Annotated in this window: 52 protein-coding genes (2 of these 52 only partly in view); 32 read left to right on the top strand and 20 right to left on the bottom strand. The window is 46.3% G+C overall.

The genetic code is table 11. The annotated features are described in order from the left end of the window. A protein-coding gene (gene mutS, locus BM099_RS04510) for a DNA mismatch repair protein MutS (protein ID WP_090724995.1) crosses the window boundary here: on the bottom strand, positions 1-2,212 show its 5' portion. It extends 374 nt beyond the left edge of the window; the window shows 2,212 of its 2,586 coding nt (coding positions 1-2,212); its start codon is at positions 2,210-2,212; the stop codon falls past the left edge of the window. A 727-nt stretch (positions 2,213-2,939) separates the two neighbouring features. Between mutS and BM099_RS04505 the strand changes: the two genes are divergently transcribed. From BM099_RS04505 to BM099_RS04495, 3 genes are read left to right on the top strand one after another with little or no spacing between them, the layout of a single operon-like run. Further along, a complete protein-coding gene (locus tag BM099_RS04505; RefSeq protein ID WP_090724992.1) occupies positions 2,940-3,764 on the top strand; it encodes a (Fe-S)-binding protein in 825 nt (274 codons plus the stop codon). After that, a complete protein-coding gene (locus BM099_RS04500; RefSeq protein WP_090724989.1) occupies positions 3,754-5,178 on the top strand; it encodes a lactate utilization protein B in 1,425 nt (474 codons plus the stop codon). Before BM099_RS04505 ends, BM099_RS04500 begins: the two co-directional genes overlap by 11 nt. Positions 5,179-5,181: 3 nt before the next feature. After that, a complete protein-coding gene (locus BM099_RS04495) occupies positions 5,182-5,865 on the top strand; it encodes a LutC/YkgG family protein (protein WP_090724986.1) in 684 nt (227 codons plus the stop codon). Between the two features lie 7 nt (positions 5,866-5,872). Here BM099_RS04495 and BM099_RS20390 read toward each other — a convergent pair whose 3' ends face one another. Continuing rightward, positions 5,873-6,211, bottom strand: coding sequence for a hypothetical protein (locus BM099_RS20390; RefSeq protein WP_177201082.1), 339 nt, complete (start codon positions 6,209-6,211; stop codon positions 5,873-5,875). Between the two features lie 98 nt (positions 6,212-6,309). On the opposite strand from BM099_RS20390, the gene BM099_RS04485 reads away from it, so the two are divergent. The 5 genes from BM099_RS04485 (at position 6,310) to BM099_RS04470 (ending at position 12,288) form a co-directional block, all read left to right on the top strand. Further along, positions 6,310-8,484 carry an exonuclease domain-containing protein gene (locus BM099_RS04485; RefSeq protein ID WP_332311445.1) on the top strand — a complete coding sequence of 725 codons (2,175 nt, stop codon included), beginning with the start codon at positions 6,310-6,312 and terminating at the stop codon, positions 8,482-8,484. Positions 8,485-8,564: 80 nt separating this feature from the next. After that, the gene (locus tag BM099_RS04480; RefSeq protein WP_090724979.1) at positions 8,565-8,876 is read left to right on the top strand and encodes a DUF6482 family protein; all 312 of its coding nucleotides are present in this window, start codon (positions 8,565-8,567) and stop codon (positions 8,874-8,876) included. A 26-nt stretch (positions 8,877-8,902) separates the two neighbouring features. Further along, a complete protein-coding gene (locus BM099_RS20765) occupies positions 8,903-9,028 on the top strand; it encodes a hypothetical protein (protein WP_269750458.1) in 126 nt (41 codons plus the stop codon). A gap of 97 nt (positions 9,029-9,125) precedes the next feature. Then, the gene (locus BM099_RS04475) at positions 9,126-9,785 is read left to right on the top strand and encodes an ABC transporter ATP-binding protein (protein WP_232348861.1); all 660 of its coding nucleotides are present in this window, start codon (positions 9,126-9,128) and stop codon (positions 9,783-9,785) included. Continuing rightward, positions 9,769-12,288 (top strand): ABC transporter permease, encoded by a 2,520-nt coding sequence (locus BM099_RS04470; protein ID WP_090724973.1) that lies wholly within the window; start codon positions 9,769-9,771, stop codon positions 12,286-12,288. The genes BM099_RS04475 and BM099_RS04470 overlap by 17 nt, the downstream gene beginning before the upstream one ends. A 49-nt stretch (positions 12,289-12,337) precedes the next feature. Here BM099_RS04470 and BM099_RS04465 read toward each other — a convergent pair whose 3' ends face one another. The 3 genes from BM099_RS04465 to BM099_RS04455 form a co-directional block, all read right to left on the bottom strand. Continuing rightward, positions 12,338-12,790 carry a tellurite resistance TerB family protein gene (locus BM099_RS04465; protein ID WP_090724970.1) on the bottom strand — a complete coding sequence of 151 codons (453 nt, stop codon included), beginning with the start codon at positions 12,788-12,790 and terminating at the stop codon, positions 12,338-12,340. A gap of 325 nt (positions 12,791-13,115) precedes the next feature. Next, positions 13,116-13,763: a 3-oxoacid CoA-transferase subunit B gene (locus BM099_RS04460; protein ID WP_090724967.1), complete on the bottom strand. Its 648-nt coding sequence runs from the start codon at positions 13,761-13,763 to the stop codon at positions 13,116-13,118. Next, positions 13,760-14,419: a CoA transferase subunit A gene (locus tag BM099_RS04455; RefSeq protein WP_090724964.1), complete on the bottom strand. Its 660-nt coding sequence runs from the start codon at positions 14,417-14,419 to the stop codon at positions 13,760-13,762. Before BM099_RS04455 ends, BM099_RS04460 begins: the two co-directional genes overlap by 4 nt. A 221-nt stretch (positions 14,420-14,640) precedes the next feature. Here BM099_RS04455 and trmH point away from each other — a divergent pair, with 221 nt between their 5' ends. Further along, a complete protein-coding gene (gene trmH / locus BM099_RS04450; protein WP_090724961.1) occupies positions 14,641-15,339 on the top strand; it encodes a tRNA (guanosine(18)-2'-O)-methyltransferase TrmH in 699 nt (232 codons plus the stop codon). A gap of 79 nt (positions 15,340-15,418) precedes the next feature. On the opposite strand, the gene BM099_RS04445 is transcribed toward trmH, so the two are convergent. Next, complete coding sequence (locus BM099_RS04445) at positions 15,419-16,351, bottom strand: LysR family transcriptional regulator (protein ID WP_090724958.1); 933 nt, start codon at positions 16,349-16,351, stop codon at positions 15,419-15,421. Positions 16,352-16,485: 134 nt separating this feature from the next. On the opposite strand from BM099_RS04445, the gene speB reads away from it, so the two are divergent. Beyond that, complete coding sequence (speB, locus tag BM099_RS04440) at positions 16,486-17,442, top strand: agmatinase (protein ID WP_232348860.1); 957 nt, start codon at positions 16,486-16,488, stop codon at positions 17,440-17,442. Positions 17,443-17,523: 81 nt separating this feature from the next. On the opposite strand, the gene BM099_RS04435 is transcribed toward speB, so the two are convergent. Next, on the bottom strand, positions 17,524-18,207 hold the full coding sequence (locus BM099_RS04435) for a TorF family putative porin (protein WP_090725264.1): 684 nt from the start codon (positions 18,205-18,207) through the stop codon (positions 17,524-17,526). Positions 18,208-18,485: 278 nt separating this feature from the next. Here BM099_RS04435 and BM099_RS04430 point away from each other — a divergent pair, with 278 nt between their 5' ends. Then, on the top strand, positions 18,486-19,973 hold the full coding sequence (locus BM099_RS04430) for an aldehyde dehydrogenase (protein ID WP_090724955.1): 1,488 nt from the start codon (positions 18,486-18,488) through the stop codon (positions 19,971-19,973). A gap of 74 nt (positions 19,974-20,047) precedes the next feature. Here the strand turns inward: BM099_RS04430 and BM099_RS04425 are convergent, their stop codons facing one another. The 3 genes from BM099_RS04425 to BM099_RS04415 form a co-directional block, all read right to left on the bottom strand. After that, a complete protein-coding gene (locus tag BM099_RS04425; protein WP_090724952.1) occupies positions 20,048-20,884 on the bottom strand; it encodes a helix-turn-helix domain-containing protein in 837 nt (278 codons plus the stop codon). Positions 20,885-21,109: 225 nt separating this feature from the next. Next, a complete protein-coding gene (locus tag BM099_RS04420; protein ID WP_090724949.1) occupies positions 21,110-22,492 on the bottom strand; it encodes an aspartate aminotransferase family protein in 1,383 nt (460 codons plus the stop codon). Positions 22,493-22,747: 255 nt separating this feature from the next. Next, positions 22,748-23,464, bottom strand: a complete 717-nt coding sequence (locus BM099_RS04415; RefSeq protein ID WP_090724946.1) for a GntR family transcriptional regulator — start codon at positions 23,462-23,464, stop codon at positions 22,748-22,750. A 227-nt stretch (positions 23,465-23,691) separates the two neighbouring features. Between BM099_RS04415 and BM099_RS04410 the strand changes: the two genes are divergently transcribed. The 6 genes from BM099_RS04410 (at position 23,692) to BM099_RS04385 (ending at position 30,393) form a co-directional block, all read left to right on the top strand. Further along, positions 23,692-25,038: a glutamine synthetase family protein gene (locus tag BM099_RS04410; protein WP_090725262.1), complete on the top strand. Its 1,347-nt coding sequence runs from the start codon at positions 23,692-23,694 to the stop codon at positions 25,036-25,038. 298 nt (positions 25,039-25,336) lie between these two features. Next, positions 25,337-26,428: a polyamine ABC transporter substrate-binding protein gene (locus BM099_RS04405; RefSeq protein WP_090724944.1), complete on the top strand. Its 1,092-nt coding sequence runs from the start codon at positions 25,337-25,339 to the stop codon at positions 26,426-26,428. Between the two features lie 183 nt (positions 26,429-26,611). After that, positions 26,612-27,781 carry an ABC transporter ATP-binding protein gene (locus BM099_RS04400; RefSeq protein ID WP_090724941.1) on the top strand — a complete coding sequence of 390 codons (1,170 nt, stop codon included), beginning with the start codon at positions 26,612-26,614 and terminating at the stop codon, positions 27,779-27,781. Then, positions 27,778-28,737 (top strand): ABC transporter permease subunit, encoded by a 960-nt coding sequence (locus tag BM099_RS04395; RefSeq protein WP_090724938.1) that lies wholly within the window; start codon positions 27,778-27,780, stop codon positions 28,735-28,737. Before BM099_RS04400 ends, BM099_RS04395 begins: the two co-directional genes overlap by 4 nt. Further along, positions 28,734-29,549, top strand: coding sequence for an ABC transporter permease subunit (locus tag BM099_RS04390; protein WP_090724935.1), 816 nt, complete (start codon positions 28,734-28,736; stop codon positions 29,547-29,549). Before BM099_RS04395 ends, BM099_RS04390 begins: the two co-directional genes overlap by 4 nt. A gap of 118 nt (positions 29,550-29,667) precedes the next feature. Continuing rightward, positions 29,668-30,393 (top strand): glutamine amidotransferase-related protein, encoded by a 726-nt coding sequence (locus BM099_RS04385; RefSeq protein ID WP_090725260.1) that lies wholly within the window; start codon positions 29,668-29,670, stop codon positions 30,391-30,393. 152 nt (positions 30,394-30,545) lie between these two features. On the opposite strand, the gene BM099_RS04380 is transcribed toward BM099_RS04385, so the two are convergent. From BM099_RS04380 to BM099_RS04375, 3 genes are all read right to left on the bottom strand, one after another. Continuing rightward, positions 30,546-30,749, bottom strand: coding sequence for a hypothetical protein (locus BM099_RS04380; RefSeq protein ID WP_090724933.1), 204 nt, complete (start codon positions 30,747-30,749; stop codon positions 30,546-30,548). Positions 30,750-30,959: 210 nt separating this feature from the next. Next, entirely contained in the window at positions 30,960-31,148 is a 189-nt protein-coding gene (locus tag BM099_RS20545; RefSeq protein WP_198064063.1) for a hypothetical protein, read from the bottom strand. A 6-nt stretch (positions 31,149-31,154) separates the two neighbouring features. Then, positions 31,155-31,577, bottom strand: a complete 423-nt coding sequence (locus BM099_RS04375; protein WP_198064062.1) for an FMN-binding negative transcriptional regulator — start codon at positions 31,575-31,577, stop codon at positions 31,155-31,157. 305 nt (positions 31,578-31,882) lie between these two features. Here BM099_RS04375 and BM099_RS04370 point away from each other — a divergent pair, with 305 nt between their 5' ends. Then, complete coding sequence (locus tag BM099_RS04370) at positions 31,883-32,887, top strand: hypothetical protein (RefSeq protein ID WP_090724929.1); 1,005 nt, start codon at positions 31,883-31,885, stop codon at positions 32,885-32,887. Positions 32,888-33,062: 175 nt separating this feature from the next. Here the strand turns inward: BM099_RS04370 and BM099_RS04365 are convergent, their stop codons facing one another. After that, positions 33,063-34,406, bottom strand: coding sequence for a glutamine synthetase family protein (locus BM099_RS04365; protein ID WP_090724927.1), 1,344 nt, complete (start codon positions 34,404-34,406; stop codon positions 33,063-33,065). Between the two features lie 307 nt (positions 34,407-34,713). Here BM099_RS04365 and BM099_RS04360 point away from each other — a divergent pair, with 307 nt between their 5' ends. Further along, positions 34,714-36,009: an NAD(P)/FAD-dependent oxidoreductase gene (locus BM099_RS04360; RefSeq protein WP_090724925.1), complete on the top strand. Its 1,296-nt coding sequence runs from the start codon at positions 34,714-34,716 to the stop codon at positions 36,007-36,009. Positions 36,010-36,080: 71 nt separating this feature from the next. Here the strand turns inward: BM099_RS04360 and BM099_RS04355 are convergent, their stop codons facing one another. After that, positions 36,081-36,266 (bottom strand): aldehyde dehydrogenase family protein, encoded by a 186-nt coding sequence (locus BM099_RS04355; protein ID WP_280522130.1) that lies wholly within the window; start codon positions 36,264-36,266, stop codon positions 36,081-36,083. A 336-nt stretch (positions 36,267-36,602) separates the two neighbouring features. Between BM099_RS04355 and aptA the strand changes: the two genes are divergently transcribed. Continuing rightward, positions 36,603-37,949 carry an omega-aminotransferase AptA gene (gene aptA / locus BM099_RS04350; RefSeq protein ID WP_090724923.1) on the top strand — a complete coding sequence of 449 codons (1,347 nt, stop codon included), beginning with the start codon at positions 36,603-36,605 and terminating at the stop codon, positions 37,947-37,949. Positions 37,950-37,980: 31 nt separating this feature from the next. After that, a complete protein-coding gene (locus BM099_RS04345; RefSeq protein WP_090724920.1) occupies positions 37,981-39,471 on the top strand; it encodes a CoA-acylating methylmalonate-semialdehyde dehydrogenase in 1,491 nt (496 codons plus the stop codon). 237 nt (positions 39,472-39,708) lie between these two features. Here BM099_RS04345 and BM099_RS04340 read toward each other — a convergent pair whose 3' ends face one another. After that, positions 39,709-40,632 (bottom strand): LysR family transcriptional regulator, encoded by a 924-nt coding sequence (locus BM099_RS04340; protein WP_244889910.1) that lies wholly within the window; start codon positions 40,630-40,632, stop codon positions 39,709-39,711. A 283-nt stretch (positions 40,633-40,915) separates the two neighbouring features. Between BM099_RS04340 and BM099_RS04335 the strand changes: the two genes are divergently transcribed. Beyond that, the gene (locus BM099_RS04335; RefSeq protein ID WP_090724918.1) at positions 40,916-41,419 is read left to right on the top strand and encodes a Crp/Fnr family transcriptional regulator; all 504 of its coding nucleotides are present in this window, start codon (positions 40,916-40,918) and stop codon (positions 41,417-41,419) included. 260 nt (positions 41,420-41,679) lie between these two features. Here the strand turns inward: BM099_RS04335 and BM099_RS04330 are convergent, their stop codons facing one another. The 3 genes from BM099_RS04330 to BM099_RS04320 all read right to left on the bottom strand — a co-directional run bounded on the left by BM099_RS04330 (position 41,680) and on the right by BM099_RS04320 (position 45,771). Then, positions 41,680-43,200, bottom strand: coding sequence for a Na+/H+ antiporter NhaC family protein (locus tag BM099_RS04330; protein ID WP_090724916.1), 1,521 nt, complete (start codon positions 43,198-43,200; stop codon positions 41,680-41,682). Positions 43,201-43,264: 64 nt separating this feature from the next. Then, positions 43,265-44,548, bottom strand: coding sequence for an NAD(P)/FAD-dependent oxidoreductase (locus tag BM099_RS04325; RefSeq protein WP_090724913.1), 1,284 nt, complete (start codon positions 44,546-44,548; stop codon positions 43,265-43,267). Positions 44,549-44,832: 284 nt separating this feature from the next. Beyond that, positions 44,833-45,771, bottom strand: coding sequence for a LysR family transcriptional regulator (locus tag BM099_RS04320; protein ID WP_090724910.1), 939 nt, complete (start codon positions 45,769-45,771; stop codon positions 44,833-44,835). A gap of 245 nt (positions 45,772-46,016) precedes the next feature. Here BM099_RS04320 and BM099_RS04315 point away from each other — a divergent pair, with 245 nt between their 5' ends. Genes BM099_RS04315 through BM099_RS04300 form a run of 4 tightly spaced genes read left to right on the top strand, consistent with a single transcriptional unit; the run spans position 46,017 to position 49,393 of the window. Next, positions 46,017-47,036, top strand: a complete 1,020-nt coding sequence (locus tag BM099_RS04315) for a TRAP transporter substrate-binding protein (RefSeq protein ID WP_090724907.1) — start codon at positions 46,017-46,019, stop codon at positions 47,034-47,036. Positions 47,037-47,094: 58 nt separating this feature from the next. Further along, positions 47,095-47,637, top strand: coding sequence for a TRAP transporter small permease subunit (locus tag BM099_RS04310; RefSeq protein WP_090724904.1), 543 nt, complete (start codon positions 47,095-47,097; stop codon positions 47,635-47,637). Then, on the top strand, positions 47,627-48,949 hold the full coding sequence (locus BM099_RS04305) for a TRAP transporter large permease (RefSeq protein ID WP_090724901.1): 1,323 nt from the start codon (positions 47,627-47,629) through the stop codon (positions 48,947-48,949). The genes BM099_RS04310 and BM099_RS04305 overlap by 11 nt, the downstream gene beginning before the upstream one ends. 12 nt (positions 48,950-48,961) lie before the next feature. Beyond that, complete coding sequence (locus BM099_RS04300) at positions 48,962-49,393, top strand: universal stress protein (protein WP_090724899.1); 432 nt, start codon at positions 48,962-48,964, stop codon at positions 49,391-49,393. Between the two features lie 29 nt (positions 49,394-49,422). Here BM099_RS04300 and BM099_RS04295 read toward each other — a convergent pair whose 3' ends face one another. Beyond that, positions 49,423-50,364 (bottom strand): LysR family transcriptional regulator, encoded by a 942-nt coding sequence (locus BM099_RS04295; RefSeq protein ID WP_090724896.1) that lies wholly within the window; start codon positions 50,362-50,364, stop codon positions 49,423-49,425. Between the two features lie 222 nt (positions 50,365-50,586). Between BM099_RS04295 and BM099_RS04290 the strand changes: the two genes are divergently transcribed. From BM099_RS04290 to alaS, 6 genes are all read left to right on the top strand, one after another. Next, the gene (locus tag BM099_RS04290) at positions 50,587-52,050 is read left to right on the top strand and encodes an NAD-dependent succinate-semialdehyde dehydrogenase (RefSeq protein ID WP_090724894.1); all 1,464 of its coding nucleotides are present in this window, start codon (positions 50,587-50,589) and stop codon (positions 52,048-52,050) included. Between the two features lie 88 nt (positions 52,051-52,138). Further along, positions 52,139-53,512 (top strand): aminotransferase, encoded by a 1,374-nt coding sequence (locus BM099_RS04285; protein WP_090724891.1) that lies wholly within the window; start codon positions 52,139-52,141, stop codon positions 53,510-53,512. Positions 53,513-53,793: 281 nt separating this feature from the next. Further along, positions 53,794-54,273, top strand: a complete 480-nt coding sequence (locus BM099_RS04280) for a CinA family protein (protein ID WP_090724889.1) — start codon at positions 53,794-53,796, stop codon at positions 54,271-54,273. 169 nt (positions 54,274-54,442) lie between these two features. After that, positions 54,443-55,480, top strand: a complete 1,038-nt coding sequence (gene recA, locus BM099_RS04275; protein ID WP_090724886.1) for a recombinase RecA — start codon at positions 54,443-54,445, stop codon at positions 55,478-55,480. A gap of 69 nt (positions 55,481-55,549) precedes the next feature. Continuing rightward, positions 55,550-56,008 carry a regulatory protein RecX gene (locus tag BM099_RS04270; protein WP_090724883.1) on the top strand — a complete coding sequence of 153 codons (459 nt, stop codon included), beginning with the start codon at positions 55,550-55,552 and terminating at the stop codon, positions 56,006-56,008. Positions 56,009-56,169: 161 nt separating this feature from the next. Beyond that, positions 56,170-57,671: the 5' portion of an alanine--tRNA ligase gene (gene alaS, locus BM099_RS04265; protein WP_090724881.1), read on the top strand. The gene runs 1,090 nt beyond the window's last position; only the first 1,502 of its 2,592 coding nucleotides appear in the window; the start codon lies at positions 56,170-56,172; its stop codon lies off the right edge, out of view.

The raw sequence follows: 57,671 nt of genomic DNA, 5'->3' as shown, positions 1-57,671 counted from the left end.
AATAGTGCGTGGCGAATAAGGTAAAAGCTTTAATCTGTAACGCCAGAAACTCTGCTGCAGACCACGCTAGGGATAAACCGTCGAAGGTGCTGGTTCCTCTGCCCACTTCATCCATCAGCACCAGACTGTTTTCAGTGGCATTGTGTAAAATGTTAGCGGTTTCTGTCATCTCTACCATAAAGGTAGATCGCCCACCGGCCAAATCATCCGAAGAGCCCATGCGCGTAAAGATACGATCCATAATGCCAATGTTGACCACTTCAGCAGGCACATAACTGCCAATGTGTGCCAACAAGCTTATGAGTGCCGCCTGGCGCATGTAGGTGGATTTACCGCCCATGTTTGGGCCGGTGATGATCAGCATGCGTCGCTCGGGATCCAGTGACAGATCATTGGCAACAAAGGGTGACTCCAGGACCGACTCAACGACCGGATGGCGTCCCGCAATAATATGAAGCTGTGGCGTATCATGCAGGTGAGGGGCGTTAAAGTTAAGTGTATCAGCCCGCTCGGCAAGGTTGTTGAGTGTATCCAGTTCTGCCAGTGCCTGTGCGCAATCCTGCAATGCAGGAAGCTGTTCTGCTAATAGGGCTATGAGTGCTTCATACAAGGATTTTTCACGTGCCAGCGCGCGGCTTTTAGCACTGAGTGCTTTGTCTTCAAAACTTTTAAGTTCGGGAGTGATAAAGCGTTCAGCATTTTTCAGTGTCTGGCGGCGAATATAATCAGCAGGTGCGGCATCCGCCTGGCCTTTGCTGATCTCGATAAAGTAGCCATGTACCCGGTTGTATCCCACCTTGAGTGTGGATATGCCCGAGCGTTCACGTTCTTGTTGCTCTAGTTTGATCAAATAGTCGCCGGCGTTTTCACTGATATTGCGCAGCTCGTCTAACTCTTCGTCATAACCTTCAGCAATAACACCGCCATCCCGAATCACCACGGGAGGGTTATCCATAATGGCTTTTTTCAGTAAGCTGGCTTGTTCCGGGAATTCACTGATCGACGCTGATAATGCATTGATATGAGGTGCACGATGTTCATCGACGAGTAACGCTTGCAGTTCAGGTAGACGCTGCAAAGCATCTTTCAGGCGTTCGAGGTCTCGGGGGCGTGCAGAACCCAGCCCGACACGTGATAAAATACGCTCAATATCGCCTATCCCCTTGAGTGTTTCTGCCAGGGATTCATAGCGATAGTTTTGCTGCAACCAGCGAATCGAGCTTTGGCGTTGCAGTAATGTACTTTTGTCCCTGAGGGGCTGGTTTAACCAGCGTCGCAACAGCCGGCTACCCATCGACGTGGCGGTGTTATCCATCACGCTTAATAAAGTATTTTCGCGCCCGCCGGCCAGGTTCTGATCAATTTCCAGATTGCGGCGTGTTGCTGCATCCAGAATAACGGTTTCAGATCGTTGTTCTATCTGTAGTCGACGGATATGCGGTAAAGCAGAGCGTTGCGTGTCTTTTGCGTATTGCAGCAGGCATCCTGCCGCACCAATGGCGATGTGCATCTGTGCACAACCGAAACCTTCAAGATCTTGCGTGTTGAACTGTTGGCACAATAAGCGCTGTGAGGTTTCCGGTTCAAAATTCCACGGGGCTTGCGGGCGAATGCCTTTACGCCCTTTGAGTAGTTGGCCCAGATTGCTGTCGTCGTTATACAGCACTTCTGCAGGTTTGAGGCGCTCTAATTCAGCGAGTAATGACTCGTCATCCTCAAGCTCCATCAGGCTAAAACGCCCGGTGCTGATATCGACTAAAGAAACGCCATAGCGTGACTGGGAGGCGTAGATCGCCAATAATATGTTATCGCGGGATTCATCTAAAAAAGCTTCGTCACTTAAGGTGCCCGGTGTAACGATACGCGCAACCTTGCGTTCCATGGGGCCTTTGCTCGCGGCAGGATCACCAAACTGTTCACAAATAACGACAGACTCGCCTGCGCTGACAATTTTGGCGATATAGCCTTCGGCCGCATGATAAGGCAGACCCGCCATAGGAATCGGATTGCCGCCTGATTTTCCCCGCGCCGTCAGTGAAATGTTGAGCAACGCTGATGCGCGCTTAGCGTCATCATAAAATAGCTCGTAAAAATCCCCCATCCGATAAAAAACCAGCTGATCCGGATGTTCAGCTTTAATTTTAAAATACTGCTGCATCATCGGTGTGTGTTCAGGCTTTGTAGCTATTGTTTTAGCTGTTTTTTTACTCATTATAAATCTATTATGCCTATATAAAACAATTGGTTAGCTATTATCTTGTTGAGTCAGACTGTTTCTGCTGTGTTCATGTTGTTTCATGTGTATTCATTAAAAAGTTACACTTTTTTGTTCAGCCAGCCCCGGCGCTTGATCATAAGTGCATGGAAATCTAGTGCTAATAAAGGAGATCAAAACAAGTGATGCAGGTTACCAAATCAGCCGCTAAACCGCTATCGTCAGCGGCTATGAGGCGATGAAGCCTGACGCCAAGGTCAAAGCAGATTCAGTTAATTGCAGGTGTCTGTTCTTTTCCTTCGCAAAAAAGCAGGTAATCGACTTTGACATGCTAGAGGCCGGCGATTCGAACTCACCTTTTCTTATCAAATTAATAGTGTTAATTCAGTAGCTTAATAGCTGAATCTTATGATTCGTTTTTTTGTTTGATTCTAGCTTGAATAATAAGGTTAATTTGTCAGTGTCCTCATGGATTATGCAGAGTATAAAGATTGTATAGGCTTATTCAGGATTTCATCTCAGGGCCTTGGCTATGGAGATTTAATGGTAAGACCAGTTAGTGTAAATACCTGCTGTTGCTTTTGAATAGGCGTTATTGTTATTTAGTAAGCTTTCAATCATTATTTGTATTAGATTAAAAGTCATATTGAGAAGTTGGGTAAATACCTGAACTGACTTATAACAAAATAAGAATAGCGACATCTTCGTTGACAAGGGCGGGTAAATGTCTCAAACAATTAGTAATACTGATCGAACGCAATCTAATGCAATTGATTGCCTGAATATCTCCGAAAAGAAAGTAGGGCTATTTGTTACCTGCTTAGTCAATACAATGCGCCCCTCTATAGGCTTCGCTTCAATAACATTACTTGAGCAAGCCGGGTGCAATGTTGAGGTTCCAGAACTCCAGTCTTGTTGTGGACAGCCCGCCTTTAATTCAGGTGATGATGAAGGGACACGTCAGATTGCCTATCAAACGATTAAGCAATTTGAAAATTTTGATTACGTGGTTGTCCCTTCCGGGTCATGTGCAGCAATGATCAAAAAGAATTTTGTCGAAGTCTTTAAAGATCAGCCAGAATGGCTCGCAAGGGCGCAGCATTTGGCAGATATAACGCATGAGCTCCTTTCCTTTCTGGTCGATGTTTGTAACTTCGAACCCACAGGTATTGAGCTTGAGGGATCATATACTTATCACGATAGCTGCTCAGGATATCGTTCTCTTCATGTTTATGAACAGCCCAGAAAGATGTTGTCAAAAGTGAAAGGGTTAGAGCATAACCCTCTTAATGGTCATGCCGAATGCTGCGGTTTTGGTGGAACATTTTGTGTGAAATACTCGAATATTTCTAATGAGATCGTCGCCGAAAAAATCGAAAATGTATTAGCTACTGAAGCAGATTACCTGCTCGGTGGTGATATGGGCTGCTTAATGAATATGGCGGGTAAGCTCAATCGGGAAGGGCACAAGGAAATAAAGGCATTGCATACCGCTGAAGTTCTGGCTGGTTTAGCGCCACAGCTTTCAGGAGGCAAAGATGCAAGTTAATAAGCCTGAAGATTTTTACAAGAACGTTAGCAAGGCTTTAGCGCAGCCTGATTTGAAAATGATTATTCGGCGCACGACTGATAAAGCCGAAAAGAAGCGTGCCGAAGCGATTGCTAACTTCCCCGAGTTTGAAAATGCACGTATGCAGGGGCAAAAAGTCAAAGATCATACGATTAAGTATATGGATCATTATTTGGCTGAGTTTGAGAAAAATGCGTTGGCTCAAGGAGCGATTGTTCACTGGGCGAGTACAGGTGAAGAAGCGACTAAGATTGTTCTGGATATTTGTCGTCAGCACAAGGCTAAAAAAGTCACCCGAAGTAAGTCTATGCTGGGTGAAGAAATTGGCTTAACACATGCTTTTGATAATTCAGAAATCGAACGAATCGAAACGGATCTGGCAGAACATATCATTCAGCTTGCGGGTGATCCCCCTTCTCATATTGTCTGGCCAGCGATGCACCGCAGTAGAGAAGATGTCGTCAAGCTCTTTAGGGAGTTTCACCTAGATCCAACCTATTCCGAAGAGATTACTGATCTTGTCAGAAGTGCCCGTCGGGATCTTCGTACTAAATTCTTAACGTCAGATATAGGTATCAGTGGTTCTAACTTTTTGCTGGCTGATAGTGGTTCAACGTGCACAGTCACCAATGAAGGTAACGCTGAACTCACGATAACGCCGCCTAAAGTTCATATAGTGACAGCAGGCATTGAAAAGTTAGTCCCGTCAATGGCTCATGCTGTGCCTTTACTGCGATTGTTGACCCGCTCGGCTACCGGGGCAGAAATCACACAATACATCACCTTCCATAACGGGCCTAAAAGGGCTAATGATGCAGACGGGCCTGAAGAATGCCATATTGTCCTGGTCGATAATGGGCGTACCAAAATGTTAGCTGATGGCATGGAGGAGATGTTGCGTTGCATCCGTTGCGGAGCATGCATGAATCACTGTGTGGTATACAAACATATTGGTGGTCATGCATATGGCTCAGTTTATCCCGGGCCGATGGGGTCGGTTCTGACGCCTCATTTAGACAGCCTTGAAGTGGCCAACAAACAGACTCATGCCTGCACACTCAATGGGCGCTGTGAAGAGGTTTGTCCGGTTAATATCCCACTCCCTAAATTAATACGCTCGCTGCGAGCACGCTCCTGGCAGAAGAAATATGAACCGTTAACCAACCGTTTTATTGTCCAAGCTTTTGCCGCGTTGGCTAAAAGGCCAAGGGTGTTTCAATTGTTTTGTTCTTGCGGAGTTGTCTTTATGAAGCTGTTCAGCCGTCAGGGGTGGATTAAATATATGCCACTGACGTCGGGTTGGACCCGTAACCGTGATTTGATTGAACCAGAATCAAAAACGTTTATGCAGCAATATAGAAAGATGAAAAAAGCCAAAAGTGATGGTGTATAAATAATGAATAATCAAAAAAGTGATATGAGCAGAGCCAGTATTTTTAGTGCGATTAAAAATGCGACACCAACCATCACAAAGGATGCAGAGACCATTCAGCAAGAAGCTCTTGAAATCCTAAAAGAAAGTGAGTTCGCCCGACCAAAGCTTTCATCTGACGATGCAACTGAAGCATTAGTGCTTCGCATTGAAGCGGGTTTGGTTATCGGCACTAGCTGTGAAAAGATTTCTGCACTTGATGACTTGCCCGCTTCGGTCAATCAATTTCTGGGTAAATATTCTTTACCTCAAGAGCTTAAAGTACAGGGTATCGATAGATTGCAAAAGCTGAATTGGCAGGGTATCTCTACGGATATAGATATTCAAAAAGATAACACGGTTGGTTTATGCTGGGCCGAGTACGGTATTGCAGAAACGGGGTCGTTTGTTGTTCACTCAAGCACAGAAATGCCCATCCTGCTGAACTTTTTACCCTTGTACCTTATTGCCGTTATTCCAAAATCAAAAATACTCCACTATATGGATGACTATGCCCTGATAGCAAATGAGATTGCTAAAAAGGGAGAGACGCCGCGAAATATGTGTCTGATATCGGGTGTGAGTGGCACAACCGATATAGAAGGGGTGTTAGTTCAGGGAGCTCATGGGCCTGAAATTTTGCATATTATTATTCTCGAGGATCAGTGAAAATTGATTAGGTCCAGACGAATAAAATGATAAGTTGGCCGCATTGATGACCGGGGAAATTCCAAGAAGGACAGGTTTTGGTCTCTGCCCCTTGTGCGAGCGCGAAACCTTTCTCACTTTTCATCACTTGATCCCAAAGAAAATGCATCGTCGTACGTTTTTCAAAAAACACTACAGCAAATCTGAACTTGCTGCGGGTATTAATATCTGTCGACAATGCCACACCGGCCTGCATAAACGCTTTACCGAAATGGAGCTGGCTAAACAACTCAACAACCTCAGCGCTATGCAAAATCAACCTGGGTTGGTGGATTATTTTAAATGGGTTAGCAAACAAAAAGTCCAATGAATACGCGCCTGAATCAGAATAAAGGCTGTATATAAAAACAGTTATTTAGTATGCTCGTCTTTAAGATGATGACGTTTACATAGAGCATACTGACATTGCGATCTTTACCTACATTCTACTATTTGAGCCATTTCCATGAATTTTTAAAATTTGTGATGGGTCCGTGTGAGGTGTTGTTAAGTAGTGCTGATAAACAATTCATCCACGACTTCATGGGGCTATCGAAATCACAACAATGCCTGATTGTTCGTTTTATTAACCGTAAATCTATATTTGTAAAGCCGACGTCTTATACCTACGAAGAGGTTGAAGATATTTCTGCTAATTTTAAATTTTTATTCCAACAAAGATGGTTTAAGCCCCTCGAATCAAGCAAAGTAAGTACGTTTATTGAACACCTCACCAAAGGTGAGATCATTCAAATTATCGACGAATTGAATGAAACTGGTTTTACTGAAAAGCCCGCCTTGGTATATAAAAAATCACAAGCTAAATCGATATTAGTCACCTGTATTTTAGAGTCATCTAAGCTAGACGCAGTCGTCTCAAGTAGCGTTGCACAGTCTTATTGGCAAGGCAATTTTGAAACACATATTAGCTACTTCCTTTATTTGTACTTTGGCAATTTCCGCTCCACATTGAATCAATTTTCCATGCGCGACCTGGGCGTTATGCGTACCCGAAAGGAGCAAGCACAGGTAATGGCACGATTCGCTGACATTGACAGCGCGAAATCAGCATTTGATTTGCACTCTCTATACAATGAATTACGGGCACAGCGTCATCCGCTGAATCGCTCGCTTATTCTAAATAATCTTGAAAGTTTACCTCGCCCGATAGGCGCTAAAGCTAATGAGCTGGACGCTAAAGTAAAATTTTTATTGGCTTGCGAGCTGCTCAAAGAAGATGCAATTCATGCCATTGATGTTTTAAAAACAATTAACACGGGCGTTGCGCAAGAAAAATGGGCACGCGAGGCTTATAAACTAGGTTTAACAGACGAAGTAGAAACCGAACTCAATCGTATGATCGACGCACCCTTGTCTGAGGATTTACTGGCCTTTGCTGAAGACTTTTTGGCGCGTAAATATCATAAAAAGCGTACCAGCGTACTCACCGATATGTTGCGTGAAAACAGCCAAACTCTGCTCATTGATGAAATGCATAAAGGCGCGGTTGAGCGGGGAGTCGTCGCCTATTATGAGCAACGGGAGTGCAAAGCCTATCGCACCGAAAATGAAATTTGGCGAGCGTTATTTGGCTTATATTTCTGGCATGAAATATACGAGCTAGAGGGGTTAGGCTTAACTAATGAGTTTGAGCATGTGCCGTCATCACTTAAAACGAATCAGTTTTATGAGCTCGCCTCAGTCCATATTGACATGCGGCTTAACAGCACGGATTCGAAAGCGAAATTGATTCAACAGCTCTCTCTGTCGGCAGCAACATACTATGGCCAGAGCAATATTATATTCAGATGGCGCAAAAATATATTAGAGCGCCTTATTTTGCTTATTAATCACAGTAATCTGGACGCACTGTTATCACTACTGAAAGCCATGACTCAGGACTGGAAAAATTTGAGCGATGGATTTCCCGATTTAATGCTGATTGAAAATGAAAGGCTGCGTTTTGAAGAAGTAAAATCAGAAGGTGATCAACTGCGTCGCAATCAACTCCTCAGCATTCAAAAACTTCAGAGCTTAGGCTTTGATGTACGCATTACTAATGTGAATTGGACGATCGACCCAATGCAGCCTTATGCGGTTGTCGATATAGAGACAACCGGCGGCAGGGCGCAACATCATCGTATTACCGAGGTAGGTATTGTTAAAATGATTGGCGGCGAAGTCGTGGCGCAGTGGCAATCTTTAATTAATCCCCAGCGACGCATCCCACAAAATATCACAGCACTCACGGGTATTAATAACAACATGGTCGCTGATGCACCATTATTCGCTGAAGTAGCAGATGCTATCGATGAGTTCACTAACGGATGTGTATTTGTCGCCCACAATGTTAATTTCGATTATGGCTTCATAAAAGAAGAGTTTACTCGTTTAGAGCGGCATTACCGTCGACCAAAACTTTGTACGGTACGAGAGATGCGAAAATACTATAAAGGCTTGCCCTCTTATTCTTTGGCAAACCTTACGAGGCATTTTGGCATTGATATGCAGCGTCATCATCGCGCAATGTCAGATGCTATTGCTGCGGGTGAATTGTTAAACATGGTGAACGAAAAACGACTTAACAATAATAAAAGCTGACCATAACAGTAAATGTTGATCCAATTCACTTAGGGAAACGTACAAAATTAATGCTAATTGATTCGCTCTGAGGAAAGTCTATGCAACAGACTAAATTTTGCATCAAGGATATTAAGTCGCAACCCACCAGGGTAGATATGCTGACAGTCTATTCTTATGAGATGAACGTTTACCTTGTTAAACTTAGCGTAGGTGATAGCACCGGCTGGGTATATGAGGGCAACAGTCCCAAGCGTTTTACCAGCTCGCAGCAGATCCGGGATGTATTTGAGGGCCTGAATATATTGGCTTCACAAATGCTACACGAATCGCCATATGATGAGATGATCGGTAATCCAGCGTCTGCACAAAGCACAAGTACGTTACCTTTTTCTATGAAACAGCCATACTGATTAAGGTATTGAAAAGTGAGCGTGGCATGATCATCGTATCGGGTGCTGAAATTGAAAACGGTGTGGTTACGGTTACGCAAGGTTCAGTTGGCAGTTTCGGCATTTTTGGCCGCAACAGCAAAGCCATAGTTAGTATGGCTTCTTGCTCATAAAAAGTTGCTATGGATTAGCGAGAAGTCCGACTCATTCACAGAGAGCTCTCTCATAATACTTATCGGGTAAGCAATGATTAAACTACAGAATCTCTGTATGAACTATAAGCTTGAGCAGGCGCAATTGAGTGTATTAAATGACGCTCAACTAAGCATTGAAGAAGGCGAGACGCTGGCAATAGTCGGCCCGTCCGGATCGGGTAAAACAACCTTGCTGACTTTGCTTGCAGGTCTGGAGCAGCCATCTTCTGGCGATATCATGCTGGATGGGGTTAAGTTCAATAAGTTAGATGCAGATGCCTTAGCTGATATTCGTCGCGACCAGCTAGGTATTATCTTTCAGTCTTTTCATTTAGTTCAGAGTCTTACTGCTCTGGGCAATGTCGCACTCCCACTAGAAATTGCAGGAAAGAAAAACGCCTATCAACTCGCCCGTAAAATGCTGGATAGGGTTGGTCTGGCTGAACGTGAAAAGCACTATCCTGCGCAGTTATCTGGTGGAGAACAGCAACGCGTGGCTATTGCGAGAGCATTAGTACACAAACCAAAATTGGTACTTGCAGATGAACCAACAGGAAACCTTGATGTAGTCACCGGTGCAAGCATCATCGAACTGTTGTTTTCTCTTAACAAGGACACAGGCTCAACTCTGCTATTGGTTACCCATGATGATGAAGTTGCACGGCGCTGCCAACGCATCGTGCGTCTTCAAAGCGGCAAGTTAGTTGAGGACCAGGATCATGCGCTTTCTGTTTGATTTTGCATGCAGAGACCTTCGTTCGAGTGGTCAGTCATTGTGGGTGTTTTTCGCCTGCCTGGTGTTGGGAGTAACCCTGTTATCAGCCACGGGTGGTCTGTATCGTTTGGTAAACCTTAGTTTGCTTGCTGATACTCGTGTAATTATGGGTGGAGATTTGCAGGTGATTACTAACCAGCCATTAACCGAGGAAGCACTGAACTGGATCAAAGCTAATGGTGTGGTTTCAATGGTCACTGAAGTAGATAGCATGCTTGGAACCGAAAGCGATCGTTTTTTGCGAATTGAATTGCAAACTATGGATGCGCAGTACCCTCTGTACGGTGGCTTAGTGTTGGAGCCATCCAGACCACTTTCGCAGATCACAGCGTTTACTGATGATCAATGGGGCGTTGCCATTGATCCAACGCTGGCAAATCGACTCGACATTAAGGTTGGCGATAACGTAACTGTCGGCGCGCTAAAAATGAAAGTGAGGGCGCTTGTACTCAAACAACCTGATAGAAGCCTGAATGCTGACTGGCGGGGAACGCCCGTTTTGTTGAGTGCTGAGGCGCTGCAGGCATCGGGTCTAATCCAGCCCGGCAGTCGGATAGATTATGAATACCGTTTGCGTACTGATCAGTCAGCAGAAACATGGAGAAAAAATTTTTATGCTGCATTTCCGGACGACACCTGGCAAGTAAGAACGTTTAATGATCGTAGCCAACGTCTTTCAGAGCGTTTAGGTCAGATTGCTTCAGGGTTGCTGATTATAGGCTTCAGCACTTTGTTTATTGGCGGACTGGGTGTGTTTAACAGTATACAAGCCTATCTGCAGGGTAAATTGAAAACTATCGCTACGCTACGCGCACTTGGATTGCGCAACCGCCGTCTTGCTATTGTTTATCTTTTGCAAATCGCGATTCTTGCCGGAGCGGCTAGCTTGTCGGGTGTCTTGATCGGTAGTGGACTGACGTTAGTCGGTGCTTCGGTTGTGACGTCCCAGATCCCAATAAGTATTAACTTCGGCGACCTGTTTTATCCAGGCATTATCGCTTTCTCTTTCGGCTTATTGACAGCCTATAGTTTCGCTTTACCCGCACTAGGTAAGGCACTCGCTACAGACCCGGCATCACTTTTTCGTGGCCTGGCGCAGAAAGGCATGCCGCTGCCCCGTAAATGGTGGTTAGCAACTTTAGCGTGCGCTACATTAATCGTTGCCATGATTCTGCTTGTGCTGCCAGATACCGTGTTTGCGGTTGGTTTTGTCATAGTGATAGCTGCACTATTGTTGATTCTTGATTTAGTCGTGCGAGGTATTAGGCGCTGGGCACGGTTAATGGAACATCACCCGTTGATGAGAGGACGCTTGGCGTTGAAGCTGGCGCTGGCTAACTTACACCGACCGGGTAATGATTTGCGAACGTCGTTAATCTCATTAGGTTCTGCCTTAACCCTTTTAGTGGCTTGTACTTTAATAGTCGTTTCGTTGTTACGTACGCTAAACGATACCATTCCAGAACAATCTCCCGGTCTTGTGTTATACGATCTCTTAAACGATCAGGTTGACGTGGTAGTTGATGCTATTGAGGATTTTCCAGGTGTGAAAAAAGTTGAGATAGCACCGTTAGTCAGAGGCCGCATTAAGGCGTTAAACGGTCGTGAGCTAAGTGACGTTAATCAGCTAAATGAAAATCAACGGCGTGACAGTTCTCAGGAACGTTACAAGCTGAGTTATTTATCCAATAACATCGATGATGTCACTATCGTCGATGGTGCATGGTGGTCAGAACCTGTTAGCGGATTGCCCAAACTCGCGTTTGAGGATCGCGAAGCCAAAAAGCTCGGTTTACGCGTGGGCGATCTGGTCTCTTTTGCACTCCAGGGAAGCAGTTTTGACGCAGAGATTGCCGCAATTTACAGTCAAAAGGGCATGCAAACCCGGTTTTGGTTTGAAGGCATTCTTTCAAAGGAGGCTCTGGATCCATTTATCACAAGACATGTTGGCGCCGTATATGTCGATGACGAGCAAGCAATAGCGGCACAAAACCGTATTGCCATGATTGCGCCCAACGTTATCACGGTACGCACTGCTTCACTATTGGAGGTAGCCCGTCAAGTTCTGGGTAAGGCTGGCTCCGGGCTTGCTGTGGTAGCGAGTGTCAGCCTGTTGGCGAGTCTACTGGTTTTAATAAGCGTTATGGCTGCGGGTAGAAGCCGGCAAATATATGAAGCCACTATCTTACATAGCCTTGGTGTGAGAATGGCAACCATCAGGCGTAGCCTGCAATTGGAATATATGCTGCTTGCTCTTATCTCCTCAGTGTTTGCGGTCTTACTCGGCTCTGCCATAGCATTACCTTTACTTGAGTTTCGCCTTAAATTACCCTCTGCAGATTTGGTTTGGTTAGGAGCAATCGTAGCAATAGCGGTAAGTACTTTAGCGCTTGGTTCTGGCGCAACCTATCTGTTGCATCGACTGCGATTGAAGCCGGCTATATTGTTGCGCAGTTCCCATTAACTGTTTTTTCTATCTTATCAGGACAAGCCAAAGACGCCTTTAGCGTAGACTATTCGTCTGCGACTCTCAGCTTCGCTGTAATAAAGTCTGTGTGTGACACATGGATCAGATCGGCAATCCTGCGTACAAAATGTTCTTCGTAATGATGCAGTTCGCCATCTGCATAGGCAACTCGCCATAGGTTTTCGATCAATATTACCTTTTCCTCAGGTGTGCAGCTGTTGTTAATCTGCGATGTAAAGCGGAAATAATCGGTCGCGTTGTGCTGTGCTTTTTCAGCATGTTTAAGCAGTTCCTCCGCCGCCGTCTGATCTAGGGAAAAGCGCTTCTTTAACAGTGCGAGTATGGTTGCTTGTTCTTCCGGTTTACGTTCATAGTCTGATAGTAGTGCCTCTATCATCAGGGCAGCAGAAGCGACAGAAAGCAAAGTGTGTGGTTCTCTGTCTGGTTCGCTATCGAAGGCTATAAAGGTTTCCAGGTAAGCTTTCAGCTTTGTCATCATGTTTTTGGTTCTCCATTAAAACGGGTAGACATGTAATAGCGTGAATTTGTTCCCGTCTGCAGGAATGCTTGCCTCTTATCTGTGGGATTTTGAAAATTTGTTCCCGTCTGCAGGAATGCTTGCCTCTTATCTGTGGGATTTTGAAAATTTGTTAGCGGATAGCCCGGTTAGCGTTAGATAAGTTTGCGTTAGATATGTGATCGATATTAAGCGCTGCCATTGAAGCTGTGATGATGCTGTCGCACAGTAAACGCTGAGTCCCCAAAGCGATTTTCAAATGAGAATCGCTTTGGGGTTGAGCTTATCGGAAGCCGCGAATAGCTAGTTAGATTTGCATATGCGGCAGGTCGTCAGGAATGATCAAGGTGGCATCCGTCAGGCTAATAACCTCCTCGAGTGTGCATCCTGGGCCTAGTTCTTTGAGTAGTAAGCCATTTTTAGTAGGTTGAATGACGGCCTTTTCCGTTACGATCAGGTCGACTCTGCGGTCGGCTGTCATTGGAAATGCTAACGATGCGACGACTTTTGCCTTGCCTTTGGCATTATGAGTCATGGCGACAATAACGCGTTTGGCACCTGTCACCAGATCCATTGCGCCACCCATGCCGGGGACCATTTTTCCGGGGATAATCCAGTTTGCCAAGTGGCCTTGTTCATCCACCTGAAGTCCGCCCAATATGGTCATGTCCAGATGTCCGCCACGAATCAGACCAAAGGAAAAAGCGCTATCAAACGCCGCAGCGCCAGGCAATACGCCAATAAAGCTACCGCCGGCATCGGTTAAGGAGGGGTTCTCCATTCCTTCAGGGAAACCGCCGACACCAATCACGCCGTTTTCGGATTGAAAGAATACGCTGGCTGCCTGGTCTACATATTGAGCTACCATAGTCGGTAGGCCAATTCCTAAATTAACTAAAGAACCAGGTAAAATTTCTTGTGCGATTCGCCGGGCTATAATCTCTTTATCGTTCATGCTTTGGCCTCGCTCTTCACAATCATATCAACCAGCACGCCGGGTGTGTGTACGTCGTCAGGAGGGATACAGCCGACAGGGAGCATCTCTTCAACTTCGACGATGACATGTTCTGCAGCCATGGCCATCAGAGGGTTGAAGTTCTGTGCGGTGAGACGATATCTTAGATTGCCGAAGTAGTCGGATTGTTGTGCTTTAATTAATGCAAAATCAGCTTTTAACGGACGTTCTAGCAGGAAGCTTTGACCATCGACTTCTATGAGTTGTTTTCCGTCTGCAGCAAGCGTGTTAACCCCCGTAGGTGTCAATACGCCGCCTAAACCGTATCCCCCTGCACGTACTCTTTCTGCTAACGTTCCTTGGGGTGATAGTTCTACTTCCAGCTCCCCTGCAATCATCTGCCGTTGGGTTTCCGGATTGGTACCAATATGGGATACGATCACTTTATTAACCGAGTGGGCATCAATTAACAGGCCAATGGCCATGCCTTTCTGAGCCGTGTCATTAGCAATGACGCACAGGGATTTTTTACCCTGACGAACCAATTCTTTGATGAGATTGAGTGGCGAGCCGACACCCATAAAGCCACCAATCATGATAGTTGAGCCATCGGGTATCAGGGCGATGGCTTCAGTAACGGAAAGAGGATGTTTCAATGTGAACCTTCCTTTAGCAACGTTATGAAATTGATTTATCTAAGCATAATAGACGCTAGCAAGCCTCATTAATGTGTTTTGTATCAGTATTATGAAAGGATTAATTTTTCGATAGTACTCATAAAATATAGGACTAAATGGGTTTATAAAAGACTGTAGTGCAGTTAAGTCTGCTTGTTTTCGTTAAAATATCGCATCCAATATGACTTCAGAGCTTAGCAATGACACCGGAACGTAAACAGAAACTGATTTCTACCCTTGAGCGGCGTCAGCCTGATCTTCATTTGATCACTGATCAGGTACATAAGCCGAGAAACCTGGCGGCTCTTATTCGTACCTGTGATGCTGTGGGTATTCCTTATGTGCATACCGTAACACCCAAAACAGGTTATATATTCAAGGGCACGGCAAAAGGCAGTGACCGCTGGGTTAAAACGATCAGCCATGAGAGTTGTCAGCAGGCGATACAGCAGGTGAAGTCGCAAGGGTTAAAAGTGTATGCAGCGCATTTCTCTGATCGTGCTGTGGACTATCGGGATGTGGATTACACCATCCCCTGCGCGATTCTGATGGGTTCGGAAAAGGAAGGGGTTAGTGATGCGGCAGCCGGGTTGGCGGACCAGCATATTCTGATCCCTATGATGGGCATGGTGGGTTCGTTAAATGTTTCCACGGCGGCCGGTATTATCATGGTAGAAGCGCAAAATCAGCGTATGAAAGCCGGTTTGTATGATGAATCACGTCTCGATCCTGACGAATTTACAGATACCCTGTTTGAGTGGAGTTTCCCTGATATGGCAGACTTTTGTCATAAAAAAGGGCTGGCGTACCCCCCGTTGAATGATGATTTAGAGATGCAGGATTCCGCTGCCTGGTACCAGGCGTTTCGCGATGGTACGGCGATTAAACGCGATTGGTAAGTTTGATCCCGGTTCTTAAGAGAGTGCATAAGGGCGCTGATTAGAGAGTTAGTTAGGGAGTTGATAGAGGAATAGAGCATTAAGTTAAAGAGCTACTGCGTTGCCTTCCCAGAAGAGAAATCTGCTCTTTAAGCCACACTAGCCCGGGATCATTATCGAACAGAGGGTGGTGGATAGTCGTCATTTCAACACCCGGCATTCCTTCAGGCGGTGTGACGACACGCACGGCCAGCATCTGGCTGAACAGGTTCGCCATATGAGAGGGAAGCGTGATGATGGCGGATGTCTGCGCGACGATGCGTGCGGCAGCCATATAGTTAACGGTGCGCACAATCGATTGGCGCGATAGCTGCTGGGTGCTCAGCCAGTTATCGATACTACTGGAATGGTCGCCAGTCAGATCTGAGAATACTGCATGCGGCAGATTAATATATTCCTGAATTGATAAGCTTTTACCTACCTCAGTATTAGCGACACCCGCCAGACAGACTAGCTGCTCGGTTATCCAATGCTCAGCAATCAGATGAGCCGGTATTTTTTTTGAAGCGTCCATGCCGACAACCAGGTCCACCTGACGGTTTTCCAGCTTGGAGGATGATGCATCTTCACTGATCATCTCTATCTGTAACCTGACATGCGGAGCAATCGTCTGCAGATGACTTACCAGATCAGGAAAAACCACTGATTCAAAATAGTCGGTGCTGGCAATGCTGAAAGTGCGCTGGCTGCTGCTCGCTTTAAAAAGCTCAGTGGGCTTGAGCGTAAGCTCGATGAGCTGCAACGCTTTGCGTATCTCGGGCAGCATTTCCAGTGCTCGTGGTGTGGGTTGTAAGCCGTTTTCGGTTCTGACTAGCAATGGGTCGTTCAGGTACTGGCGTAAACGGTTGAGTGCATGGCTCATTGCCGACTGGCTGAGAAATACTTTTTCGGCGGCACGGCTAACATGGCACTCGCTGATCAGTGCTTCGAAGATAATTAACAGGTTTAAATCAAACTGACGCAGTGATTTCATTTATGTCGTTCGTTTTATTAAGTATTAATCCTATACATTTATATATTATAACTATGCATTTAACTAATGATTCTTCAGGGTTTATGCTTTCTTTAATGTTTACTTAATTAAATTTGATAGATAAGGAAGAGTGGATGTCTGGTTCGAATGATGTTGTTGCTAATGAAAGTGTTTCGGTAGCCGATGCGGATATGCCGTTATATGGCGCAATGGGAATGACGTTTATGCAGTTTCCGGCATTGACGACATTATCGCAAAGTGATGCTGAAGTCATCGTCAGTGGCGTGCCGTTTGATATGGCGACATCGGGGCGATCAGGTTCGCGTTTTGGGCCTCAAGGCGTGCGTCAGGCTTCCGTCAACCTGGTGTGGGAAGGCGCACGTTGGCCCTGGACGTTTGCGCTGGATGATCATCTGAATGTTGCGGATGCAGGTAACGTGAAGTTTAAACACGGTGAGCCACAAACGCTGGTGGACAATCTGGAAGCGCATATTTCACAGATTCTGGATGCAGGGAAAAGTGCCTTAACATTCGGCGGGGATCACTTCATTACCTTGCCTGTTTTGCGAGCCTACGCCAAAAAGCATGGTCCGCTAGCCTTGATTCATTTTGATGCGCATACCGATACTTATTCTGGCGGTAGTAAATATGATCACGGCACTATTTTTCATCATGCCGTACAGGAAGGTCTGGTCGATACAGAGCATTCACTGCAAATAGGTATTCGTACCGCTTATACGGTTGAAAATCATCCGTTTGAAGTATTGGATGCGGCGTGGGTCGGTGAACATGGGCCTGCTGAAACACTGAAGAGAATCAAGCAGCGTGTCGGCGATAAAAAAGCCTATGTCAGTTTTGATATTGATGGTCTGGACCCGGCGTTTGCTCCGGGCACTGGTACGCCTGTAGTGGCTGGTATCAGTATTGATTGTGCATTAAAGATTATCCGTGGCTTACAGGGTCTGAATTTGGTCGGTATGGATGTTGTTGAAGTGGCGCCGGCCTACGATCATGCCGAGATCACTTCATTGGCAGGTGCAACCCTGGCGCTGGAATACCTGTATGTGCTTGCGGCGAATAAAATAGCATAAAGAAAAAAGGCCGCCTGTGATGAGCAGGCGGCCAAGTGCATTCTTGAAGAAGGCTTAACTTATTTATTTACAGCTAAGCAATTAGAACGAACGAGACACGCTGAAGACCACGGTGTTATCGTCGGAGTCGTTGGTTTTAGCGACATCCAGTGTGTTGCTCAGGTAGTTAACCGCCAGATCTAGCCCAGCCAGGCTGCCTGATAAACCGATGGAGTAATCCTCGTAACCATAGCCGTCCCATGCGGCGCCGAAACTATGGCCTGCATGCAGGTCCAGACTGATGTTTTCAGTCACGCCATAGCTGTAATCCAGTGCGATATATTTTGAATCATCCCCACTGTTGAAATAGTCGTTGCTGTAAGCAAACGTAGCAGCAATATCCCCAAGATCGTTTAATCCGCTGTATAGCAGGGTGAAACTTACCTCTGCGTAGTCACCATCGGCGCTTTCATAACCTGGGTAGGTGTAATAAGCAAAAAAGGCGTCATAGCTCAGGTCGTCGCTAATATCGTTGCTGAAGCCTACGTAGTAATCGATTTCAATATTGGCGTCATCACCCCAGTCAACATTACTGCCCCACATGCCTGCATAGGCGCCGTTTTCAAAAGCGACATCAAGGCTGCCCTGAATGGCGGCATCACCTGAGGTCTGAGAAATACCGCGAAAACGGTAATCATTGGTAAAACCGACAGTACCTGATACCTCGGCAGCTTGAGTGCTGCTGATGACTAAAGCTAGCGTTAAACCTGTAAAAACTCTTTTCAAGGGGAGATCCTGCATCTGTAAATACCTTTTTGTTTAGAAAATGTATGAGTCATAGCGGTTCTTATTTTGTAAATAGTAGCGATCAGTTTATATACCCTTCTGTAGGTAGCTTGAAGTAGGTACTGGGTTAGCGCTACCTACTCCGGTGTATATATTGTCTTGTGTGGGTTCTCGTAGACTGGCTGTTATCTGTATTTATATAGGTTTTGATACGCTAAATGCGACCAGAACACGAACAGAACATGACCAGAACACGATCAGAGTAGAGAGAATTGATAATGACAGATCTTAGTAAGTGGAAAGCGTTAAGCGAGTCCCTGACTTTTCGCCATCAGGCGTATATCGATGGGCGTTTTCAGCCAGCGGTGAGTGGCGAAACCTTTCCCTGTATGAATCCGGCAACCGAGCAATGGTTAGCCGATGTTGCCAGCTGCGATGAAGCTGACGTTAATCTGGCGGTAGACAGTGCGCTGCAGGCTTATCGTTCTGGCGTGTGGTCAGAACTTGAGCCAAAACAGCGCAAACGTATTTTGCTCAAGTTGGCAGATCTGCTGGAACAACACAAAGATGAGTTTGCTCTGCTGGATACTCTGGATATGGGTAAGTCCATTGCGGAAATGACCGCTATCGATATTCCAGACAGCATCGATTGCATCCGCTGGACGGCGGAATGCATCGATAAGCTTTACGGTGAAATCGCCCCAACAGGAAAAGATACGCTGGCGCTGATCAGCCATGAGCCTGTAGGCGTCGTGGCGGCGATCACGCCGTGGAACTATCCGCTAATGATGGCGACATGGAAACTGGCTCCCGCTCTGGCCGCAGGAAACAGCGTTATTCTGAAGCCGTCTGAAAAGTCACCGCTGAGTGCTTTGCGCTTAGCAGAGTTGGCCACTGAAGCGGGTATTCCAGATGGTGTATTCAACGTTTTGCCGGGCTTTGGGCATACCGCCGGCAAAGCATTAGGCTTGCATAACGATGTGAACGTACTGGCCTTTACCGGTTCTACGCGGGTTGCGGGCATGTTGATGGAGTATGCGGGCCAGTCTAACCTCAAACGTGTCTGGCTGGAGGCGGGAGGTAAATCTCCGAACCTGATTTTTGCTGACTGTGAGGATGTTAAGAAAGCAGCCGCAAGCGCTGCAGCAGCGATCTTTTCAAATCAGGGTGAAGTCTGTATTGCTTGCTCTCGTTTATATGTACAGAAAAGCATTAAAGAGGAGTTTATAGCGGCACTGATTGAAGCCGCCAGCCGTTATCAGCCGGGTGATCCACTTGATCCTGCCACCAATATGGGGCCAATGGTAGATCGGGCGCAGTTAGATACGGTGGCACGCTTTATTCGCTCAGCTGAGGAAGAGGGCGGTGAAGTGTTGCTTGGCGGCTTGCCTGAATATCAGGAAGGTAAAGGCTTTTATGCCAAACCGACCATCGTTTCACAAGCGCACAATGGCATGACCTTTGTACAGGAAGAGATCTTTGGTCCGGTACTCGCGGTATGTGAGTTCGAAACAGAAGAGGAAGCGATTGCGTTAGCAAACGATTCTAAATATGGTTTGGGTGCTTCTGTGTGGACAGCTAATCTTTCACGCGCACACCGCGTCAGCCGTAAAATTCACAGTGGTATGGTGTGGGTGAATACCTGGGGTGAAGGTGACTCAACCGTACCATTCGGCGGTGTTAAAGCATCCGGCAATGGTCGGGATAAATCCTTGCATGCTTTAGAAAAGTACACTGAGCTGAAAAATGTCTGGATTCGGCTATAAGGTGGCAATCGACCACTCATAAATTAGCGCAGCCCAGGCTGCGTTAATCTTTACAGCGGACTTTACGCCGGACTTTACACAGGAGTCGCTTCGGCGCTTGGCGCGGCGGCTTCCAGTTCGTTCAGGTGGGCAAGAAACAAAGTGAATATCTCAGATTGTGTCGAAGTGCTGAGGCGCGTATGGATGTTTTTACGGTGAACCTTGACGGTACCCAGGCTGATATTCAGTTTGCCGGCAATCGCCTTAGATGAATGCCCGCGTAAAATCAGTCCCGATATCTCTTGTTCTCTACGGGTTAATACACCGCTGCCAAAAGTTTCCAGCGCTTGTTTCATGGCGCCTTCTGATTTTTCATACTGTACGTATTCCTGGCTTTGTGAGAGCCAGAATTGTCGGACCAATGAGTTGATGATCGGGTAGATCTCTTTTAACTGGTTTAACTCTGCGCGTGTAATCGTTCCTAAGCTTGAGTTACGCCCCAGTGAAATGGTGCAGGTAACCTCGTTATCCAACTCAATAATCAGGTTGATCTCATCAATCAAATCAAAATTCTTATAACAAGTTTGGTAATACTCAGTGGTTTCAAAAGAATCCGGGGCTATCTCTATAAGGCGGCTAAGGCCTGGGTTGATACCTGCCTGAATCGCATTAAAAAGAGGGTCCAGAACATAGGCCTGATTGATATAGGTGCGTAATGTCGGGCTTTGTTCAGCAGGGTCTGTCGGGTGCAGGATGATAGGTTTAAACGACTTTTTGTAAGTGACCATCAGGATAGAGCTGACATTGCATTGTGTCGCCAGCAGGTCCGCTAATGCTTTAGGAAAATTACGTAAGCGTATATGGTCGATAACGTATGCAAGGTCTTTTTGCCAGTTTGCCGAGGTACTGTCTAAGCTGGGTTTATGATTCATAAGCTCGATTTATCCTTGGTTTTTTGGGGTAATAGACGCCTGTAATACGATAAAAGTAGCAGATTTCTTAAGGAAGAGAGAGTCAGTGGCTGAATAAGTAACTGCATAAGTAATAGCGTATGTAACTGTATAAGTAAAAGCGTATGTAGCTATCTGTAAAAGAATACTATAACAGCATAAATAACAGCACCTTAACAGTGCTGTTATTTACTCGTTCTTGTTTCTCTAGCTAACGGATTTCAGTGTTAGATCAAAGCAAAGACGCGCTTTTTCGCACAGCTCATCCACTTCAGCGTGACTGATAATCAGTGGTGGTGAAGCAACCATACGGCTACCCACGGCACGCATAATCAGGCCGTTGTTAAAGCAATGATCACGACAGATCATGCCGATATCCAGATTGCCCGGGAAGAACTCTTTGGTGTCCTTGTTTTTTACCAGGGCAATCCCCGCGACTAATCCAACCCCTTCAATATGGCCCACCAGAGGATGGTCTGCGAGTGCTTCGCGTAACTTTTTCTGAAAGTAAGGGCCGATATCTTTAGCGACATATTCGACAATGTTTTCTGCTTTCATCAGGCGGATATTCGCCAGTGCAACCGCCGCCGCAACGGGATGGCCAGAGTAGGTGAAGCCGTGGTTGAAGTCGTCATTATGCTCAATAAAAGTATTCGCTATACGATTGCCCACAGCAACGGCTGAGATGGGCAAATAACCAGACGATAAGCCTTTAGCCATTGATATAATGTCCGGCTTGATACCTAACGTTTCGCTACCAAACCAGTTGCCTGTACGGCCGAAACCGCAGATGACTTCGTCAGCAGCCAGTAGAATATCGTATTTGTTACAGATTTTTTGAATCTCAGCCCAATAGTTTGCTGGCGGAACAATAACACCGCCCGCGCCTTGAATCGGCTCGCCGACAAAGGCGGCAACATTGTCGGGGCCCACCGCCAGAATTTTTTCTTCGAGTGCCTGTGCGCAGGCGATGCCGAACGCTTCTTCTGTCATATCACCGCCTTCACCGTACCAGTATGGCTGGCGAATACGCTCAATATTAGGTAGCAAAGGAGCCCCCTGTTTGTGCATGCCTGTCATGCCGCCAAGGCTGGTTCCGCCGACGGTGCTGCCGTGATAGGCGTTTTCGCGACTAATCAGGATGTTTTTGTAAGGTTTGCCCTTAATCACCCAGTAGTGGCGCACCATGCGAATGATGGTGTCGATCGCCTCAGAACCTGAGTTCGCAAAAAAGATGTGATTAAGGTCGCCCGGAGTAATGCTGGCGATCTCTTTGGCAAGTTCAGCAACGGGTGTATGTGTTGTCTGGAAAAAGGTGTTGTAAAAGGGCAGTTCTGTCATCTGCTTGGTCGCTGCTTCTGTCAGCTCTTTACGTCCATAGCCCATGTTGACGCACCACAGGCCTGCCATGCCGTCGAGAATTTTATTGCCTTCGCTGTCCCAGATATAGACACCTTCTCCCTTGGTAATAATACGCGCACCTTTTTTGTTGAGGGCACCGGTATTCGTGAACGGGTGCAAATGGTGCTCAGCATCAAGCGACTGAATCTCTGTTGTGATTGATGAACAATTTTCTTTATCGGTGTGCATCTTGCTCTCCGGAATACTTTCACCCGCAGTTGAAAGCGTAATAAGGGATCACATTGATACCATTAAATGTGATCATAAAAATGGGATGTCTTAATCGGCGTTTGTTCCGTGACTGTTCGTTATTTTGTGATCACAAAATTTAAAAGTCAATAAAAAAGCTGACTAAAAATCGCGTAAGGGTTTTGCCAGATACGCTTGCGGGCACGTTTTTGATCTGGGTATGCTGGTTATAAAATGGACAGGGGAAGGGATGCTTTAGTGGGCGGCCATGTGCGATTGTTCGATAAAACTGTGTAAAAGCTCGGGGGTACCGGCAAAGGCAATTCCTTCACGAATATCTGCCGTGATGGCAAGCTGTAGAGCGAACGCATCCTGGTTTTCGATGGCCGTCATGGCTTCATTATGCCGGTCAATCAGGTAATGCTCTTCCAGTTTGCTGGTGGCTAACCGCATGAATGGCCCTAACTGTAACCACAGGCTTTCAATCAGAGGCAGTGTTACCTGGTGCGGGTTGGCGGTATACAGCAAGCGGTGAAAATTCTGGTTGAGTATGCTGATCTGCTCAAGATTGTTCTCTTCCTGGGCTATGTTAATCAATTGATCAAGACTACGCAGCCGCATGAAGCGAGCCTTATCAATATAAGGTAACGCTCTGGCAGCCGCATGCGATTCGATAGCGATACGCGCTTCGTACAGTTCAGTAAATTTCATGGCGGTCATTTTAGGCACCATGACGCGACGGTTTCCCTGAATTTCCAGTGCCTTTTCGGCGGACAATTGGCGCAACGCTTCTCTGATGGGCATGGGGCTGACATCGAGTAGTGTTGCTAGTTCGCGTATCGTTAACGACCGTCCCGGTAGTATCTGGCCGTTCATAACGGCGCCTCTTAATGTCTCATATACCCACTGGGTGATAGTTACAGCGCCATCGCGCTCAGTTAATGTGATTTTAATAGGAGACTTCTTGTCCATAATCGCTTTTGGTTCTGGCTGTTTTTTTCTATTCTAATGCGATCACTAAACAAGGTGTATGATTTTTTTAGTAAAGCCTGTAATGAAGCTGTTTTATTTTTCCGATGACAAGAATATTGTTCTTTGTGATCACAAAATATAGTTATTTCTTGAAGTGATTATGTGAAACTATGTACATATTATTTCATTAAAAAATGTATAAAAAAGATGTTGAGCGAGAATTTGCTATGAATGCTAAAAAGGGTAATGAGTTTGATCTGTTTATTGTAGATTTAAACGGTAATTTGCGCGGCAAACGTATGCCGGGCAGTGCTTTATATAAAGTCATGGACGAAGGTGTGAAGTTGCCTCGTTCCGTGCTTGGATTTGATTTCTGGGGCGATGACGTTCTGGAAAACGGCCTGGTCTTTGAAACAGGCGATAGTGATGGCGTATGCATGCCGGTGCATGATGACGCCATCCCTGTGCCTTGGGCAGATTCTCCGCGCGACCAGGTGTTGGCAATGATGTTTAACCCCGACGGCTCGCCTTTTGGTGCAGATCCACGTCAGGTGTTAAGCGGTGTTGTGAAGCGCTTTAAAGACTTGGGTTTGACGCCTGTTGTTGCAACAGAACTTGAGTTTTATCTGATGGACGGGATGTCCGAAGAAACTCAGCGTCCGCGTCCACCGGTATTAATTGAAGGGCACGGACGTCGTCTGTCTGAAACAGACTGCTACTCGATTGATGAAATGGACTGCTTATCAGCCTTCTTTACCGAAGTGCGTGAAGTCTGCGATATCCAGTGCGTTCCTGCTGACACTATTATTTCTGAGCTTGGCCCTGGCCAATTCGAGATAAACCTGAATCATGTGCCCGACCCTATGTTGGCCGGCGACCAGGCGATTATGTTCAAGCGTCTGGTAAAAGGGATAGCCAGAAAGCAGGGTTATTCCGCGACGTTTATGGCTAAGCCTTACGCTAAAAAAAGCGGTAACGGCATGCATGTTCACTTCAGCTTGCTGAATGAAGCGGGTGAGAATGTATTCGACAATGGCGGCGAAGAAGGAACGGATGTGATGAGGCATGCGGTTGCCGGCTTAATGCATACGATGGCAGATGGCATGTTGACCTTTGCTCCGCATATGAACTCTTATCGCCGCTTTATGGTCGGTGCTCATGCGCCTACATATGCAAGCTGGGGATATGAAAACCGTACGGTCGCTATTCGTATTCCAGAAAGCCCGCCAGTCGCTCGTCGTATAGAGCACCGTGTTGCGGGTGCTGATGCTAACCCTTATCTGGTGTTAGCTTCAATTTTGGGCGGTGCGCTCTATGGCATCGAAAACAAGTTGCAACCACCGGCCCCAATTAAAGGGGATGCGAATGCGGAAACTGCAGAAACTGATGACAACCTGGTTTTGCCCATCAAATGGGATGATGCCACTGCCATCTTTACTAAAAGCGATGTACTGAAAGAGTATCTTGGTGAAGAGTTTATTCGTGTTTATTCGGCGGCGAAGCGGCAAGAGCAAAGAAAGCTACATGAGCAGATCTCGGATATCGAGTACGAAGCGTATCTTGGCCTCTTGTAATAAGTAGTAGTAATTAAGAGCTGTAATCAAGAGTTGTAACCAATAGCGCTGATACTTTCGGCTAAATACCCCCCGGTGGGTATTTAGCCTGAAAGCCGAGCTAGCGTAAATTGATGGGAATGCTTTTACATGGACGATAAGTTTTCTGCAAGGATTGTCAGAAAGATAAAAAATAATAAGAGATAGTTTTGTATTTGAGGTTTGCACGTTAATCGATACAAAGCTGTTGCTGAAGTTAGATAACACGAGTTTCAGATAACTTTTAGTTAAGACAGGCACTGCCTGATGGAGAATATTAATGAGTCCTAAAAAACTGGGTTTAGTCACTGCTTTGGCGATTACGCTTTCTACCGCTGCTGTTGCACAAGAGCAGGTTCTTAATATTTACAACTGGTCAGACTATATTAACCCTGAAGCGGTTGCTCAGTTTGAACAGGAAACAGGTATTAAAGTTAACTATGACGTTTATGATTCTAACGAGGTATTAGAAGCCAAGTTGATGTCTGGTAGTACCGGTTATGATCTTGTTGTACCTACAGGGGCATTTTTAGAACGTCATGTTCAGGCGGGTATTTATGCAGAGATTGATCGTTCTAAACTCACCAACTACGGCAACCTTGATAGCGTCCTGACGGAAAAAATTGCCCGTCACGATGTCGATAATAAGCACAACGTACCTTATGCCTGGGGGACGATTGGCCTGGGTTATAACGAAGCGATGGTTAAAGAGCGCCTGGGAGATATGCCGTTTGATACATTGGACCTTATCTTTAAACCGGAAGTGGCTGCAAAGTTAGCTGATTGTGGTATCGGTCTGCTTGACTCACCTGCTGAGGTGATCTCTATTGCGCTGAATTATCTGGGATTGGATCCTAACTCTGAGAAAAAGGCTGATCTAAAAAAAGCGACTGAGCTGATGAACTCAGTACGCGATAGTTACAAGTATTTCCACTCAGGTAAATATATCTCTGACCTTGCTAATGGTGAGATCTGTGTAGCGCTGGGTTATAACGGCGATATCCTGCAGGCTCAGAGCCGTGCGGAAGAAGCAGGCCAGGGTAACGTCATTGGTTTTGCGATTCCAAAGGAAGGCACCTTAGTGTGGTTTGATCTGATGGCGATTCCTGCTGATGCCCCACACCCTGACGCTGCTCACCAATTCATCGATTTTGTACTCAAAGCAGAAACCGCCGCCGGTATCTCTAACTATGTTTATTACGCCGTAGCGAATACCGCCGCAGAGCCTCTGTTGCTTGATGAAGTACGTAACAACCCGGGTATTTATCCTTCAAATGAAGTAAAGGCAAACCTGTTCACCCAAAATGCACATACAGCCAAGTTTGACCGTCTGTTAACGCGTGCATGGAGTGGTATTAAAACGGGCCGTTAACATTGGTAGTCATTGCTGACTAAAAAGGGGGGTGAAATATTCACCCCTTTATTCAACATATCAAACATATTTAAGAGTTTCTAAATAAGCCTTCGGTTGGTTTTATAACAACCTGACAAAGCTGCCTGGCTTCTGGGCTTATTTAGAGATTCCCTGAGAAGAATAAATAGCCAAGGGGTTGTTATGACGTTGTCCCAACATAGCGAACTGCACACGTCGTCGAAGACGAATTCTGTTGAAATACCATTATGGAAACAGGAAGGCGCTGAGCCGTTTCTTAAAATTGAAAATGTAACCAAGAAGTTCGGAGAGTTTACGGCGGTAGATAATATCTCGCTGGATATCTATAAAAATGAACTCTTTTGTCTTTTAGGTGGTTCTGGATCAGGCAAGAGTACTTTACTGCGTATTCTGGCAGGTTTTGAATCCGCCAGTAGTGGCCGAATTCTGATAGACGGCATTGATATGGCGGGTGTTCAGCCGTGGAATCGCCCCGTCAATATGATGTTTCAATCGTATGCGCTTTTTCCGCATTTAACGGTAGCCGATAACATTGCTTTTGGTCTGAAGCGTGAAGGTGTGGCGCGTAGTGAAGTTAAACAGCGCGTTGATCAAATGTTGGATATGGTGCAGTTGGGACATCTGGGTAAGCGAAAGCCTAATCAGCTATCCGGCGGGCAGCGCCAGCGTGTTGCCTTGGCGCGTTCATTGATTAAACGCCCAAAGCTATTGCTACTGGATGAGCCGCTCGGCGCATTGGATAAAAAGCTGCGTGAAGAAACTCAGTTTGAATTAATTAATATCCAGGAGCAGTTAGGCGTAACTTTCGTGGTGGTTACGCATGACCAGGAAGAAGCGATGACGCTGGCAACACGAATCGGCGTTATGAATAATGGCGTGATTGTACAAACCGCCGAGCCGCACCTGGTGTATGAATATCCGAATAGCCGTTTTGTTGCCGAGTTTGTCGGTTCGGTGAACTTGTTCGAAGGGCAGATAATTGAAGATCTTCCGGATAGTGTACGCATACGCTCTAAAGAAGCGGGAGCTGAATTTTTTGTTAATCATGGTATCAGCTGTGCACCTAACCAGACGGTACATATGGCGATACGTCCCGAAAAAATAAAAATAAGCCGTAATAAACCCGAGCAGGCGAATAATTGGATTGAAGGTGTTATTGAAGATATCGCCTACATGGGTAGCTTGTCCGTGTTTAAAGTACGTTTGGCCAGTGGTAAAGATGTGCGTGTTACCCAACCGAACTTTGTGCGGGACATGGGGGCTCGATTTACCTGGCATGATAAAGTTTACCTTTCGTGGCAGATAGATAGCAGTGTGGTGCTGACATCATGAGTGTTTCAACAGGGGCTGCATGGATTGATAAATCTGCATCGGGGATGGCGAAATATAATATTTTCAGAAGTGTGAACTGGGGGCGCTTAGGCGTTATTGCCGTTCCTGCACTCTGGTTAGGTGTTTTTTTCTTCATTCCCTTTCTGGTGGTATTCAAAATATCCTTGTCGGAATCTGCGATTGCAATACCACCATACACGGCGATATTTGAGTGGGACCTTGAAGAGGCGTATGCCACCTTTAAGCTGAATCTGGGTAATTATTTTTATCTCATAGAAGATGATTTTTATCTGGATGCCTATATAAATTCGGTTAAAATTGCGGCTGTTTCCACATTTTTTGCACTGATTGTCGGTTTCCCTGTTGCTTATCTGATCGCACGCAGCAAGCCTTCAACTCGTGTTGTCTTACTGGCATTGGTGATTCTGCCTTTCTGGACGTCATTCCTGTTGCGCGTCTACGCCTGGATGGGTTTTCTGAAAAAGAATGGTGTTGTGAATGAGTTCTTATTATCCATAGGCATTATCGATCAACCCCTGGTGATGTTGCAGACTGACTTTGCTGTGTATATCGGCATTGTTTATACCTATCTGCCTTTCATGATTCTGCCATTGTATACCGCACTCGAAAAGATGGATCTGACCCTACTGGAAGCGGCTGAAGACCTAGGGGCACGTCCACTCCAAAGTTTCTTTATGATCACCTTACCATTGGCTGTTCCAGGGATCATTGCCGGCTGTATTCTGGTGTTTATTCCTGCTGTCGGTGAGTTCGTGATACCGGCATTACTGGGTGGCTCGGACACGCTGATGATTGGGCGGGTACTGTGGGATGAGTTCTTCCTTAATCGGGATTGGCCGATGGCCTCGGCCGTCGCTATTGTTATGCTGGTGGTATTGGTGCTGCCGATTATGCTTATCCGAAACGCTCAGGGTAAAGAGGAGGCGCACTCATGAAACGTCGCTCACTGTTTCTCAATACGACGGCTATTATGGGGTTTGTTTTCCTCTACGCACCGATAATATCCCTGATTGTTTACAGTTTTAATAAGTCTAAGCTGGTCACTGTCTGGGGTGGCTGGTCTCTCAAATGGTATACCGAGCTGTTTAATAATCAGCAGATTATTGATGCAGCGTTGGTCAGTTTTAAAATTGCACTGGTCAGTGCCAGCCTGGCTGTGGTATTGGGCACGATGGCTGGTTTTGTTTTATCCCGTATGGGGCGTTTCCGTGGCAAGATGATTTTATCGGGTTGGATAACGGCGCCACTGGTGATGCCGGAAGTGATAACCGGTTTGTCCTTACTGCTGCTGTTTGTTGCAATGGAAGGCATGTTCGGCTGGCCATCAGGACGCGGTACCGGAACGATTATCATAGCTCATACCACCTTTTGTATGGCGTATGTCGCCGTTATTGTGCAATCCCGCTTAGCGTCAATCGATGAAACCTTAGAAGAAGCAGCAATGGACCTGGGGGCAAAACCTTCCACGTTGTTTTTTCTGGTTACTTTGCCTTTGATTGCTCCGGCACTTATCTCTGGTTGGTTGTTGTCCTTTACCTTGTCTTTGGATGATCTGGTTATTGCCAGTTTCGTATCCGGTCCTGGCAACAGCACTTTACCCATGGTGATCTTCTCCAAAGTTCGTTTGGGTGTGACGCCGGAAGTGAATGCGCTGGCGACTATCATGATCGCGATTGTCGCCTTGGGTGTATTGGCGGCGATGTATCAAATGAGACGACAAACAAAACTGCTGTCTAATCATGAATAGCGCTGCAAAAGAAGCGTTTGTAAGTGGCTTGTAAGCAAAGAGCAGAAGCTTTTCATAAGCTTCTGCTCCAATAAACAGTGTGTAATAATCGAGAAAGAACGAAGTGGTGGGTCATAAAATGAAATTAGGTATCCTTGCAACGGGGATTACTCCCGATGAACTGCTGGGCACATTTGGCTCTTATGCGGATATGTTTGTTCAGCTGTTTAACCAAGCAGACTGCGCCTTCGAATATGAAGTGTTTGATGTGCGCGAAGATGAGTTTCCTGAGAATGCCGGCGTGTGTGACGGTTGGATAATTACAGGCTCAAAGTTTAACGTATATCAGAATCTGCCTTGGATGCAAAAGCTCAAAGCGCTGATCCTGCAGATTCATGCCGAGAATAAACCGATGGTCGGCATCTGCTTTGGGCATCAGATAATTGCCGAAGCGTTTAATGGAAAAGTGGATAAATATGACGGTGGCTGGGGTGTGGGTTTGCAGCGCTATGAGTTGACCGGTGAGTTTGACTTTATCCCAACAAGCGAAAGCTCATTTACGATTAATTCCATGCATCAGGATCAGGTAATCGACAAGCCGGCTAATGCGCAGGTATTTGCGACGTCTGACTTCTGCCAATATGCAGGCCTTATCTATGATGACAGGATACTCACCATTCAGGCGCATCCGGAATTCACGCTGGAATTTGAAGACGTATTGGTCAACGCACGCAAAGGCAAGGTTGTCCCCCTTGATGTAGCGGAGCAAGGCTTAGCCACACTGCGCCAGCCTGGTGCAGCCACCGATTCTTGTGAAGTAGCGCGTTGGATGGCGGCGTTTTTGAAGAGCAGAGCGGTGAGTTAGCGGTCTTCCTTATATTTCTTCCGGTAATAAGATTTCAGCGGTTGCTTGAGCCGTGTGTGAGAGCAGGTAAAGGTAGGTCGTGTTGAATTTAAGGCACAAAAAAAGCGGATACTTTTCAGCTCCGCTTTTCTCATTGCATCGATATAGCCACATTAGCTTGAGTGCAGCAGGTTAGGCTTGCTAACTACTGGCTTAATCGCTGTTGATAGTAGATTGATCCAATAGGCTTTACGCGCCTGGCGTGCTTCACGCTTAATTAGCTTGTTGTATTCCGTAGCCAAACGCAGGAAATAGTCCTTTTCTGGCTCACGATAGGTAGGTACGAAATTTTGTCTGAATTCATCTAAGTTGGTCATGGCGTTCTCTACAAGTCTGTCAGTGATTAGCTATCAGCATGAGTGGCTGAAAGTGCCCTCTATGTCAGGATAGTAGTAAAATAGAAGTGCATTCTAGGGTTGATATTGCGTTGCAACAAGAGATCTTTTTTAACCATTTAGATGAGATAAATTCATCATTAGAAGCTAGAGAATATGAGCCAGCCCAGCCTTAAGAAGAGACGTTAGATATCAAGTACCACCGGTGCCTGAATTGATCTTTTTCATATAGTGCGCAAGTGCTTGATCTTGCAGGTTACTGGATTGAGTGAGGGCGTTATAAACGCCGACCTGATCTTCCTTTTTACGTAGCTGCCCCAGTTTAAGTTTGCCTTCAATATTTGATAATTCGACCTTGAGGCCCACAATGCCTGGCAGCATCTTGTCTCAGAATTCGTCGCTAATGATATTTTTATCTATTAAAAGCCCGGGCTCATATTGACCAACCACCGCTTCAACGGCGTCTAACGTTTGTTTATCGTCTAGCAGAGAAACGATGCCGTAGGCATGAACAGCCGCATAGTTCCAGGTAGGTACTGCAGGTGATTGAGCGTACCAGCTAGGTGAAATGTAACTGTGCGGACCCGAAAATATGATGAGTACTTCTTTATTGTCGAGTTCTTTCCAGTGCGGGTTGGCTTTGGCGCAATGGCTATAAAGCACACCATTGTCTCCTTCATCGCGATGTAGAACAAAAGGCAGATGTGTACCGGTTAATGAGTCGGAGACAATAACGCCAAAACCAAACTCATCGATAAAATCGTGAGCGGTGGATAAGTCATCCATCTTCATATTACTTGGAATGTACATACTGCTCCTCATCGCTATCGCTAACTCCCGATTGTTGCCATTTTAAGCCCTGCAAAAAACGAGCATGCGGTCGGCAATAATGTATCTAATGGAGTCATCTAGCTACTCAGGTGTTTTTTATTCAGCTTTGGATTGATAAATTAACAGTTACAGCCGGTTTGTACAGGTCCACTATTGTAAGTTCCTGTAGAACCATCATGGCAATGTTTTGGCACACATTAGTCGGATGAACAGTTTCTGCCAGAGAGATGTTTTGTAATCTGGTACGGTGATGATGTGTCATCGTGTTTTTATGGATCAATAGCATGTTATATCGTTTTGTATTGTTAAAAATTGCGACTGTTATGACTCTTTTTTTATTAGGAGGTTGTGCCAGTTTAGCTTTCGAGGAAAACCTGCCAAGGCTTGCTTTTGCAGCCTCGGGTACTGATGCGTTCTCCCGGAATATGCCAGTTATAGTGAGCGAGCGGCCTCGGCATTCTTATAACCGAATCGGCCAGCCTGAAATTGTTAGTGAAGCCCGGCGAGTGACCCTGACGATAAACCCAACTAAGGCGGTGGTTTATACCGAGAAGCGTTCATTTGAAACCGCCAATGGAGAATACACAAATCTGATATACCGCCTGCATTTTGAAAAAGTCCCTTTTAGTTTGCTGCCGTTTAATTTAACCACGGGTAAGAATGTCGGTCTGTTGCTGGTGGTTACACTTAACAGTCAGCAGCAAGCTGTTTTGTTCACTACGGTGCATACCTGTGGTTGTTATCTGGCGATACAACCAACGAATTACCTGCCTAAGGAGGCCTACCCTGATAACTGGAACACGCATCAGCAATCTGTTTATGGCGCTGTTTTGCCCGGTTTACTCAAGCTGGGTGAAGCTGATGACGAAAAATTAGTTATTTATTTACAGGATGAAACGCATCGGGTGAATCATATTGATGTGTTGCCATTGGATAAAGTGATAGCACAATATGCTTTACAGCCACTGACATTGCGGCCGATGAGTGATTTGGATAAGTTGCCTCGCCCTGCTGGGTTGGAGTCTGGCGGGCCTGAGTCTGCACTGTTTGAGTCGATGTTTGAGACTAGCGGGGCTGAAAATGGTTATGTGCGTGGTGTATATAAACCATTCGAGTTTTTGTTAGTGAGTTGGTGGGCACTCGACTCACGTGTCGGTGTGGATAAGCGTTACGGTATGGTAGGCGATGATGGCCCGAGTTTTTATACCAGTATTAAGCCGTGGGCACGGCAAACCTCGGACATGCGTGATTTTCCAGGCTTCTTGAAGTATTGGGGATGGCGTTTATAACACAGGTAAGCCCTTAAGCCCTAAGCCCTAAGCCCGTAGCCAGAGGTGCAGGATAACGGGCGTATTGAGGGCATTGGAAGTATCTAGAGTAACGAAAGTAGAGAAAGTATCGAGAGTTTTGATCTCGTCTTGTTGGCGGTTGGTGCTCCTCAGTGCTCTGTATTTTGTCAACGGGTTACACGTTAAGCAATAAGTACTCGCGTTCCCACGAGCTGATTACTTTGTGGAAGGTTTCGAACTCTGCGCGTTTTACCCCGATATAAGCATCGATGAAGCGCGAACCCATGATTTCACGTAATTCCGGGCAATCTTCGAGCAGACGCAACCCTTCTTCAAGAGAGCGGGCCAGTTCAACGCTGTCACCTTCTTCGGCGGCGGCATCGTAGGTGGGTTTCGTCGGTTGTAATTTTTCTTTCATGCCAAGGTATCCGCACGCCAAACTTGCGGCTATTGCCAGGTAGGGGTTGGAGTCAGACCCTGGAAAGCGGTTTTCAATCCGTGTGGCTTCGGATTCCGATTTGGGAACACGTAAGCCTGTTGTACGGTTATCTATTCCCCATTTCATATTGACTGGCGCGGCAATATCCGGTGCAAAACGGCGATATGAATTAACATTAGGCGCAAAGAAACTGATTGCATTGGGCGTGTATTTTTGCAGGCCACCGAGATAGTAATAAAACGCTTCGCTGAAAGTACCATTCTCTGTCGTAAAAATATTTTTACCGGTTTTAATGTCAATTAAGCTTTGATGTATGTGCATGGCGCTGCCCGGTTCTGACTGCATAGGCTTTGCCATAAAGGTGGCATATACACCATGTTTTAAGGCGGTTTCACGTAAGGTGCGTTTAAACACAAATACCTGATCGGCTAGTTTGAGCGGATCACCATGCAGAAAGTTGATCTCCATCTGAGCAGCACCGGACTCATGAATCAGAGTGTCGATATCTAACCCTTGGGCTTCACAGTAGCTGTATAGCGTATCAATGATGGGATTGAACTCATTGACGGCATCTATGCTGTAAGACTGACGTGCGGTTTCGCGGCGACCAGAACGGCCTGTAGCCGGTTTGAGTTCGTAATCAGGGTCTGTGTTCTTCTGGATAAGATAGAATTCTACTTCCGGCGCAATGACCGGGCGAAGGCCTTTTTTCTCGAAGAGGGCGAGTACTTTTCGCAGTACGGTCCGGGATGCGAGGGGATGCAGTCCGCCCTGCGTATCATAGCAGTCGTTGATGATTTGGGCTGTCGGTTCAGCGGCCCAGGGAACGATTCTCAGGGTATCGGGGTCTGGTAGCAGAATCATATCACGATCACTTGCATCAACGATGTCGTAATGGTTATCTGCCCAGTCGCCGGTGACGGTTTGAACCAGTACTGTTTCTGGTATGCGTCCGCCTTTCTCAGCGAGGAATTTTTTTGTAGGGTAAAACTTACCGCGGGCATTACCTGTCATATCTGGTAGGGTCGATTCTACTTCGATGATGGCGTTCTCTTTGAGGAACTTTTCTACGGCTTCCATAAATCACCTTTATGTGTCGTGCCTGAGTGTTAATGCTGAATGTATAGCCCGTATCAGCAAGCCGTTTTTAATCACCCTTATGATAAGCAATGTCAAACCCGCTGTGTTATTAACTTGCGTTACTAACCTGAATTATTATCAAGGGATTTTACTTGATTTTAAAAGCATTTTTGTGATTTTCATATAGCTATTTTAATCATAGTTTATTATCAAATTAAGTGATTAAATCAGCGGTTTAAATGCTTTTTTTCATGAGGCTGATACGTGGCTTTCAGGCTGTTTTTTTTCTTTTAGACGAGGCATTGAAATGAGTGTGACTGGCTATGAGTCGTCTTACTATGTTGACTCTGTAAACAGAACAGCAGAGTGCTGTGTGTTTAACGATGAGTTAAAAGGCGAAATCAGTAGTGATGTTTGTGTTATTGGCGCTGGCTTTACCGGATTGTCTGCTGCACTGCATCTTGCCGAGAAAGGTTATAGCGTCACTGTGCTGGAGGCAGAACGTGTTGGTTGGGGGGCTTCGGGGCGTAACGGTGGCCAGGTATGTCCCGGTCATAATATGGATCATGAAACTCTGATGACGCAAGTAGGTGAGTTTGCCGCACGGGCACTGTGGGATATGTCTGTTGATTCAGTGGCGTTAGTAAAACAGCTTATAAAAAAACACGATATCCGATGTGACTTGAAGAAGGGGGTGCTGCATGTCGCGGCAAAAAAGTCACATGTATCCTCTATGCAGGAATCGGTTGAGCATAAACAGCAGGTCTTAGGGTATGAAGCTATTCGTTATTTGCCTCGTGATGAAGTGCAAAGCATGCTGGGAACTGATCATTTTTATGCCGGCGAGTACTGGAGTGAAGGTGTGCACCTGCATCCGCTGAACTATGCGTTGGGGCTTGCTGAAGCGGCCGTAAAAGCAGGTGTTGATATTTATGAAAATAGCCGGGTCTGTCATTATGAAGGCGGAAAAAATGGCCAGGTTAATACGACCAACGGTATCGTCAAAGCACGCTATATACTGCTGGCCTGCAACGGCTATCTGGGTAAGTTGGAGCCGCGCGTAGCCGCCAAAATCATGCCGATAAATAACTTTATGCTGGCCACAGAACCGCTACCCGTTGAGCTATGTTGTCAGATTAATCGTGATGATGTCGCCGTTGCCGATTCGAAATTTGTGGTTAATTACTTCAGGCTTTCTGCAGATAAACGCTTGTTGTGGGGCGGAGGCGAAAACTATAGCACTCGCTTTCCTCAGGATATTCGTGGTTTTGTGCGTAAATACATGCTTGACGTTTACCCTGAGCTGGCTGCTGTCAAAATCGATTATGCGTGGGGAGGGACGCTCGCCATTACACGCAATCGGATGCCGCATTTTGAACGGATTGATGATAATGTTTTTGTTGCTCAAGGGTATTCCGGGCATGGGATTGCGTTGGCCACCCTGGGCGGGAAATTAATGGCAGAAGCCGTCAGCGGTTCAAGCGAAAAATTTGACCTGTTTGCAAAAGTTCCAACGCCTGATTTCCCGGGAGGCACATTATTACGTTGGCCAGGGTTGGTGGTGGGTATGTTGTATTACTCTTTGCGTGATCGATTCTTTTAGTACAGAAAAATGTCGTAGCGGATCTGTGTACTTATATCGTTTTACAGATCCGGCGAGACTATCTGGTCTCGCTATTCAAACTCAATCCAGGTGGTTTTTAACTCGGTGTAGTCATCCATTGCGTGCAGTGAGTTGTCTCGTGCGTTGCCTGACTCCTTAAAGCCGCCAAACGGAACGGTCATATCGCCACCAAAGTAATTGTTGATTCCCATGGTGCCGGTTCTCACAGCGACAGCCACTTTGTGGGCGGTATTGATTCTCTTTTAATAAAAGCATAGCGTGGAAAAGAGAGAGTGCTGCTGAGTGTTGACCAGTCTGGGTTGTTGTTTTGCTCATGAGAAACACCTAAAACCTGAATGAAAATTCACTGTATTTAGCGTGTTAATAAATAGCTTTGCAATCACTACCATGCGGGCTTTTTTATCTTTTTTAGGTAAGTATAAGCTTAAGATAAGTTTAAAAAATTTGAATTTAATAACCTAAATATAGGTTCATAATAGACAAATAAATCTGACAGCGCTTAGAATTTGAAAGGGCTTATTCAAGATTAATACATGGCTATACCTAACTTCTGCCGACAAATGAGGTGACGAATGGATAAGAATAATGATGAAAGGGCTCTTTGCGGTTTATCCCAGGCGCAACTGGATGCGCACTGGATGCCCTACACAGGCAACCGAGAATTTAAGAAAGATCCACGCCTGATTGTTTCTGCACAAGGTAACTATTACACCTCAGCTGATGGTAGGAAAATTTTTGATGGTCTTTCTGGTCTGTGGACTTGTGGTGCAGGGCATTGCCGTCCGGAAATTGCAGAAGCAGTAAGCCGTCAGGTTAAAGAGTTGGATTACTCTCCGGCCTTTCAATACGGACACCCAAAATCATTTGAGCTGGCGCATCGCATTACTGAATTAATGCCAGAAGGATTGAACCGTGTTTTCTTTACCGGTTCGGGTTCTGAATCTGTTGAAACTGCATTGAAAGTGGCCCGCGCCTATTGGCGTAAGAAAGGCCTGGCGAGCAAAACGCGCTTTATCGGTCGGGTTAAGGGTTACCACGGTGTTAACTGGGGAGGCGTAAGTGTCGGTGGTATTGTGGGTAACCGGGTACTGTATGGGCAGGGAATCGATGCGGTACATTTGCCACACACCATGCTGCCAGAGAATCTATTTACTAAGGGCATGCCGGAAACCGGAGCGCACTTAGCCAATGAGCTAGAAGCTCTGCTGGCACTGCATGATGCATCTAATATTGCGGCGGTGATTGTTGAACCGTTAGCAGGTTCTGCCGGCGTGATTCCGCCACCGGTTGGTTATCTTAAACGCTTGCGTGAGATCTGTGATAAGCACAATATTTTGCTAATCTTTGATGAGGTTATCACTGGTTTTGGCCGCATGGGCTCTAATACCGGTGCAGAAGAATTTGGTGTCGTACCTGACCTGATGACGATAGCGAAGCAGCTGACTAATGGCGTTATTCCTATGGGAGCTATGGTTGCTAAGCAGGAAATTTACGACACCTTCATGCAAGAAGGTGGCGCAGAATACATGCTCGAGTTGCCGCACGGTTATACCTATTCGGCACATCCGGTAGCGTGTGCTGCTGGCCTTGCTTCACTGGATATATTGGCAAAAGACAAGCTGGTAGAAAGAGTCAAAACTGTGTCCCCACAGTTCCAGGAAATGTTGCATAGCCTGAAGGGTACAAAGTATGTCTCGGATATTCGTAACTACGGCTTAGCTGGCGCGTTAACCATAGAATCTGCTCCTGGGGAGCCTGCGTTGCGTCCTTTCCAGATTGCGATGAAGTGTTGGCAAAAAGGTTTCTATGTGCGTTGTGGTGGTGACACTATTCAGTTGGGTCTGCCATTTACCGTTGAGCATGCAGAAATAGATAACGTAATTAATGCGCTCGGTGAGTCGATTAACGAACTTGCATAAGCTCGCAATAATAAAAATTTGAGGAAAGAAGATGACAATTGTAGGCCATTTGATAAACGGTGAAATGCGTACCGATGCGGCACGTAGTCAGGATGTATTTAATCCAGCGACAGGTTTAGCCACGAAACAGGTTGCGTTGGCATCAAAAGAAACCGTAGAAGAAGCGATTGCAGCGGCTCAGGCCGCATTTCCAGAGTGGCGTAACACACCGGTTGGCAAACGTGCTGCGGTGATGTTTCGTTTTAAAGCGTTATTAGAACAAAACGCGGATAAAATCTGCGAAATGATCGGTGAAGAACACGGCAAAATCAGTCATGATGCAGCAGGTGAGTTGCAGCGTGGTATCGAGAATGTCGAGTATGCCTGCGGTGTTGCCGAGCTACTTAAGGGTGAACACAGCAAAAATGTTGGCCCGAATATCGATTCCTGGAGTGAGTTTCAACCGCTGGGTGTTGTGACCGGTATTACGCCGTTTAACTTCCCTGCCATGGTGCCGTTGTGGATGTACCCGATGGCGATTGCCTGCGGTAATACGTTCGTACTGAAACCTTCTGAACGTGATCCAAGTTCTACTTTGTTTATCGCGCAGCTGTTACAGGAAGCCGGTTTGCCGGATGGCGTCATGAACGTTGTCAATGGTGATAAAGAAGCCGTTGATACACTGCTGACAGATGTGCGTGTTAAAGCGGTGAGTTTTGTTGGTTCAACCGCGATTGCCGAATATATCTACACCACAGCTAATGCGAATGGTAAACGCTGTCAGGCCTTAGGAGGCGCTAAAAACCACGCGATCGTGATGCCGGATGCCGATATGGATAATGCGGTAAACCAGCTGTTGGGTGCTGCTTTTGGCTCCTCTGGTGAGCGTTGCATGGCGTTGTCTGTCGCGGTTGCCGTAGGTGATCAGGCAGCAGATGCGCTGGTGGCTAAAATGAGTGCGGCGATGCAGTCATTAAAAGTGGGTGCAGCAACGGATAGCAGTAATGATTTTGGTCCGGTGATTACACGCCAACACCAGCAGAAAGTGGTCGGTTATATCGACAGCTCAGAGAAAGATGGTGCCACTATTGTTGTTGATGGGCGTAACCCACAGGTATCGGGATATGAAGAAGGTTTCTTTGTCGGTGCTACGCTAATTGATGGTGTAACGCCTGCAATGGTGAGCTATCAGGAAGAAATTTTTGGTCCGGTATTACAGGTTGTCCGTGTGAATACCATGGATGAAGCGATGCAACTGATCAATGATCACGAATACGGTAACGGTACCTGTATCTTTACCCGTGATGGTGAAGCCGCACGTTATTTCTCGGATAACATTCAGGTGGGTATGGTCGGCATCAATGTACCACTGCCAGTTCCTGTTTCTTATCACAGCTTTGGTGGCTGGAAGCGCTCACTGTTTGGTGATCTGCATGCCTATGGTCCTGATGCCGTACGTTTTTACACTAAACGTAAAACGATTACGCAGCGCTGGCCTTCAAGTGGTGTGCGTGAAGGTGTGTCTTTCGCCTTCCCGAGTTAGTTGTTTATAAGGAGCAGGTTACTGCTCCTTGCTCTACTTTGTTTTCATCTCCAATTTTGCAGGCCATCTGAATTGTTTCAGATGGCCTCTTTTTTTCAGAGCACCCGGTTTTTTTCAGAGTACCCGTTTTTTATCAGTCAAGGCGAATTAACAATGTGCCATCTATGTGGACCAGATTATTAGCATGGGCTGGCGTCTGAGCCATATTGACATCAGTTATGCCGCTTGCATGCGTGGTTAATGCTTTGATGAAGCAGGCTCTGAGGTCAAATACTCAAGGAAAGTTTGCTGCACCAAATTGGAACGTGCACCTTTGCGTGAGATAGCAGAGAACTGCGTTGAATAATGATATTGCTCAGGGAGTAGGGCGCGCATTCTGCCTGCCTGAACCCACTGATCTGCCAAATGCGCCGGCAAATAGCCGATATAGCGTCCGGTGAGAATCAGAAACGCGATCCCTTCTCTGTCGGTAGCGGTGGCGGTCGATGTCAGTTGTTGATGGCACGCTTTGATTTCAGGGGTTTGTGCGTAAGCAGGCACGACTGCATCCCAGAGGCTTAATTTGCCTATGTTATTGTCTGTGATTGCAAATAAGGGATGCTCGTTAGAACAGTAAAGCTGCGATTCTTCCTGATAAAGCGGGAAATATTCCAGCCCCGCTAACGCACGTAAGTCAGGCACGATGCCAATGTGCAGACGACCATCAAGGATGCCGAGTTCTATCTCATTGGGTGGGGCCATGCGGATATTTATAGTGACGTCAGGCCCCTGTGTTTTCAGCGCAGATAAAGCGTTGGTGATGCGCATATGTGGCATCGTCACCAGGTTGTCGGTAATGCCGATATTAAGCTCACCTTTGAGCTGAGTGTGCAAGGTGTTTACCTGGGTGCGGAAGTCTTCAATAGAGGAGAGCAACTGCAGTGTGTAATGGTAGATCTGTTCTCCTTCCTCAGTCAGTGAGAAACCTGAGCGACCGCGTTGGCAAAGCCGGAATCCTAAACGGCTTTCGAGATCAGACATGGCAATGCTGATAGCAGCGCGGCTGATATTGAGCTCAACTTCAGCCGCTGAAAAACCACCGCTTTCAACCACCACTTTATAGATACGCAGCAGGCGCAGGTCGATATCGCTCAGCTGTCCTTTAAGTTGTATCTTGCTCACGATGTTGCTCTTTAATGGCTTTTGGTTAATGTTTGCTTATGTGAGGTGTTCTTATCTATGTTTTTGATAAACATTAAGCAGGTGATAACCTGCTGTCAATATTGGCTTGGAAACAAAGGGCTGATGGTTCACTATTAGTGCGGATATAAATGCGGAAAATGGTTGTCTTATTTATATGAAGCAGACTCATTTTTGTCGCTTAAAGGTGGGGTGGTAAACAAGGAGGTTGGGCGCTGCTGCGACTCTTATGAGCTATAATTTAGTTCAAGGTTAGGTGTTAAATATGCAGAGTCTCTCCTATTCAGATGTTAATGAAATCTTTCCGCTTGGTTTTTGTCAGGAATTGTCGATGTTTGGCGCGTTGGCTCCAGCCTGTCTTGAGTTTTTATTGAGCGAAGGAAAAATTAACAAGTACGATAAGAGCGAAACTGTCTTCTCGCCAGGCGAAGATTCCACCCAGTTCTATGTGGTACTCAGCGGATTAGTCAGATTTTCACGGCCCAAAGGCGAAAAGAGAGTTTATATTCGTTGTTTTAAACCCGGAGAGCAGATCGGGTTTGTTGGTATGATTGGTCTGCATGAGCGCAGAGGCTTTGCGATCGCAGCAGAGCAGACCTGCCTTCTGGAAATTACGTCAGAGTTATTTCATCAGGTTTGTGAAAAGTTTCCAGCCGATTTTGTGGTTTTTCTGATTAATATTACCCGCGAGCTGAGTCGTGAGATCAATTATCTGGATGCGCTCTGTACCGAACTTAACACGGCCGAAAAAGTCCCCTTTAAAATCTAAACTTCTAATTGTCATCTATTCAACTTTGAATTATGAATTCTAAACCCTGAATCATCACCGGGAGTCAGTACATAGGTCACGGCTGTTGCATTAATAACCCCGGGCCATCCTGAATTGTTAACAGCATTGATTGTATTCTCATGACGATCTTGAAAGTTTGCTGGGGTATTAAAAAACGCCTCTTTATCTGCTGATGGGATGACGATAAAGAGGCATTGTCTTTGTTGTTTTTTATTGTTTTTATTGGGCTTTTTTGACTGTTACGCCATAACAAAGCCCATGATTAACAATGAAGTGAACGCCAGTGCCGCAGCGATCAGAGCGTACGGAATTTGTGTCAGTGCATGCTGCATCGGTGTGCAACCGGAACCCTGAGAGGTTAGTACGGTTGAATCGCTGAAGAAGCAGGCGTGGCTGCCGAAAGCTGATGCAGAGAGCAGTGCACCAACGGTCAGCGGCATCGACATATCAAAGGAGATAGCCATTGGGATTACGATGGGTAAAGAGACCACAAAGACACCCCAGCTGGAGCCCGTCGCAAACACCACTGCAGCCATAGAGGCGAAGACTAAAGCAGGTAGCATCTCTTTGGACAAATATGGTGTGAGCGAGTCAATGATATAGGGTGTCATTGCCAGTTGATCGTTGATCTCTTTGACCATGAAGCCCGCGCATACTACGGCGATGGGATGCAGCATCACTTTGAAACCGTCCAGCATGGAGTCAACTAATTGGCCGAAGGTTAATAAGCGTTGCCAGAAATACATCACCATTGTAAACATCGAAGCAACCAGTGCTCCGAGTAACAGATCAATATCGTAGTAGACACTGGCAGCCACGAGGACAGCCATCGGTAATAAAAAGTTGATCAGGCCGACGAATGAAGAGGTTTTCTTCATGTTAGAGGTGTCGAAGCCGTCGAGCAGAATGCCTGATGGGATGGGTTGGCCTGCCTGAGCACGTTTCTCGGCATGCTTCATCGCACCGAAGTCACCAAGAATACCCGCAGCGACCAGAAAGACAACTAACAGCGCTAACCAGCCGTACGCCATGAACGGAATTGACTCGATATACAGTGACATGCCGTTGCCTGCAGGGGTCGCGCCATTCTCCTCAAGCAGGGCTGCAAAGTAGACAGCCCATGTTGATACCGGCACCAGGATACAGACAGGAGCGGCTGTAGAATCAACTAGAAAGGCCAGCTTCTCGCGGGATATTTTGTAGTGATCCGTCAGGCGTTTCATCGATGCTGAAACCGCTAAAGAGTTCAGGTAATCATCGATAAATACCATGATGCCGAGTGCGCAGGTGGTTAACATAGTGCCTCGCCGGGTTTTGATGCGCCCTGCCAGCATTTCACCAAAGCTAAGGACGCTGCCACCGCGCTCCAGCATGTTAATCAGTCCTCCCATCATGCCGCAAACCAGCACAATCCAGGCGATAGTTTCATTCATGACTACGGAAATTGAAAGGTCACCCATAGCGTTAACCAGGTTGCCAGGGTCGAGCAGAAGAAGTCCCGCGATGATACCGGCAAAAATTGACTCTAACGGCTTTTTGGTAATCACCGCGACAAACAGAATAAGAAGTGCCGGTAACAGGCTATAAAATCCATAGGATTCGCCTTCCACATGCTGAGTGGAAAGATAGGCAAAAAAAGCCATAATTCCACCATAAAACAGCAGCCACTTTTGCGGGCTGTTAACCCCCTCTACTGTCTGCTGTGTGGCATTTGCAGCGGTGCTGCTATCAATGCCTGGCTGAGCAATATCTGTACTCATGAAAATACCTTGGACATATTTTTATAGTTGTTAAGCGATTTGGCGTACCGATTTTACTGGCGAATCAAACACCAAATTTGTCGCGCATTGTGTAATACCAGGCACCCATCGCAGTGTAAGGAATACGGAATGTTCGGCCACCGGGGAATGGGTATTGTGGCAAGCTGGCAAAGATATCGTAGCGTTCTGCCTGGCCCTGAATGGCATCAGAGAGTACTTTTCCGGCTAAATGAGAAGAGGTGATGCCATGACCGCTGTAGCCCTGCGCGTAATAGATATTGCTGCCGATACGGCCAAACTGCGGCAGACGCATTAAGGTGAGCAGGAAATTACCTGTCCAGGCGTAGTCTACTTTTACCCCTTTTAGCTGAGGGAAGGTTTTCAGCATATTTGGTACGATCAGTGACTCTATTTTCTCGGGTTCGCGAGCGCCGTAGGTAACACCGCCACCGTAGATCAGACGGCCATCGCCAGACAGGCGGAAGTAGTCGAGAAGATAATTACAGTCTTCAACGCAATTATCCTGGGGCAGTAAATCTTTTTGTTGAGCCTCGCTCAAAGGCGCAGTGGTAATAACCTGAGAACCACATGGCATCGCTTTCTGCTCAAGTTTGGGTATCAAGTCACCGAGGTAGGCATTTCCGGCGACGACGACAAAGTCTGCTGTCACGCATCCTTTAGCGGTATGCACTTTCACCTTGCTGCCTTCCTCAACACGGGTAACCTTTGAGTCTTCATAAATAACACCGCCGAGTGATTCCAGCGCTGCGGCTTCACCCAGGACGAGGTTAAGAGGATGAAAATGGCCGCCGCTCTTGTCGAGTAAACCGCCAGTATAACGTTTGGAACCAATGTGATCCTGAATGCTATCAGCCGTCAGCATCTCTAGCTGGGTATGCCCGTGAGCTTCCCAGAGCGCTTTCTTGCTTTCCATATCTTGCAATTGTTTAGTGTTGCACGCGGCAAAAATGCCGCCCTCTTTGAGGTCACATTGGATATTGTATTTTCTGATAAAATTACGAATAATTCTGCCGCCCTCAAAGGCCATTTTGCCCATTTCGGTGCCGGTTTTTTTCCCGTAGTGCTTCTCAATAAAATCGATATCGCGGCTATAGCTATGTACGATCTGCCCGCCGTTGCGCCCCGATGCGCCAAAACCAATGCGGCTTCCTTCCAGTACAACAACGTTAAAACCACTTTCGGCCAAATGAAGCGCCGTTGATAGTCCTGTATAACCTGCACCAATGATGCAGATGTCAGCATTGATCTGCTCTTCAAGCGTCGGACGTATATTCTTATCGTTGGCCGAGGCGGCGTAGTAAGACGTGGTATGAGATGGTGCTGCCATAATAAACCTCTGTAATGTGGCCTGCGGGTAGCAGGTGATGCTTGGCTACGAAATAATCTGTAAATACCCAAAATATCAATGTGTTTCAGATGGGTAGATCGGTTGCAAAGTGTAAGGTAGCCGACAATCGTAAGATACTTGGCAGGTGATCTTTGTGGATATACCTAGTAGGGGATATTTTTAGTCAGATGTTGGTTTTTACTGAAGAGTCATTAATGATATACAGGAAAATAACGCAAGGTTGAAATACTCAGAAGTTGGACTGAAGGGGGGATTCAAAGAGCTCAATAAGGTGCGACGGTTTCGGCATCAATAAAGACGTTGTTAATCGTTTTTAGAAAGAGGTCTTTGGCACGGGTTGGCTGGGCTGATTTTTTGCTGATGACGGCAACGCCTAAAGAAAAGAATTTGCTTTTGGTCGCAATGGCTTTTAAATCGCCTGAACTGATATGCGGGGCCGCTACGGATTCGGGCAGAAAGCAAATATATTGCCCGGATAAGGCCATGGCAATGCGTGAATCGTAGTGATAAGCCGTCCCGGTAAGGTGCATGCTGGATAGCTGCTGGTAGACTTCCTCATGAGGTTTTAGCCCCGCATGCACCATGCGAGAACCATGAAGAAGCTCTTCGGTTAGCTGCTCCTCAGATAACTCATAGAGTGGGTTGTCCCGGCCGCAGTACAGATAATTAATATCGGTAAAAAGGTGTATATAATTTAGTCCTTCCAACTGCCGATGGTAAGGGATAAAGGCAATGTCTAATTCATCATTGAGTACTTTTCTTTCCATATCACCCATGTGCTCAACATCGGTAGTCAGCTCTACATCGGGGGCTTGTTGGCAAAATTCTTTAATTATTTCGGAAAGACGGCAACGCGGATCAAGACTGAAAGTGTCGCTCAGGGCGATTTTCAGCTGCCCGGAGGGACTGGTGCTGAGATTATGGATGGTGTTGCGAAAGCTTTCTAACAGCTCAAGTAGCTTACACGTCTGATCATAGATAACAGTGCCTTCATCGGTCAGTGAAAATCCTGATCTGCCACGTTTGCACAGCGTCAGGTTTAGCCTGGATTCTAAGTTGGCTATATGAATACTAATGGTCGGACGACAGATATTTAACTGGGTTTCTGCTGCACTAAAGCCACCACAATCAACCACCGTCTTAAACACTCTAAGTTGCTTGATTTCATAGTCACCAATCTGGCCCAGAGAAAAATTTTTCATGTCGTTAATGGCTTCTTGCTGTGGTTATATAAGAGTGGATTGTAAGGCAAATGAGCGTACTATGAGGACTCAGTGCACATCGGGTAAAGTACCAGAAATTAATTAAGTATTTAATACGTAATGTTAAATAAACGTTTACGTAGATGGGAGCGAATTTAAATTCCCGGCTTTGTCTGTAGGATATTTTTGATGGGCGTTGAGCTGTTTTTGAATAATAACTTATTAAATGTTGGCGGATACTAATCATGATTAAAACACTAAAAAGTTTAAAGAATAAACTTTCAGCATCAGCACTGCTGATGACGCTGGGTTTGGGTGTTGCTGCCGATGTTGCAGCCGCTGAACATAACTGGCGTTTCAGCAACCTGTATGGCCGTGGTACAGCTTTTGGCGAGTTGTATGAAGGTCTGGCTAAAGATATCGAGACTATGTCTGATGGTCGGATTGCAGTGCAGGTGCTTTTCTCAGGTGAAGGCGTCGGGACTGCCGGCTTGCTGGGTGCGGTAAAATCCGGACTGATCACCATGGGTGCGCCTTTTCAATCAATGCATGCTGGTGAACTTCCGGCAGGTGTAGTAGAAATTGGTTTGCCGGGCGGTACCGATGACCCTGTAAAATTGAATGCGTTGTTCCACGAACAAGGTTGGGACGCTGTCCTTAAACAGGCTTATGGTTCCCAGGGTATGGTGTGGCTTGAACCGTATATCCAGCCACCGGTATATATCATCACTAAAAACCCAATCAATTCAGTAGCTGATTTTCAGGGTTTGAAAATTCGTGCGCCGGGTGCTTATGGTAAATTCCTGCGTAACCTGGGAGCATCGCCGGTATCGTTGGCGTGGAGCGAAATTTATACCAGCCTGGCAACCGGTGTTATTGATGGTTCTATCGGCAGCAACATGATCGACCATCGTGATGGTAACCATGTGGAAGTCGCTAAGTATATGTACCGTCTGCCTCTGGCCGGTGCTCAGGTGTTACCGATCGTTGTAAATCGTGGTGCCTGGAAAAAGTTACCAGAAGATTTGCAGGCTGTTGTGCAAAAAGCGACAGAAAATCATGCTCAGGAGCAGTTAACCAAATCTAAAACATGGGAAGCTGAAGCGGTTGCAGAAATGGAAGCTAAAGGATTGTTGTGGAGCCCTGAGCCGAGTGATGCTGATAAAAAAGCGTGGGCGGATGCCGGTGCTGGCCTGTGGGATGAGTATGCTGAACAGGATAAATACAGTAAGCAGCTGATCGATATTATGAGAAAGAATCAGTAATTCGTCTCAACATTTAAAGGGGTGGTTTTCCACCTCTTTTTATCTTACAGGTGTACTCATGGTTGCAACTTTCTTAAGGGGTGTATGCCGCAGTATTGACGTTGTCGTTATGCTGACAGGTAAAGCAGCCTCCTACTTGATGCCTATTTTGGCTTTTGTCGTCGCATTCGAAGTCTTCTCGCGCTATTTTCTTGGTCAGCCTACTGTCTGGGCTTTTGATTTCTCTTTGTTTTTGTTTGGTTATATTGCCGCATTAGGTGGCGCATATGCTCAGCAAAAGCGGGCACATATTAACGTTGATATTCTCTATCTGAGCGTCTCCCATAAAACCCGCTGTGTGTTCAACCTGATCTCTTTCTCTCTAGGTATCTTCTTTTTACTGGTCATTATCAATATAAGTCTTGGTAAATATGAAGAAGCTATTGAATTTGATTATCGCCGTCAAAGTGAGTGGGCGCCACCTATGTTCCATTTCTGGGTGATGATGGTTATTGCCTGTGGTCTTTTTATGGCTCAGCTGGGTCGCGATATGCTGCTTGATCTGTATTACCTGTTTACCGGTCAGAGGCTAATTGAGCAGGAGAATGATGATGGGAATTGAGTTATTAACGGGCGTTTTGTTGTTTTGTATCCTGATATTTTTTGCATTAGGTGCGCCGGTAGGTTTGGCGCTGGGCGGTATCGCCATGGTTATCGGATATATGACCTGGGGCGACGGGATCTATAACGTTATTCCTTCAACGCTTGAAGCAACCTATTTCAGTTTTATTCTGTTGGCTATCCCACTTTATATTTATATGGGTCAATTGCTGACAAAGTCGGGCATCGGTGATGCCATGTTCAATGCGAGTCAGATGCTGATTGGTAAAGTCAGAGGCTCACTGGCAATCAGCGTAATCGTAGTCTGCTCAATGATCGGTGCCATGGTCGGTATTATCGGTGCCGGGATTATGACATCTGGCAGTATTGCGCTTCGGCCAATGCTCGAGCGTGGCTATGACAAACGCCTGGCTTTAGGTGTGATAATGGCGGGTGGTGGCCTCGGTATTTTGATTCCACCCAGTATTCCTATGATCATGTTTGCGGCATCAACGCAAAACTCTGTCGGGCGGATGTTTTTGGGTGCAATGGTTCCTGCGCTATTGATGATATGTCTGTTAATCGCCTACGTGATTATCAGTTGCCGCCTTAATCCACAGCGAGCTCCTCTGTTAGAAGAACAAGATGACATCGCTCCGGTGAGCGCAAAACAAAAATTCAGAACTGCGCGTGATGGTTTTTTTGCGATTCTGCTTATCGTGGCGGTACTGGGTAGTATCATTACAGGTATCGCTACACCCACCGAGTCGGGAGCTATCGGTGTCGTAGGTGCTATTTTGCTGGCGATTCTTTTCAAACGTTTCAAAATGGAAATGTTTCAGGCGGCAGGCTTGCAGACTGCTATTTTAGTCAGTGTTGCGATGTGGATAATTTTTGGAGCCTCAGTATTCAGTAACTTTCATCTGCTGATGGGCGTTCAGAGCATGGTAGCCGAGTTTACTGGTGGGCTGGATCTGCCTCCGATTATGATCATCATCATGTTTCAGCTCATTATGTTACTGCTGGGCTTTATCATCGATGAGTTTATTATCGTCCTGATGTGCGCGCCGCTGTTTACGCCGATTGCTGTGTCTCTGGGTTATGACCCCATATGGTTTGGTGTGTTGATGATTATCAATATTCTGATTGCGGTACAGACGCCCCCGTATGGATTTGCATTATTCTATCTTAAAGGGATCGCTCCGCCGGGTGTGGGCATGGGGGATATTTATAAATCAGTTACACCATTTATTATGCTTAATTTAGTGGTTCTGGTTCTATGTATGATCTTTCCTGAAATTGTGCTTTGGTTGCCCAACAAAGTAATGGGTTAAAAAGGAAAAATAATGTTTAAAAATATTTTAATTCCAGTCGACCTGGCCCATGAAGAACAGTTTTCCCGATTGATGGCAGCGGCGGTATTGCTCATCGGTAGCAACAAAGCACAAATCGATCTGCTGTATGTGGACCAGAGCTTAATACATCAGGGTAGCTATCCTTATCTGGATAATAAAACCTACGCTGAACATAAAAAAGATGCCACTGAGCGGCTTGAATATCTGATTCAAACCGTTGCTCCTGCGCATGTGACCTGCGTCACTCATATCCGCCAGGGGGCGGCACATGACCACATCATTGAAGAGGCTAAGTTGCAGCAATCAGATGCTATTCTGATGATGGCGAAGCGGCCGGGCATCGCCAGTTACTTTCTGGGTAATACGGCAGAAAAAGTGGTGCGCCATGCTGATTGCTCAGTATTTGTCATACGTGATCAGTGATTTAAATAAAGGGTGCCGCTACTGGCAGGTCAGGTGAGGTGATTGCTATCAATGGACTGCTGCAGACACTTATAGAAAATAGTACTGATAGTCTCGTTACTGTTTTTTTTGCGTCTGATCGCTGTAAAGGTGTTTGTGTAGGCATAAGTGTCAGTAAGCAGTGGTCGCATCTGATCTGTTAGCCCCCAATTACTGACTAAATGACGGGGCAGGATGCCCAGATAGTTGCCGCTGAGGATTAAGGTCGCTCTGGCTTCCTGGTGGTGGGCTTTGGCCTGTTTGTTCCAGAGCTTCATGTCTGGGTGGATCTCTCTGCCTGGCATTAGCCTGGGTGATTCAACAAATTTATATTGTTGTAGTTCTTCTGGAGAGATGTCGGCACATTCTCTTGTATAGAGAGGGTGTCTTTTTGCGCAATACAGCAGCATCTCTTCGTCGAACAGCGTCAGAGTATCCAGTTCGAGGTAATTCTGTGGCAAAACAGTAATGCCGATGTCGACTTGCTTGCCCAGTACGGCCGTTGTGACCTCATCCGACCCCATTGTGCTTATTTGTAGACGCACATCGGGGGCTTGTTCGGCAAAGCTGCGCATAGCGTCGACAATGCATGAGTTGTGAACGCCTAGCATGTGTTCTGCAAAACCAAGGTGAAGATGTCCGAAGATGCGATTGTGCGAATGGTTAACGCGCTGGCCAAATTGCTCGATAGCATCGAGTAGATCCAGCGTAGCATCATAAACAACCTGTCCATGATCGGTCAGGCTGAAGCCGCCGCGACCACGATCACAGAGGCGCATATCCAAACGGGTCTCCAAATCCGAAATGTAGTTTGAGATGGTGGAGTTGGCAAGATTCAAACGAATCTCCGCTGCGGTAAACCCCCCGGCATCAACGACTGCTTGGAATACCCTGAGTAAGCGCAAGTCGATATCAGCGAGTTGCCTGGAAAGCGCTACTTTTTTACGACCCATTTTTACGATCCATATTTAGTATTTATTTCGTTAAAACCCATTGTTACGATCAATTTCATGAGGAGTGACAACCTCAGGCAGAGTAATCGAGGGTGTTTACATTTGCATATTCAAATGTAAACGTATGGAAATGATTATATAACCCAAAGATAAACTGATCTATAACTACTCAACATAAATAGATAGCGCGATTTTAAGCTGTTTATAGCCGGAGAGAACTGCATGACAATTCAACTAAATGATTCCACTTTGCTTAAAACACAGGCTTATATTGATGGTCAGTGGGTGGATGGTGATAAAGGCGAAACCTTTGCGGTGACTAACCCTGCAACGGGTGAGCATCTTGCTGATGTGGCCAGTGTAGGCGCCGATGAAACGCGCCGTGCAATTATCGCTGCTGAAAAAGCGATGGTTTCCTGGAAAGCATTACCTGCTAAAACACGTTCAGAATTGCTGGAGCGCTGGTATAGCCTGATTATTGATAATCAAGAAGATCTGGCTGTTTTAATGACCGCTGAGCAGGGTAAGCCATTATTTGAATCGCGGGGTGAAGTGGCTTACGGCGCTTCATTTATCAAGTGGTTTGCTGAAGAAGGTAAGCGTGTTTATGGCGATATCATCCCAAGTACGGCTGATCGCCGCGGTGTTGTGGTTAAGCAGCCTGTTGGTGTTGTCGCCGCCATTACGCCATGGAATTTTCCCAATGCCATGATTGCGCGCAAGGTGGCCCCCGCGCTTGCCGTCGGTTGTGCGATGGTTTTAAAACCTGCCGCTGAAACGCCTTTGTCTGCGTTAGCGCTGGTTGAGTTGGCGAATCGTGCAGGATTGCCTGCGGGGTTGTTTAGTGTGTTGCCGGGTATTAATGCGCAGGCGATTGGTGGTGAGATGACATCAAACACCATCGTTAAAAAAGTGACTTTTACCGGTTCTACGCCTGTTGGTAAATTACTGATGAAGCAGTGTGCTGATACAGTCAAGCGTACCTCTATGGAGTTAGGGGGCAATGCGCCTGTTATCATTTTTGATGATGCTGATCTGGATGCTGCTGTGGCGGGTGTATTGGTGGCTAAATACCGCAATTCAGGCCAAACCTGCATTTGCGCTAACCGTATTCTGGTACAGGAAGGTATTTATGACGCCTTCATTGAGAAGTTTGCGGCGGCAGTAAAAGGCTTTCGGGTGGGTAATGGTATGGACGCGGATTCTACTCATGGCCCGGTTATTACAGAAAAGGCAGCAACTGAAATTCACGCGAAAGTGCAAAGCGCTGTTGCCGAGGGTGCAACGGTTGTAATCGGCGGCCAGGCTGGCTCGCAAGGTGCCTGTTTCTATGAGCCTACTATTCTGACTAACGTGACAGATAAAATGCGCGTTTTCCGTGAAGAGATCTTTGGCCCGGTCGCACCGGTGTTTAAATTCAGTACTGAAGAGCAGGCGATAGCCATGGCCAATGACACTCAATTTGGTTTGGCTGCGTATCTTTATACTGAAAATATGGGGCGTGTATGGCGTGTTTCAGAAGGTATTGATTATGGCATGGTTGGCGTGAATGAAACGGCTATCAGCTCTGAAGTGATCCCTTTTGGCGGTATGAAAGAGTCTGGTCAGGGGCGTGAAGGCTCCAAATATGGCTTGGATGATTATCTGGAAACTAAATATATCTGTATAGGCGGTTTGAACCGCTAAAACTTCATGTAAATGATGACGCGCTTGCCACAAAGTTGTAACAACTTTGCAGCGATATGATCGATATGATGTTTCAAGGAGACATGTGATGAGTCAAATTATTTACCCGACGACTAATTTTAAAGCGACCCAGACTCTGACGATTGAGCGTGGAGAGGGAGCTTATGTATACGACAACAATGGTAAGAAATACCTGGAAGCACTGGCAGGTCTGTGGTGTACATCGTTGGGTTATAACAACCGTGAGTTGATAGAAACGGCCAGTGAACAGATGAGCAAGCTGTCTTTTTCACACATGTTTGGCGGCAAGACGCATCAAGTAGGTATGGACCTTGCTGAAAAGCTTTCTGCGATGGTGCCTGTTGAGAATGCCAAGGTCTTTTTTGGTAACTCGGGAAGTGATGCTAACGATACGCATATCAAAATGCTTCGCTATTATTTTAATGCGATTGGTAAGCCTGAGAAGTTCAAGATTATTGCACGTGAACGCTCGTATCATGGCGTAACAGTGGCGGCTGCTTCCCTGACAGGTTTGCCGCCTAACCATACACATTTTGATCTGCCGTTTGAAGCGCTAGGCGTTTTGCGTACGGATGCCCCTCATTACTATCGCGGTGCTCTTCCTAATGAAACTGAGCAGCAGTTTGTTGATCGTATCACTAACAATCTGGAACAACTGATTTTACAGGAAGGTGCTGACACAATCGCCGCCTTTATCGCTGAGCCGATTACCGGTGCCAGCGGCGTGATCGTGCCGCCAGAGGGCTATTATGAAAAGGTGCAGGCGATACTGAATAAGTACGGTATTCTTTTCTGGGCTGATGAAGTGATCACAGGGTTTGGCCGTACCGGCAATGATTTCGGTTGTACAACCATGGGAATTAAAAAGCCCGCGATGATGACGTTAGCTAAACAGCTTTCATCGGCTTATATGCCTATCAGTGCCTCTGTTATACGCGGAGATATGTATGAGGCGATGATCGAACAAAGTGCGTCGGTCGGTGTTTTTGGTCATGGGTATACTTACTCCGGGCACCCGGTGGCATGTGCAGTTGCGCTGAAAACATTGGAAATCTACGAACGGGATCACATGTTCGCCAGAGCCGCAGTGCTGGGTGAATATATGCAGAAGCGACTTAGAGAATTTTGTGAGCATCCACTGGTAGGTGAAGTGCGTGGTAAAGGCATGATCGCCGCCGTTGAATTGGTTGCTAACAAACAAACCGGTCAGGCGTTTAATGGTGGTGTGGTGGGGGCATTTGCTCAGCAGGCGTGTCAGAACCACGGCATGATTACGCGTGCAGTAGCAGGGTCGTCTATCGCGTTTTGTCCTCCCTTGATTGTGACAGAAGCGCAGATCGACGAAATGGTCGAGATATTTAGTAAAGCGCTGGATGAAACCTATCTGTTTGTTAAGAAAGAAGGACTGCTAGTTAAGCAAGAAGGGCTGCTAGTCAGTTAGTTAGTTTGTTAAGTCTTTGGGTCTGACCTTTACGGTCGTTTTTTTTGGGGGGAGCTTTGCTCCCCTTTTTTTATGTGTGTGATCACATAGTCTGTTTTGTGAACAACTTTCCTGCGTAACTATCTGCCAGGCGTTTGTTAAGCTTTATTTGAGCAAGGGATTGTATCCTTGTCTGTCGCTACGCAATAATAGCATCAGATTTTTACTGATATAAACGCTGTAAAGCCGCAATGATCAGTGAAATACAGGGCTGAAAAATAAGTTAAAAGCAGGTGTACTGAATGTTGGATATCGCGGAGAAAGTAGGCCGGGAGCTGGAGTTGCGTGGTATGAGTATGGCGACAGCGGAGTCTTGTACCGGCGGCTGGATCGCGCAGGAAGTCACTGCTGTAGCCGGGAGTTCGGCGTGGCTTGAGTGTGGATTTGTAACTTATTCGAATAAAGCTAAGCATACCATGTTAGGTGTCGATCCTGCGGTTATTGAAACTTACGGTGCTGTCAGTGAGCAGGTTGTTATACAGATGGCGGAAGGCGCGTTGCAAAAAAGTGAAGCGGATATTGCCGTTGCTGTTAGTGGTGTGGCAGGACCCAGTGGCGGCAGCGCAGAAAAACCAGTGGGTACTGTATGGCTTGCCTGGGCAATGCAGGGAAAGCCCACAGTAACCTTGCTGAACAAATTTGATGGCAATAGGGAGAGCGTCAGGCAGCAGAGTGTACAAAAGGCCCTTGAGGGGGTGCTTGACTGTCTGCATAGCGCTTAACATGACTCTTCATCATAAGCCTTCTTCATAACTGTTATTTACAGCTCTGTTGATAACTCTTTTTCAGAAGTCCCGGAGAAGTGAATAAGATACTTGCAATTCAACAGAGATGTCGTAATATACTGTCCATACATACAGTATTATTGTCAGGCAGTGTAAAGGGTTGAATATGGACGATAACAGAAAAAAAGCGCTTGATGCCGCTTTATCACAAATTGAACGTCAATTCGGTAAAGGCGCTGTTATGCGCATGGGAGATCAGCCACGTGAGGCAATCCCGGCTGTCTCAACTGGCTCATTAGGTCTGGATGTCGCTTTGGGCATCGGTGGCCTTCCTTATGGACGCGTAGTAGAGATCTACGGGCCGGAGTCCTCTGGTAAAACTACCCTTACATTGCAAGTTATTGCTGAAGCACAGAAGCAGGGTAAAACCTGTGCGTTTGTTGATGCTGAACATGCACTGGATCCCAATTATGCTGAAAAACTCGGCGTAAATGTTGATGAGTTGCTGGTATCACAGCCGGATACGGGCGAGCAGGCACTGGAAATTTGTGACATGCTGGTTCGTTCCAATGCCGTTGATGTGATCGTCGTTGACTCGGTTGCTGCGCTCACACCTAAAGCCGAGATTGAAGGTGAGATGGGTGATTCGCACATGGGCTTGCAGGCACGTTTGATGTCGCAGGCGCTGCGTAAAATGACAGGCCATGTGAAAAGCTCAAACTGCATGTTGATTTTCATCAACCAGATTCGTATGAAAATTGGTGTGATGTTTGGTAGTCCGGAAACGACAACCGGTGGGAACGCGCTTAAGTTCTATGCATCCGTACGTTTAGATATTCGCCGCATTGGCGCTGTTAAGCAGGGCGATGAAATTATCGGCAACGAAACGCGTGTGAAGGTTGTTAAAAATAAAGTATCTCCGCCCTTTAAACAGGCTGAATTTCAGATTCTATATGGTCAGGGTATCTACCGTATGGGCGAGATTGTCGACTTAGGTGTGCAAAATGGTTTGGTCGATAAAGCCGGAGCATGGTATGCCTATAACGGCGATAAAATTGGTCAGGGTAAGGCAAATGCTGCTAAATATCTGAGTGAGCATCCTGAAGCAGCAGAAGCGATTGAGCTCGCGCTCCGTGAGAAGCTGCTTAGCGTTCAGGTGGTTGTCCGTGAAGAAAAAAAAGATGCTGAACAGCTAGATCTGTAAAGCCGGATCTGTAAAGTTGAGCTATCTGATAAAAGGCCGTTTATACGGCCTTTTTTTATGGAGGAAAAGATGCAAAGCGAAGCAGAAATCAGATCTGCTGTTATCTCACTGTTAGCACGAAGAGAATATAGCCGGGCAGAAATTGAACACAAGTATCGTGATAAATATGATGCAGTTCAGCTAGCAAGTGTTTTAGATCAATGTCAGGCCAATGGCTACCAAAGTGATCAGCGTTTTGCGGAGATGTTGGTCAGAAGCAAGGCTGGCCAAGGCTATGGGTTGTTAAGGATACTGCAGGATGGTAAGCGTAAAGGGTTAAGCGAAACCTTATTGAAAGACTGTATCCGGGAGCAGGCACTTGATTGGTTTGAACTGGCGGCGAGCTTATGCCAACGGAAATTTAAAGAGGGAGTGGATACCCAGGATAGAAAGCTTTACGAAAAAAGGATGCGCTATTTGTTAAGTCGCGGTTTTAGCTATGAACAGGCTAAATATGCGATTAATTCTGTGAATAGTGATACCGAATAGACTAATTTCTGCTTTATATCTCCTCATCTATTGACAAAAAGATTCGAACAAATTCCGGTCGCGATATATACTTATTCGCCATTTTACGTGTGAATTGCTCAGTAATTGGGCTTTTTTAAGTATGTAACCAGCCAGCGGAACGATTCATCCATATGAAATACATGACAAGTGCCGAGATTCGCCAGGCTTTCCTGGATTATTTCAATAAACAAGGGCATGAAATAGTAGCGACTAGCTCTCTTATTCCTGCGAATGACCCCACTCTGCTGTTTACCAATGCCGGTATGGTGCAGTTCAAAGATGTATTCCTGGGAGATGACAAGCGCTCTTACAGTCGTGCGACTACAGCTCAGCGTTGTGTTCGCGCTGGTGGTAAACATAATGATCTTGAAAATGTAGGTTATACAGCCCGCCATCATACCTTTTTCGAGATGATGGGTAATTTTAGCTTTGGTGATTATTTCAAACCTGAAGCTATTCGTTTTGCCTGGGTGTTTTTAACTGAGGTTATGGGGCTGCCAAAAGAGAAACTCTGGATAACAGTGCATCATTCAGATGATGAAGCAGAACGTATCTGGAAAGAAGAGATTGGGGTAGACCCGGAACGTTTTTCTAAACTTGATGAAGATAATTTCTGGGCAATGGGTGATACCGGTCCATGCGGCCCCTGTACTGAAATATTTTTTGATCATGGTGAAGAAGTATTTGGTGGGCCGCCCGGCAGCCCTGATGAAGATGGCGATCGTTATATTGAAATCTGGAACGTCGTTTTTATGCAATATAACCGCAGTGCCGGTGGAGAGATGGTTGCGTTACCACGCCCGTCTGTTGACACCGGTATGGGGCTTGAGCGTATCGCCGCTGTTATGCAGGGTGTGCACAGTAATTATGAAATCGATTTGTTCCAGAATTTACTGAAAGCAACTGCGGCTGCAGTGAAAACAAATGACCTGGATAATAAATCATTACGGGTTATTGCTGACCATATTCGCTCATGCTCGTTTTTGATTACTGACGGAGTAACGCCTTCGAATGAAGGACGTGGCTATGTATTGCGTCGAATCATTCGTCGCGCTATTCGTCATGGTAATAAGCTCGGCACAAAAGAACCTTTTTTCAACACGCTGGTTGCTGCATTGGTCAAGGAGATGGGCGATGCTTATCCTGAGCTTGGAAAAATGCAGGAGCAGATTGAACGTGTTCTGCTAAAAGAAGAACAGCAGTTTGCTAAGACGCTGGATAATGGTATGCGTCTGCTGACTGAAGAAATTAGCGGTCTTGAAGGAGATGTTATCTCTGGTGAAACTGTTTTTAAATTATATGATACCTATGGCTTCCCAGCCGATTTAACAGCTGATGTTGCCCGTGAGCATGAGCTTACCCTTGATATGGATGGTTTTGAGCTGGCGATGGAACAACAGCGTCAGCGTGCCAGGGCATCAGGCGGCTTTGCGGTTGATTACAACGATAAGCTTGATTTGAATGGCGTGACCGAATTTATCGGTTATGAGCATCTGGAGGGCGGTGCAGAAGTGGTCGCTCTTTTTGTCGAAGGTGAGGCGGTGCATCAGCTCAGCGCCGGTCAGAGTGGTATTGTGGTATTGGATCATACGCCTTTTTACGGCGAATCCGGTGGTCAGGTAGGTGATCGAGGCCATTTAAG

Origin of the sequence: Neptunomonas qingdaonensis, assembly GCF_900113275.1 — a bacterium.
GTDB lineage: Bacteria > Pseudomonadota > Gammaproteobacteria > Pseudomonadales > Balneatricaceae > Neptunomonas > Neptunomonas qingdaonensis.
This window is presented reverse-complemented; position numbering and strand designations above follow the sequence as displayed.

Coding starts and splice junctions, on each gene's coding strand:
- BM099_RS20545 (WP_198064063.1), bottom strand. CDS start 31,148: ATGCTGCCAGGCATTGTGGGCCTCAAGGTCGAATTATCAAATATTGAA.
- recA (WP_090724886.1), top strand. CDS start 54,443: ATGGACGATAACAGAAAAAAAGCGCTTGATGCCGCTTTATCACAAATT.
- BM099_RS20765 (WP_269750458.1), top strand. CDS start 8,903: ATGATCATCGTATCGGGTGCTGAAATTGAAAACGGTGTGGTTACGGTT.
- BM099_RS04375 (WP_198064062.1), bottom strand. CDS start 31,577: ATGTACATTCCAAGTAATATGAAGATGGATGACTTATCCACCGCTCAC.
- BM099_RS04300 (WP_090724899.1), top strand. CDS start 48,962: ATGTTTAAAAATATTTTAATTCCAGTCGACCTGGCCCATGAAGAACAG.
- BM099_RS04280 (WP_090724889.1), top strand. CDS start 53,794: ATGTTGGATATCGCGGAGAAAGTAGGCCGGGAGCTGGAGTTGCGTGGT.
- BM099_RS04345 (WP_090724920.1), top strand. CDS start 37,981: ATGACAATTGTAGGCCATTTGATAAACGGTGAAATGCGTACCGATGCG.
- BM099_RS04420 (WP_090724949.1), bottom strand. CDS start 22,492: ATGCACACCGATAAAGAAAATTGTTCATCAATCACAACAGAGATTCAG.
- BM099_RS04370 (WP_090724929.1), top strand. CDS start 31,883: ATGTTATATCGTTTTGTATTGTTAAAAATTGCGACTGTTATGACTCTT.
- BM099_RS04500 (WP_090724989.1), top strand. CDS start 3,754: ATGCAAGTTAATAAGCCTGAAGATTTTTACAAGAACGTTAGCAAGGCT.
- BM099_RS04445 (WP_090724958.1), bottom strand. CDS start 16,351: ATGAAATCACTGCGTCAGTTTGATTTAAACCTGTTAATTATCTTCGAA.
- BM099_RS04295 (WP_090724896.1), bottom strand. CDS start 50,364: ATGGGTCGTAAAAAAGTAGCGCTTTCCAGGCAACTCGCTGATATCGAC.
- BM099_RS04310 (WP_090724904.1), top strand. CDS start 47,095: ATGGTTGCAACTTTCTTAAGGGGTGTATGCCGCAGTATTGACGTTGTC.
- BM099_RS04395 (WP_090724938.1), top strand. CDS start 27,778: ATGAGTGTTTCAACAGGGGCTGCATGGATTGATAAATCTGCATCGGGG.
- BM099_RS04330 (WP_090724916.1), bottom strand. CDS start 43,200: ATGAGTACAGATATTGCTCAGCCAGGCATTGATAGCAGCACCGCTGCA.
- aptA (WP_090724923.1), top strand. CDS start 36,603: ATGGATAAGAATAATGATGAAAGGGCTCTTTGCGGTTTATCCCAGGCG.
- BM099_RS04505 (WP_090724992.1), top strand. CDS start 2,940: ATGTCTCAAACAATTAGTAATACTGATCGAACGCAATCTAATGCAATT.
- BM099_RS04410 (WP_090725262.1), top strand. CDS start 23,692: ATGAATGCTAAAAAGGGTAATGAGTTTGATCTGTTTATTGTAGATTTA.
- BM099_RS04380 (WP_090724933.1), bottom strand. CDS start 30,749: ATGACCAACTTAGATGAATTCAGACAAAATTTCGTACCTACCTATCGT.
- BM099_RS04430 (WP_090724955.1), top strand. CDS start 18,486: ATGACAGATCTTAGTAAGTGGAAAGCGTTAAGCGAGTCCCTGACTTTT.
- BM099_RS04400 (WP_090724941.1), top strand. CDS start 26,612: ATGACGTTGTCCCAACATAGCGAACTGCACACGTCGTCGAAGACGAAT.
- BM099_RS04335 (WP_090724918.1), top strand. CDS start 40,916: ATGCAGAGTCTCTCCTATTCAGATGTTAATGAAATCTTTCCGCTTGGT.
- BM099_RS04325 (WP_090724913.1), bottom strand. CDS start 44,548: ATGGCAGCACCATCTCATACCACGTCTTACTACGCCGCCTCGGCCAAC.
- BM099_RS04365 (WP_090724927.1), bottom strand. CDS start 34,406: ATGGAAGCCGTAGAAAAGTTCCTCAAAGAGAACGCCATCATCGAAGTA.
- BM099_RS04305 (WP_090724901.1), top strand. CDS start 47,627: ATGGGAATTGAGTTATTAACGGGCGTTTTGTTGTTTTGTATCCTGATA.
- BM099_RS04465 (WP_090724970.1), bottom strand. CDS start 12,790: ATGATGACAAAGCTGAAAGCTTACCTGGAAACCTTTATAGCCTTCGAT.
- BM099_RS04390 (WP_090724935.1), top strand. CDS start 28,734: ATGAAACGTCGCTCACTGTTTCTCAATACGACGGCTATTATGGGGTTT.
- BM099_RS04315 (WP_090724907.1), top strand. CDS start 46,017: ATGATTAAAACACTAAAAAGTTTAAAGAATAAACTTTCAGCATCAGCA.
- trmH (WP_090724961.1), top strand. CDS start 14,641: ATGACACCGGAACGTAAACAGAAACTGATTTCTACCCTTGAGCGGCGT.
- BM099_RS04460 (WP_090724967.1), bottom strand. CDS start 13,763: ATGAACGATAAAGAGATTATAGCCCGGCGAATCGCACAAGAAATTTTA.
- speB (WP_232348860.1), top strand. CDS start 16,486: ATGTCTGGTTCGAATGATGTTGTTGCTAATGAAAGTGTTTCGGTAGCC.
- BM099_RS04425 (WP_090724952.1), bottom strand. CDS start 20,884: ATGAATCATAAACCCAGCTTAGACAGTACCTCGGCAAACTGGCAAAAA.
- BM099_RS04480 (WP_090724979.1), top strand. CDS start 8,565: ATGCAACAGACTAAATTTTGCATCAAGGATATTAAGTCGCAACCCACC.
- BM099_RS04320 (WP_090724910.1), bottom strand. CDS start 45,771: ATGAAAAATTTTTCTCTGGGCCAGATTGGTGACTATGAAATCAAGCAA.
- BM099_RS04385 (WP_090725260.1), top strand. CDS start 29,668: ATGAAATTAGGTATCCTTGCAACGGGGATTACTCCCGATGAACTGCTG.
- BM099_RS04285 (WP_090724891.1), top strand. CDS start 52,139: ATGAGTCAAATTATTTACCCGACGACTAATTTTAAAGCGACCCAGACT.
- BM099_RS04470 (WP_090724973.1), top strand. CDS start 9,769: ATGCGCTTTCTGTTTGATTTTGCATGCAGAGACCTTCGTTCGAGTGGT.
- BM099_RS04290 (WP_090724894.1), top strand. CDS start 50,587: ATGACAATTCAACTAAATGATTCCACTTTGCTTAAAACACAGGCTTAT.
- BM099_RS04495 (WP_090724986.1), top strand. CDS start 5,182: ATGAATAATCAAAAAAGTGATATGAGCAGAGCCAGTATTTTTAGTGCG.
- BM099_RS04360 (WP_090724925.1), top strand. CDS start 34,714: ATGAGTGTGACTGGCTATGAGTCGTCTTACTATGTTGACTCTGTAAAC.
- BM099_RS04475 (WP_232348861.1), top strand. CDS start 9,126: ATGAACTATAAGCTTGAGCAGGCGCAATTGAGTGTATTAAATGACGCT.
- BM099_RS04405 (WP_090724944.1), top strand. CDS start 25,337: ATGAGTCCTAAAAAACTGGGTTTAGTCACTGCTTTGGCGATTACGCTT.
- BM099_RS04270 (WP_090724883.1), top strand. CDS start 55,550: ATGCAAAGCGAAGCAGAAATCAGATCTGCTGTTATCTCACTGTTAGCA.
- BM099_RS04415 (WP_090724946.1), bottom strand. CDS start 23,464: ATGGACAAGAAGTCTCCTATTAAAATCACATTAACTGAGCGCGATGGC.